Genomic DNA, 55882 nt, shown 5'->3' with positions numbered 1-55882 from the left:
CGCCGTGTCGACGATCCTGTTTTCGCGACTCTCATTGCTGAGCTTGGCGCAGGTGCCCTCGACCTCTGTGACGGTCCACAGATCGATCTCTTCGTCCCAGGCGCCTTCGCAATTCACCAGCGTCGTGACCTTATAGATTTTGCCAGCCTCAAGCATGTTGCTGTCCTGTGCTGAACGATTCCCTTGGGAAAATACGGCATGGGCTCAACGCGACGACTCTTTACTATCGTCGCCAAAAAACAGGCAAAATTAGGGAAAGCTGCGGGCGACACATAGAATAGGCGCGCATCGTTCCCCGCCAATTCTTAAGTTCACGCCGTGTTGACGCCGCAGCGCATGTAAAGCGGGACGCACAGCGGCAGATCCGGCGGATGCGCGCTCCAGGCCTCCTCCAGCTCCCGATCGACGAGCGCCAGCGGATCGCGGCCATAATGCAGTCTGTATTTCTCGACCGCGGACCAGGTCTTGAGAAAGCTCACGAGATCGCTTTTCGATCGCGCAACCGGCGTGTGAAACGGCGGGCAATCGATCTCCTTGAACGGAAACGGCAGGGTCTCGTAGCGCTCGAAATACAGGGCCGAATTCTCCGCCCAAAAGGGGCCGAGAATATCCTCTTTGAGCCTGCGCAGGATCGCGTCGAGCGGCTCGACATGCGTTCGCGGCCAGTCATAGGTCCATGCCGCGATGATCCCCTCGGGGCGCAAGGCGCGCCGCGCGTTTACGTAAAACTTCGGCAGGTCGAACCAGTGGATCGAACAGGCGCAGGCGATGAGATCGACCTCCGCGCGCAGGCCGAGATCGTCTTCCGCGCGCGCCAGGCGATAGTCGACATTGGGCTCTTTTGGCGCGAGCGCCAGCTGCCGGGGATCGGGATCCGTCGCGAGCACGCGTGTGAAATGGCGCGAAAGTCCGAGCGCCGCCTGCCCGCTCCCCGCGCCGCAATCCCAGGCGAGCAGATCCTGCTTCGCGACGCTTGCGAGCCACGCGAATAGCGCGTCGGGATAGTGCGGGCGAAAGGCGCGATAGTCGTCGGCATTGTCGCCGAACACCATCGTCTGGCGTGCATTCATTGCGGCGATCTCACTTCGTCTCGAACATGCCTTGCGGGCCCAAACCTTTTTGCTTGAGCCACTGCGCCGTGGCGCGATCATGCCAGGGCGTCAAGCTGCCCACGCCGTGGAAACCCATGTGTCCCCCGCCCTGCGTCAGCGCCGCCTCGATCTTCGGCAAATTCGACCAGTCGATCGCTGTGTAACTCTGCGCCGGAACCCAGGGGTCGTCGAGCGCGTGCAGGATCAGCGTCGGCAGCCTCGCGCCGGCGAGGAAATTCTTCGCGGCGTTGGATTCGTAATAGTCCGGCGCGCCCCGATAGCCGAAATGCGGCGCGACGAAGCGGTCGTCGAATTCGTAAAGATTGCGGGCGCCGGCGATGGCGGCGCGCTCGGCGGCGGTGAGCGCGGCGCTCGGCGCCAGCGCCTCGCGTTTCATCTCATTGAGCATGTAGCGATGATAGACGAAATTGCGCGGCGCCATCAGCCGGGCGCAGGACGCAGCAAGGTCAATCGGCGTCGACACGGCGACGGCGGCGTGAACTGGCAGCCCATGCCCGCCTTCGCCCACAAATTTCAGCACGAGATTGGCGCCGAGCGAATTGCCGATGAGCACAATGCCATGACGCACGAGTTCCGCCGGCAGGCCGCGCAGCGCCGCGACCAAATCCTCGGTCTTGCCGGCGTGGTAGCGCCCGCCCGAGGTGGCGCGCGAGGGCGCGGCGCCGCGCAGATTGAGGCGCAGCACCGGCCAGCCTTGGCTCACGAGATAGCGCGCCGTGGCGATTCCATGCCGGCTGGATTCGGAGCCGGCGAGCCCATGCGTCAGAACGATGAGCGGCGCGCCGCTATCCGTCGCCGGCCGATCGAGCCGCGCCGCCAGAAGGTCGCCGTCCGGCATGGCGAGCAGCAGCCGCTCGCCGCCGGGAAGTTCCGGCGGTCCGCCGATGATGATGTTGCGCAGAGTCTGCAGATCGCCGCCGAGCCACGGCGCCCGCTCGCGGAAGGGGGGAAGCGCGGGGTTTGAGGAGGTGGGCTCGCTGGGCATTGCTCCTAGCCTACAACCGACTGGGCAGGCTGGCGAAAGCTGGTCGCAAGATCAGCTTGCCGCGTTGGCTTTGGCCAGCGCTGCGCCGCCTCTCGCTCCGTTCGTGGGTGAGCCTCGTGGCCGAACGTGATTCGCCCCTCACCCCCCATTCACCCGTTTCATCACCGCATCCAGCTTCTTCAACAGTTCCGGATCGCGCGCGTCGGGGGCGGTGACAATGGCGCTGTCGAGCGCACGGTCGGAGCCGATCGGGCAAGGCTCGTGTTCGCGCGGGAAATCGGTCAGAACCCGCGCCAGCAATCTCGCGACGGTCGCCGAATTCTTCTGAACCACAGCGATCACCGAGGCGATGTCGACATTGTCGTGCTCGGGGTGCCAGCAATCGAAATCGGTCACCATGGCGACGGTCGCGTAGGAGATTTCGGCCTCGCGCGCGAGCTTGGCTTCGGGCATCGCCGTCATGCCGATCACGTCATAGCCCGCGGCCTTGTAGGTGAGCGACTCGGCGTAGGACGAAAACTGCGGGCCTTCCATGCAGACATAGGTTCCGCCGGCGACATGATCGATGCCCTCGGCCTTCGCCGCCGCGCCGATGCGGGAGGAGAGCAGCGGCGCGATCGGATGCGCCATCGACACATGCGCGACGCAGCCGTCGCCAAAAAAAGAGGATTGGCGCGCGAAGGTGCGATCGACGAATTGATCGATCAGCACGAAGAGACCGGGAAAAAGCTCGGATTTGAATGAGCCGCAGGCGGAGACCGAAATCAGATCGGTGACGCCGGCGCGCTTCATCGCGTCGATATTGGCGCGGTAGTTGATGGTCGAGGGCGAGAGCCGATGGCCGCGCCCGTGCCGCGGCAAAAAGACCGCCTGGGTCGCGCCCAGTTCTCCGAAGCAAAGTTCGTCGGAAGGCTCGCCCCAGGGCGTCGCGACGCGCTCGCGGCGGATGTTGGCGAGCCCCGGTAGATCATAAACGCCTGACCCGCCGATTATTCCGACGACCGCTTTGGTCATGAATGATGTCTCCTTCGTAGCTGTTGCTTGGCCGGGTTTTGGGCCGGCGCCAAAAATCGCGGCAATGTGACAGGGTTGCGCCCCCAAAACGCCTGTGTTAGGGGACGCTCGCCTTGGAGCTGGGGCGCAGCGGCCCTCGTTCCTTTTCCTACAGCATCCGTCGTTTGAGGCTAACCGCTTAATCGTCGCGACCGTGCAACTTGCACTGCGAGCGGCGTCTCCAAACGGCGTAGATTGACGAGCGAACCAAGTGGCTCAAGACGGGGATTCCTTATCAGGCGTTGCAGGTCGCTACGCCTCCGCACTCTATGATTTGGCGACGGAAAACCACGCCGCCGATGACGTCGCCGCGGCGCTCGATCGATTTAAGACTCTGCTGGACGGCAGCGCCGATCTCAAGCGCATGGTCAAAAGCCCGGTGTTCTCCGCCAAGGAGCAGCTCGACGCCCTCGAGCCCGTTCTCAACAAGGGCCAGATCTCCGGCATCGCCGCCAATTTCATCCGTCTCGTCGCCGCCAAGCGACGTCTCTTCGTCATCTCCGACATGATCGCCGCCTATCGCCGCCTGCACGACAAGGCGAAGGGCCTGGTGCGCGCCGATGTGACGATCGCGGCGCCGCTGAAGCCGGATCATGAAGCCGCGCTGCGCGAGACGCTCGCCGGCGTCACCGGCGGCAAGACCATCGATCTCAAGGTGACGACGGATCCGTCGATCATCGGCGGTCTGATCGTCAAAATCGGTTCACGCATGGTCGACGCCTCCGTGCGCACCAAGCTCAACTCAATCCGCACACGCATGAAAGAGGTCGGCTGATGGATATCCGCGCCGCAGAAATTTCCGCGATCCTCAAAAAGGAGATCGCCAACTTTGGCGCCGAGGCCGAGGTCACCGAGGTCGGCCAGGTTCTGTCCGTCGGCGACGGCATCGCGCGCGTCTACGGACTCGACAATGTGCAGGCCGGCGAGACGGTCGAATTCCAGGACGGCACCAAGGGCATGGCGCTCAATCTCGAAACCGACAATGTCGGCATCGTGATTTTCGGCGACGACCGCGCCATCAAGGAAGGCCAGACGGTCAAGCGCACCGGCGCCATCGTCGAGGTTCCCGTCGGCAAGGAGCTCCTGGGCCGCGTCGTCGACGCCCTCGGCAATCCGATCGACGGCAAGGGGCCGATCAAGACGGCGCAACGTTCCCGCGTCGACGTCAAGGCGCCGGGCATCATTCCGCGCAAATCCGTGCATGAGCCGATGGCGACGGGCCTGAAGGCCGTCGACGCGCTGATCCCGATCGGCCGTGGCCAGCGCGAACTCATCATCGGCGACCGCCAGACCGGCAAGACCGCCATCGCGCTCGACACGATCCTCAATCAGAAGTCCCTGAACGACGGCGACGACGAGAAGGCGAAGCTCTACTGCGTCTATGTCGCCATCGGCCAGAAGCGCTCGACCGTGGCGCAATTCGTCAAGGTGCTCGAAGAGCGCGGCGCGCTCGAATATTCGATCATCGTCGCCGCGACGGCCTCCGATCCGGCGCCGATGCAGTTCCTCGCGCCCTTCTCCGGCTGCGCGATGGGCGAATATTTCCGCGACAATGGCATGCATGCCGTGATCATCTATGACGATCTGTCCAAGCAGGCCGTCGCCTACCGCCAGATGTCGCTGCTGCTGCGCCGCCCGCCGGGCCGCGAAGCCTATCCGGGCGACGTCTTCTATCTGCATTCACGCCTGCTCGAGCGCGCCGCGAAGCTTTCCGACGATCGCGGGGCCGGATCGCTCACCGCGCTGCCGGTCATCGAGACGCAGGCGAACGACGTGTCGGCCTATATTCCGACCAACGTCATCTCGATCACCGACGGCCAGATCTTCCTGGAGACCGATCTCTTCTACCAGGGCATCCGTCCTGCGGTGAACGTTGGCCTTTCGGTGTCCCGCGTCGGCTCGTCGGCGCAGACCAAGGCGACCAAGAAGGTCGCCGGCAAGATCAAGGGCGAACTCGCGCAATATCGCGAAATGGCCGCCTTCGCCCAGTTCGGCTCGGACCTCGACGCCGTGACGCAGCGCCTCTTGAATCGCGGCGCGCGGCTCACCGAACTCTTGAAGCAGCCGCAGTTCTCGCCCTTGAAGATGGAAGAGCAGACCTGCGTGATCTACGCCGGCGTCAACGGCTATCTCGATCCGCTGCCGGTCAATCGCGTGCGGGCGTTCGAGGACGGCTTGCTCGCGCTGCTGCGCTCGCAGCACAGCGACATTCTCGAGAGCATCCGCACGACGAGGGATCTCACCGACGAGACCGCGGCGAAACTCAAGAGCGTCGTCGAGAGCTTCGCGAAGTCCTTCGCGTAACGAGCGTGTCGTCATGGCCGGGACAAGCCCGGCCATGACGGGCGTTAGAAAAACGAGACAGGCAAAACGATATGCCCTCGCTAAAGGATCTTCGAAACCGCATCTCCTCCGTCAAGGCGACGCAGAAGATCACCAAGGCCATGCAGATGGTCGCCGCCGCAAAATTGCGCCGCGCCCAGTCGGCGGCGGAGGCGGCGCGTCCCTATGCCGAACGGATGGAGTCGGTGCTGGCCAATCTCGCCTCCGGCGTGACGGCGGGCGGACCTGCGTTGCTTGCCGGCAATGGCAAGGACGAGACGCACCTGCTGGTCGTCGCCACCGCCGAGCGCGGCCTGTGCGGCGCCTTCAATTCCTCCATCGTGCGTCTCGCCCGCGAGCACATCGCGCGGCTTCAGGATCAGGGCAAGACCGTCAAGATCCTCTGCGTCGGCAAGAAGGGTTTCGAGCAGCTCCGCCGCCAGTATGAGCGCAACATCATCGAGGTCATCGAGCTGCGCGGCGTCAAGCAGATGGGCTTCGACAATGCCGATGAGATCGGCAAGAAGATCATCCGCATGTTCGAAGAGGGCGACTTCGACGTCGCGACGCTGTTCTTCTCGCGGTTCAAATCGGTGATCGCTCAAATTCCGACCGCGCAGCAGCTTATCCCGGCGCAAATTCCCTCAAACGAGAACGCGCCGCCGGTCGAAGGTCCGCAGGCTTCCTACGAGTATGAGCCGGGACAGGACGAAATTCTCTCGACGCTGCTGCCGCGCAACATCTCCGTGCAGGTGTTCCGGGCGCTGCTCGAGAACGCCGCCTCCGAACAAGGCGCCCGCATGAGCGCGATGGACAATGCGACGCGCAACGCCGGCGACATGATCAAGAAGCAGACGACGATCTACAACAGGTCGCGTCAGGCGATGATCACCAAGGAGCTCATCGAAATCATCTCGGGCGCCGAGGCGCTCTGAGTCATTTTAGGACGAGGACGAAACATGGCCGCCAATAAGCCCAGCGGGCGCATCACCCAAGTCATCGGCGCCGTCGTCGACGTGCAGTTCGACGGGCAATTGCCTGAGATTCTGAACGCCCTCGAGACGACGAACCAAGGCAATCGCCTCGTTCTCGAAGTCGCGCAGCATCTGGGCGAAAATTCCGTTCGCACCATCGCCATGGATTCGTCCGAAGGCTTGGTGCGCGGTCAGGAAGTCACCGACACCGGCGCGCCGATTTCGGTTCCCGTCGGCGACGAGACGCTTGGGCGCATCATCAACGTCATCGGCGAGCCGGTCGACGAGGCGGGCCCGATGCTCACCAAATCGCGCCGCGCGATCCACCAGCCGGCGCCTTCCTACGCCGAGCAGGCGACGGAAGCGCAGATTCTCGAGACCGGCATCAAGGTCGTCGATCTGCTCGCGCCTTACGCCAAGGGCGGCAAGATCGGCCTGTTCGGCGGCGCGGGCGTCGGCAAGACCGTGCTGATCATGGAGCTCATCAACAACATCGCCAAGGCGCATGGCGGCTATTCCGTCTTCGCCGGCGTCGGCGAGCGCACCCGCGAAGGCAACGACCTCTATCACGAGATGATCGAGGGCGGCGTCAACAAGAAGGGCGGCGGCGAAGGCTCCAAGTGCGCGCTGGTCTACGGCCAGATGAACGAGCCGCCGGGCGCGCGCATGCGCGTCGCGCTGTCGGGCCTCACCGTCGCCGAGGACTTCCGCGACCGCGGCATGGACGTGCTGTTCTTCGTCGACAACATCTTCCGCTTCACCCAGGCGGGTTCGGAAGTCTCGGCGCTTCTCGGCCGCATCCCTTCGGCGGTGGGCTATCAGCCGACGCTCGCCACCGACATGGGCGCGCTGCAGGAGCGCATCACCACGACGACCAAGGGCTCGATCACTTCGGTGCAGGCGATTTACGTGCCGGCCGACGATCTGACCGATCCGGCGCCCGCCACCTCCTTCGCCCATTTGGACGCCACGACCGTGCTGTCGCGTTCGATCGCGGAAAAGGGCATTTATCCGGCGGTCGATCCGCTCGACTCGACCTCGCGCATGCTGTCGCCGGCCATCGTCGGCGAGGAGCATTACGACGTCGCGCGTAAGGTGCAGTCGACGCTGCAGCGTTATAAGTCGCTGCAGGACATCATCGCCATTCTCGGCATGGACGAGCTGTCCGAAGAGGACAAGCTCGTCGTCGCCCGCGCCCGTAAGATCGAGCGCTTCCTGTCGCAGCCCTTCCATGTCGCCGAAGTGTTCACCGGTTCGCCCGGCAAGCTCGTCGCTCTCGCCGACACGATCAAGGGTTTCAAAGGACTCGTCGAAGGCGAATACGACCATCTGCCGGAGGCGGCTTTCTATATGGTTGGCTCGATCGAAGAAGCGGTCGAAAAGGCCGCGAAGCTCGCCAAGGAAGCGGCGTAACTTTTACAAAGCGTTTTGGCCGGACGTGCTCCGGCCATGACGCTGATCAGTTTTCGTGGATGGCCGGGTCACCCCGGCCATGACGGGCTGGACGCAAAGCGCCGTCGGAGAACATCATGGCTGCATTCCACTTCGAACTCGTCTCTCCCGAGAAGCATCTCTTCTCCGGCGAAGTCGAGTCGGTCGTCGCCCCTGGGGCCGACGGCCAGTTCACCGTGCTCAAGGACCATGCGCCGGTCATGACCACGCTGAAGGCCGGCGTGGTGACCGTTTCCGGCGGCGAAGGCAAGGTTGAGAAGCTTTTCGTGCGTGGGGGATTCGCCGACGTCAACGCGTCCGGCTTCACCATTCTCGCCGAACAGGCGATTCCTCTTTCCGAAATCGACGTCGCCAAGGTCGACGCCGACATTCGGAACGCGCGCGAAGACATCTCCGACGCCAAATCTGACGAAGCGCGTCTCGCCGCGTCCGACAAGCTCGCTCAATTGCAGGAGCTGCGCGCGGCGATCGGCGGCTGATCAGACCGCGATGGACATTCACGCGGCGGCCCGCCGCGCAGGTCTCGCAACTTCTCTCCACGTCATGCCCGCGCTTGTCGCGGGCATCCACGCGGCGCTCTCACGCGGAACCGCTCAAACGCAGCGTGATCTATGCCTCGTCCGCTTCTGCCGACGCCGCCGGTTCTTCGAGCTCGGCCTCGATGATGTCGCCGTGCCGCTCGACGGGCGCCAATCCCGATCGCGACTGGGCGACCTCGCGTATCGCGTCTCCGATTTCCGGATTGCGCTTGGTCAGCGTCTGCAGATCATAGGCGTCCAGGATGAGGAGTTTCGTTGCCGCGGTCGCCCGCACGTCGGCGGTGCGCAACGTTTTGCGCAGCACGGCGATCTCGCCGAAGAACTGCCCTTCGCCGAGCGTGACGTTTTCATGCGCCAGCTCGACTTCAACCTCGCCCTCGGCGATGAAATACATCGAATGGGCGGGATCGCCCTTGCGCACGATCAATGCGCCACGAGGAAGGGACTGCGCCCGAAGATAGCGCATGATTTCGGCGATTCCGGCCGCGTCGAGGCCGCGAAACAGCGGCACGCTGGCGACCATCGTCCAGGTGACGACGAATTCGCGGCGGTGGATCTCTTCAGCGAAGGCGGTGGCGAGAATGCCGACCGGCAGGCCCAGCAGCAGAAAGCCCGTCACCATGGCGAAGGAGGCGATGAGCTTGCCCGCCAGCGTGAGCGGAATGACTTCGCCATAGCCGACGGTCGTCACCGTTTCGATCGCCCACCACATGGCGTCGGGAATCGTGCCGAATTTTTCGGGCTGCGCCTCATGTTCGGCGATATGCATCGCTGTCGAAAAGAACAGCACCGCGCCAAAAAGAATGATCAACCAGGCGAGCAGCGCCTTGCGCTCGGCCTCGATCACCGCGAGCAAGGTGCGGATGCCGGGAGAATAGCGGGCGAATTTGAAGAATCGCAGCAGGCGCAGCATCAAAAAGACGCGCAGATCCGCCGAGAAGTAGAAGGACAGATAGAAGGGCAGGAAGGCGGCGAGATCGATCAGCGCCCAGCCTGATGCGATGAAGGCGAACCGCGCCGCCGTCGCCGAGCGGCGCGCATAGAGCGCATGTTCGGGCGCGCACCAGACGCGCAAGACATATTCGAGCGTGAAGGCGGCGACGGCGACATATTCAATGACGTTGAAGATGTCCTCATAGCGGTCGCTGTATTCCGGCACCGATTCGAAGATCACCGAAACGACCGACAGCAGGACGAGCCCAATCAGCCCGCGATGGACGACGCGCGCGATCCGGTCGTGGCTGCCGCCGTCAAGGACGACGTGGATGCGCCGCCGCAATAACGCCAGACCGCGCCGCCGGTCCGGCTCGCTCATGGCGCAGCTGCTTTTCCGCGCAACGCGTCCTCGACGGAGGCGAGCGCCTGATCGATGGCGGCGGCGTTCGGGCCGCCCGCCTGCGCAAGGTCGGGCCGGCCGCCGCCGCCCTTGCCGCCGAGCATGACGCTCGCGACGCGCACGAAATCCACGGCGCTGTATTTTTCCGTGAGATCGTCGGTGACGCCGACGACGATGCCTGCCTTGCCGTCGGGCGAGGCGCTGGCGATCGCGACGACGCCCGAGCCGATCGCCTTCTTGGCGTCGTCGACCATCGACTTCAAATCCTTGGCCTCGATGCCTTCGACCGCGCGCGCCAGGAGCTTGACGCCGCCGATGTCGCGCGGCTTCTCGGCGGCGCCGTCGCCAGCGCCGCCGCCCATCGCCAGCTTGCGCTTGGCGTCGGCGAGTTCGCGCTCCAGCCGCTTGCGCTCGTCGAGAAGCGCGGCAAGCCGCGCCGGCGCGTCCTCGAGCGGCGCGCGCATCAGCGCCGCCATGTCGCGCAGCGCGCGCGACTGCGACACAAGCTGGCTGCGCGCGCCCTCGGCGGTGCGCGCCTCGATGCGGCGCACGCCGGAGGCGACCGCGCCTTCCCCGACAATGGCGATGAGGCCGATGTCGCCGGTCCGCGAAACATGCGTGCCGCCGCACAGCTCGACGGAGAAGGGATGCGCGGCGCCGGGGTTTAACGGCCCCATCGACACGACGCGGACTTCGTCGCCGTATTTCTCGCCAAAGAGCGCGCGCGCGCCGGAGCGGATGGCGTCGTCCTGAGCCATCACCCGCGTCTCGACCGGCGCATTGTCCTGAACGATTTCATTGGCGAGCGTCTCGACGCGCGCCAGCTCCTCATCGGTGAGAGGCTTGGGATGGGTGAAGTCGAAGCGCAGCCGGTCCGGCGCAACGAGCGACCCCCTTTGCGCCACATGCTCGCCGAGCACCTGCCGCAGCGCCTCATGCAGAATATGCGTGGCCGAATGGTTGGCGCGCGACTGCGTGCGCCGCTCGTGGTCGACGTCGAGCTCGAGCGCGAGGCCGGGCGTGATCTCGCCCTCTTCGACGACGCCCTCGTGAACGATGAGGTCGCCGAGCTTTTTGACGGTGTTTTCGACGCGAAAGCGCACGCCGCGGGCGCGCATCACGCCGACGTCGCCGACCTGTCCGCCCGACTCACCATAGAAGGGAGTCTGATTGAAGATCAGCGCCCCGCGCGCGCCTTCCTTAAGCGAAAAGGCCTCGCCGCCGTCATGAATGATCGCGGTGACGACGCCCTCGCTTCTTTCAGTTTCGTAGCCGAGGAATTCGGTCGCGCCGAGACGTTCCTTCAGCGCGAACCAGAGCGCTTCGGTCGCGGTTTCGCCGGAGCCTGCCCAGGCCTTGCGCGCGTCCGCCCGCTGGCGCTCCATCGCGGCGTTGAAGATTTCCTTGTCGACGCCGATCCCGCGCGGACGCAAGGCGTCCTCGGTGAGATCGAGCGGAAAGCCGTAGGTGTCGTAGAGCTTGAACGCCGTTTCGCCGGAAAGCTTGTCGCCCTGGCCGAGCGCCGCCGTCTCCTCGTCAAGGATCGCGAGGCCGCGCGCGAGCGTGGCGCGAAAACGCGTCTCTTCGGAGAGCAGCGTGTCGGCGATGAGCGACTGCGCGCGCACGAGCTCCGGATAGGCCTGCCCCATCTCGGCGACAAGCGTCGGCGCCAGCCTCCACATCAGCGGCTCCTTCGCGCCGAGAAGCTGCGCGTGACGCATGGCGCGGCGCATGATTCGGCGCAGCACATAGCCGCGGCCTTCGTTCGAAGGCGTCACGCCGTCGGCGACGAGGAAGGAGGAGGCGCGCAGATGGTCGGCGATGACGCGGTGGCTCGCGCCCTGCGGTCCGTCGACCGGCGCGCCGGTGAAATCGGCGACCGCGCCGGTCAGCGCGCGGAAGAGATCGATGTCGTAATTGGAGGTCACGCCCTGCATCAGCGCGGCGATGCGCTCCAGCCCCATGCCGGTGTCGATCGAGGGACGCGGCAGCGGCGCGCGTTGCCCCGGCGCCACCTGCTCATATTGCATGAAGACGAGGTTCCAGAACTCCAGGAATCTGTCGCCATCCTCGTCAGGGCTGCCGGGCGGACCGCCTTTGAGCGCCTCGCCCTGATCGTAGAAGATCTCCGAGCAGGGGCCGCAGGGCCCGGTGTCGCCCATGCTCCAGAAATTGTCGGCGCTGCTTATGCGGATGATGCGGCTGTCGTTAAAGCCGGCGATCTTTTTCCACAGATCATAGGCCTCGTCGTCGTCGTGATAGACCGTGACGAGCAGCCGATCGACGTTGAGCCCGAATTCGCGCGTGATGAGGCTCCAGGCGAGCTCGATCGCGCCTTCCTTGAAATAGTCTCCGAAGGAGAAATTGCCCAGCATTTCAAAGAAGGTGTGATGGCGCGCGGTGTATCCGACATTGTCGAGGTCGTTATGCTTGCCGCCGGCGCGCACGCATTTTTGCGCCGAGGCGGCGCGCGCATAGGCGCGCTTTTCAACGCCGGTGAAGACGTTCTTGAATGGCACCATGCCGGCGTTGGTGAACATCAACGTCGGATCATTGTGCGGCACGAGCGACGAGGAGGCGACTTTCTCGTGCCCATTATGCGCGAAATAGTCGAGGAAGGCGGTTCGGATCTGGTTGACGCCACTCATGCGGTCACGGCTCGCGAATGCGTCTCTGTCGCCAAAGCGGCTTCTGCGCCGATGCGGGAGACGCGTTTAAAACAATAACCTGGAGCGGCCTTTCGCTTCAACGAAACAGGCGACGGCCCGAGGTTGCGGCGAAGGCTGCGGCAGGCGGCGCCGTCGCGCGCTTCGTCATGCGCGATATGACAGTTTCGGGGAGAAACGGCAATGGCGAGGGGACCGCCAGGCCCCCTTGCGCTATTCCAATCGCCAGCGGGCGAAGCGCCTCAAGCTTGTGCCGCTGAGTGCGGCGCGTGAGGCGGCCTAGGCCTCGTTTTCATCCGGCGCGTCAAGAATACGCTCGGCGATCAGCCCGGCGTTCTCGCGGATCGCCTGTTCGATGCGCTGCGCGGCCTCGGGGTTTTGCTTCAAAAAGCTCTTGGCGTTCTCGCGGCCCTGGCCGAGCCTCTGGCTGTCGTAGGAGAACCAGGCGCCCGACTTCTCGACGACGCCGGCCTTGACGCCAAGATCGATCAATTCGCCGAATTTGGAGACGCCCTCGCCATACATGATGTCGAATTCGACCTGTTTGAACGGCGGCGCCACCTTGTTCTTGACCACTTTGACGCGGGTCTGGTTGCCGGTCGTCTCGTCGCGGTCCTTGATCGCGCCGATGCGGCGGATGTCGAGCCGCACCGAGGCGTAGAATTTCAGCGCATTGCCGCCGGTCGTCGTCTCCGGCGAACCGTACATCACGCCGATCTTCATGCGGATCTGATTGATGAAGATGACGAGCGTGTTGGAGCGGGCGATCGAGGCGGTGAGCTTGCGCAGCGCCTGGCTCATCAGCCGCGCCTGCAGGCCCGGCTGCACGTCGCCCATCTCGCCCTCGATTTCGGCGCGGGGCGTCAGCGCCGCCACCGAATCGACGACGAGCACGTCGACGGCGCCAGAGCGCACCAGCGTGTCGGTGATTTCGAGCGCCTGCTCGCCGGTGTCGGGCTGCGAAATTAAGAGATCTTCGAGATTGACGCCGAGCTTGCGGGCGTAGATCGGATCCAGCGCATGTTCCGCGTCGACGAAGGCGCAGACGCCGCCCAATTTCTGCGCCTCGGCGATGACATGCAGGGTGAGGGTGGTCTTGCCCGAGGATTCCGGCCCGTAAATTTCAACGACGCGGCCGCGCGGCAGGCCGCCGACGCCCAGCGCGATGTCGAGCCCCAGCGAGCCCGTCGAAATCGTCTCGATCTCGACGGCCTTCTGGTTCTTGCCGAGCCGCATGATCGAACCTTTGCCGAAGGCGCGCTCGATCTGCGACAGAGCGGCGTCAAGCGCCTTGGTCTTGTCCACGGACGTCCCTTCCACGAGGCGGAGATTGGCTTGGCTCACGGCTGAAAATTCCTTCTGACACGGTTAGCTAGGCGCAGGCAATGCGGCTGCGAGGGCGTTCGCGAGGCAAGGGGCGCTGGGCGAAAGAGCGCGCTCGACCCTGAACTCCAGTGTGCACGATTTGTTCTCTTTGCCAAGTTTTTTTTGGAGACCTTGTCCGGAAATTGAGGGGCGACAACAGTAGTGATCGGGCGCGCCTGTGCGCGTAGCCCGTCCCCAGCCACGCCCCCGCATTTGCGCCCTCCCCCGCCATCCGTGTATCTCTTTGAGCGTGGCGGTTTCGCCATTCCATCCACGCGGCCAAATTCGCCGCTGATCGCAAGGCCGTTTCATGCCGCTTGCCGCCGCCATTCGCACCATTCCCGATTATCCCAAGAAGGGAATCCTCTTTCGAGACATCACCACCCTGCTCGGCGACGCCAAGGCGTTCCGCAAGGCGGTCGACGAACTCGTGCAGCCCTGGTGCGGCGGCAAGATCGACAAGGTCGTGGGCATGGAGGCGCGCGGCTTCATCCTGGGGGGCGCGGTGGCGCATCAGCTTTCCGCCGGCTTCATCCCGATTCGCAAGAAGGGCAAGCTGCCGCATCGCGTCGTCTCGATCGCCTATGAACTCGAATATGGCGTCGACGAAATGGAGATGCATGAGGATGCGGTCCTCCCCGGCGAGCGGGTGATTCTCGTCGATGATCTGATCGCCACCGGCGGCACCGCCGAGGGCGCGGTGAAGCTCCTGCGCCAGGCCGGCGCCGACGTCGTCGCCGCCTGTTTCGTTATCGACCTGCCCGACCTCGCCGGCGTGAAAAGGCTCCAGACGCTGGGCGTCCCGGTGCGCACGCTGGTCGCCTTCGCAGGCCACTAAAGCGCCTTTTTCGAGTGGTCTTGCTCAGCCCAGGCTCGAATTTCAGAATCTCGGTTCAAAATCTCGGCTCAGAATCTTCAGGAGAGGCTGCATAGGCGTATGACGCCGCGACGGACACATTTGGCGCTGGCGGCGATCGCCGTCGCCGCGCTCGTCGGCGGAGTCGTGGCCCTCCGCTATATGCCCTGGGGCGGGAGCGCGTCTCCCGTGCGCAGCGACGCCGCGCGCGGCGCCTGGAGCGGCGCGCTGCCGACCGGCCTGCGCCGCATGGCCCTGCGGGTGAAGCCCGGCGCGTTCCCCCCTGCTCCACCGCCCGTCGCCGTGCAAGAGCCAACCGCCGAGGTGGCGGCGCTGCCGGCGCAAGACGGCGTCGAAGGGTCGGTGTCGTTCCCGCCCGCGCCGCCGCCCGCGCGGCCGGAGATTGTGGAAAAGCCCACGCCGCTGCCCCCGTCGCGACCGGCCAATCTCGCCGAGCTTGCGGACAAATTCGCCGAGGCGGCGGCGGCAGCCCCCGCCGAGCAGCCGCAAACCGCCGAGGCGACCCCGCCGGCGCCCGCCAATGCGCCGCTGCCGCCGGCCCGGCCGCAGGAGCCGTCGGCGAGAGCCGCGGTTGAGGCGACGCCCACGGCGCAGGAGTCGGCGCCGCCGACCCAGGTGGCGCGCGCCGTCGAGCCGACCTTGCGGGCTGCGCCCGAGGACGCCTTTCAGCAGGAGGCCCCGATCCGCTACGGCATGGGGGACCAGGTCTTCGTGCGCATCTTCAAGCAGGAAGGCCAGCTCGAACTCTGGCTTCGAAAGAGCAACAGCCGCTTCTCGCTCTACAAGACCTATCCAATCTGCAAATGGTCAGGCAAGCTCGGGCCAAAGCTCAAGGAAGCCGATTACCAGTCGCCGGAAGGCTTCTATAGCGTCTCGGCGAAGCAGCTGCATCCGCATTCGAATTATCACCGCGCGTTCAACGTCGGCTATCCGAACGCCTTCGATCGCCAGAACGGGCGGACCGGCGGTCTCGTCATGGTGCATGGCGCGTGCAAGTCGGTCGGCTGCTTCGCCATGACCGACCGCGGCATCGAGGAAATCTACGCCTTCGTCGAGGCCGCGATGCGCGCCGGCCAGCGTGAAGTGCAGCTGCATATTTTTCCCTTCCGCTTGACGGAGCAGGCGATCGCTCGGGAAACCGGCGGCAGCTGGCTCGCCTTCGTCGGCGCGGGCGGCAATTATAAGCACTGGACCGAGTTCTGGCACAATCTGAAGCAGGGCTACGACATCTTCGAGCAGACCGGCGAACCGCCGGTGGCCTTCGCCTGCGGCGATCATTACGCCTTTGGCGCGGGGGATTCGTCATGCCGACGCATCGCCGGCTGGTGATCGCGGCCCGCTGAGACGCTGTTCAGCTTGGTTTCAGCCGGCGCGCGCGAAGATGCCTTGGCGAAAGCGCTGGGGGCGCAATCAGGGAAAACGCCGCATGCGGCTCGTGACCTACTCTATCGTCGGCGCGGCTTGCGCCCTCGGCATCCTCTTCACGCCGATCGCTCAGGCGGCCAATGCGCCGCTGTGCCTCGCGATCGCTCAAAACTACAACACCTGCATGCGCCAGCATCAGTACGGGCGCGGCGGGCATGGCGGTTATGGTCCAGGCTACGGCCAATATCGCCGCGGCTATCCCGGCGACGATTTCGACGGCGATCCCGGCGACTATGACGGTTACGGCGGTTACGGCGGCTATGGCGGCTATGGCGGCGGCTCCCCCCGCCGCCGTTACGAGCGCGCCAAGGCGGCCTGCGCGATCTGGATCGCGCAGATGCAGGCCAGCGGCTGCTTCAACTAGCCCAAGATTTGGCGCGGCTCGATTGCGCCGCGCCGGCGCCAGATCTCAGCCACCAGTCTCACCTGTAAGGTTTCGGGCACTCGCCGTCCGACTTTTTCGCGACCTTGGCGGCGCGACGCGTGCAGTCGTTGCCATAGGTTTTGTCATCACAGCCGCAAACGGGACGATAGTCCCTGGTGCAGATCTTTGGAACCTCCACACACTTGCCGGCGATGTCCGCCCCGCGGCATTGGCCCGGCTCGGGGTCGCACCACAAGCCTGTGTCGCATTGAATGCCGGCGATGCCTGCGCACATCTCGCCGACCTTGGCGGCCGAGGCGGGCGCGGGAGCAAAGAATATGAAGAGCGTCGAAGCGAGCAGCGCGCAGAGGCGCAAGCCAAGGCGTAAATTCATCGCAATTCTCCAAAAAATTCTTTCGTAACGGTGGGATAACGCCTGCGGCCGGCGAGCGTTCCCGCGACGGCGGCCGGCGACTGCGGGCGGCGGCCCCCGGTTGATCGTTTGCGCCGGCGCGACTAAGCTGCCTCCCACACGGGATGGGGCTCCCGGTAACCGCCTGATGAGGCTGATGGCTCCTGCCGCAAGGACGCGCGTCCTGCGGGAGGAGCGCGCCTAAAACGCCGCCTGCCGCAGCATGTTTGTCGTCCGCCTGTTGGAAAGGACGACGTCATGGGCTTCTTCATCGTATTTGCTGGCGGAGGACTGGCCGCGGCCGCGCGCCACGGGGTCAATCTTCTTCTTGCCCGACTGATCGGCGTCGGTTTTCCGTTCGGGACGCTGGCCGTGAACGTGCTTGGCTCGTTCCTGATGGGCGTGATCGTCGGTTATTTCGCCTTCCAGGGCGAGGCGTCCCAGAACTGGCGCCTGTTCCTCACCACCGGAATCCTCGGCGGCTTCACCACTTTTTCGGCCTTCTCGCTCGAGACGGTCTTGCTTTACGAGCGCGGCGAACTGGCGATGGCGACGTTCTATGTCGTGGCGTCAATCGGCCTAGCGGTCGCCGGCCTCCTCGCCGGCCTGTCGCTGCTGCGGCATTTTTCGTGAAGGGTTTAAACCCAGCTTTGCCCCCCATTAGTCGCCCGCCGAGCGGATGACGAATGGCTTGTTTGACCCTAAGAAGACTGGAAGGCCAGCCTTAGGCAAGGCCAATTGAGGTTTAAACTCACGTGCGTTGTGTGGCCCGGGGCGTCACGCGCGATTAGGGACGACCGACGGTTCGACGTCAGACTTCGCAAAATGCTCATCGGCCTTCTGACCGAGGCAGCATTGTTCGACGTCATGGGGGCCCACGTCCCTTGTCGATTTTACGATGAGGTTCCGCTTCAGGATCGCGATGTCGGAAAAGAGCTGCGGTTTCCCACCCTCTATCACCGCAGGCATGAGCAGATAGACGCCCGCCTTCTCGTAGTCGGTAAGGAAGCGGCGGAGATACGTGTCGGTGTCGGGTTGCATGCGGTTGAACCGCGAGAGAACAATGGCTCCTCCAGGCTTGCAGTCTTCCGATGGACTGAAACCTGAGGTGATCAACACGTTGTAGTGGTGGGGGTTCTCGTCTGACACGTCTCGAACGATAGACAGATAAATCTCGTCCTCGCGGTCAACCTTTCCGAAGCGCTCGCGCCAGCGTTCGAAGATCGAGCGTGCCGCGTCACGATCCGCGAACAGCAAGCCCACGGCGGGCGGTACGTCCGGCCCATAGCTGGCGTAGAACGTTCCCTTCCATCCGGCCTTGTTCCAGAGATTGTAGTCGATCACCGAGCGGGTCTGGATGTCGCGGTGATTGCCGCTCTTCCACCAGGTCTCCATCTTAGGGCCAGCCCGTTCGTCGTTCTCGTCCGGATCGTTGACCTTTTCGCGGACAATTGTCGGCCGGTCATCGCGGAGGACGTACGTCTTGCAGACGAACTCATTCCACGTATCGAGGGACGCCAGATCACGCGAAAACAGGCGATGGAAACTGTTCGCTGTGATCGAAATCATCGTCACGCGGTCAAAAACAGCCTCGTCGCGAGCAAGGCACTCGACCAATTCCTTGCCGCCATGCCAAACGCAGCTAGCGGCCATCGTGAGCAGGGAAACTTGGGTGAGGAAGCGGATCGTGTCAGCGGAACGTTCAAAAGAAGTGAGCGGCAAGTCCTTCGGCCAAACGAGCTTCGCGGTTGGCTTCAGAGGATCGATCTTAAATGACGGCACCGCTGCCCCAGCATCTTCTACAAGAACGATCTCATAGTGCTCCGTGTGAGGATGAATCCGGAGTTCAAAAGCGGTAGCAAAACAGGCCTCGATGGACGCAAGGATAGCTTCCGCAACGAGGGTCGCGGTCGTTGTTCCTTCGAACACCACTTCGACCGTCATTCCCATGACCGTCGATTGCATGCGGGGGCACCCTGGCCGGTTTGTGATCAGCGGACCTCGGATGTCGTCGGTCACCGGCTGGCTAGCAAGCCTCTTGACCATCTCCTGTACGGCCTCGACGGATTCCCCGGACGGTAGTGATCCGTCGGTGCGAAGCTGATCCTCGTAGCCAAGGGCATAGAGCAGCGCGAATCGCGCCGTGAAGAGACCGAGTGCTTCCAGCACGTCCGGAAGGCCTTCGACTTGACGCAGTTCCACGGGCTGGAAGTTGAGGAAGTAGCTTCCGACCGCCATGTCGAAGGTTACGAGCCGATCTTCGAGAAGTTTTTTCGACTCCTCGGCGAGCGGCAAGGCCTTCAGGCACCCATTGAGGAGTTGGATGGCTTCGAGGAAATCCGGCAGGTGGCGCAGCTCAAGCGCCGTCCAGGCCATGAGTTCGAGCGTTGGGATGATCGCAACATCGATCTGACTATCCGCCTCGCCTTCGATGGCGATGGACGCAGCTGCGAAAATGCAGGTGGCGCGTGAGGCCCAGAGGAGGCCGGCACTACGGTAGGCTAGGCTCAACAGCTGCAAAGCTTCAATGAGCTTCTCGGCATACTCCTTCTTGGTGAGCTGGCGCGCCGCTTTGCCGAGCAGCCGGATCATCTCGAAATGAGCGTCGAAGTCGAGCTTCTGGGCGCGTTTGAGAAGCACCAGCGCGCCTTCGGCCTCGCTAGTCCGTTCGCTGACAAAGTCCGCGACTTCCTCAATCAGCGCGTTGTAGGCTGGATCATTGCCCGCCGTGTTTCCAACCGCTTCGATCAGGTTGACGAGGCGGGTTGCTTCGAATTCGCCGAGGCCGCGAGCCTGCGCCAGAATTTTGGAGAACTCCTGCCAAATTGGAGGGATCGCATGGCGGTCGCCCGCCAGCATGGCTCCGTTCAGGCGACCTAGGAGCAATAGCGTGCGCGCCCAGAGCGCGTTGTTCGGGCGGTCCTTATTCGCAGCGACAGCTTCAAGCCGGGCTTTGAGCCGGTCAGCGCGCGCGTCGAGATCACATTGCTCGCGCGTGAAGTGACTATAGATCACGGCGTTGAAGAGCATCTGAAGGAGGTTAGAGAGGAACTCCAGATTGATCGAGTGATCGCTGTCGATCGCTAACGCCTCGAAGGCGTCGTAGCTGGAATTCAACTCGTTATAGTCGTCAAACCACCAAACGGCGGTCCAGAGGGCTTCGTAGCGGGCCTCAAGTTTCTGCCGGTAGGTCCCATTGACATCGCTAAGACGGATCGCCCGCTGGAAGCGCCCGTCGGTCTCCGGACGCGGGCGCTCAAGCGAACGGGAAAGCTTGGCGCCGAGAAGTGCCTCGGTAACGCCTTGGCGCTCCATCCCCGAAAAGCTGTCGGGGTCCGAAAACGACTTCTCGATCGCTTCCAATTGCCGGTTACGGGAATAGTCGGCGGGACCAAGTCGGCTCGCATCGGCGACCTCCAGTCCCACGTGGAGATAGTTGTAGGCCAAGTCTTTGCGGTCGAATTCGATGACCTGCTGCACGATCCACGAGCGATCGTGAACCGTGACTTGGATCCCGTACTTTTTGGTCAGTTCATCTTCAAGCGCGGCGCGGGCCTTCGCCTTCGCATACCGACTCGTTACAAAGATGATGCGCTTATAGCCGCGTTCGGTCTTGGCGATTCCGTCGACATCGCTGCGGACTTTGGCCAGCCAATTCGCTTTGGCGCTGAACGCGAAAGCCCACTTCTCCTTGCCGGCATTCGGCTCGCCGACATAGGTGAGGGCCATGATCTCATCCGAGACGGGAAGCGTCTCGGAGTCGGCTTTGCTGTCGCCGCCGCCATCAGGGCCGGTCTGTGGCCGCAAGTTTGGGCAGATGGCCCGTTCGCAGAGCTTGCGGCAGAATATCTCGAATTCGTGGGTCTGATTGCGCGAAGTGATCGTGTCGAGGTGGTGTTCGAAAACGGCGGCGTCGAGTAGGTAGGAGGTGCGCTCGAGCGTGTCCGAATAATTTTCAGGCCGAAGCTGGCGCATGAAGGCAGAAGGAGAAAGCTTTTCGTTCGCCATATCCCCTTTCCGGGTCCGAGGTAGGCCGAACATCAATAGAACAGAACTCACGCGAGCGCCAGAATTCTGGACGGATTACAACATCCGCTTGGCGCGAAGCGGCCATTGTCGCCTGCCAGCCAGTTTCTGTTTTTACCAAAATCTGAAATTCAAACTGAGACGCTACCCAACAGCCCACATATTGACAGTCGCCGGCTTTGAAGGGTAGATGAACGTCGCTTCGGCGCGGCGGTTTCGCCGCGCTTTTCGTTTGCGCCTGGCGCAAGTTCGAGGCGAAGCCACTAACTGCCAAGAAGCCGGCCGGCGGAGACGCCAGCGTCGGGACGAACACAGGAAAAAAAGATGTTCGCAGTCATCAAAACCGGCGGCAAGCAATATAGCGTCGCCGCGGGGGACGTGATCACCGTCATGGCGCTCGACGGCGCGCCGGGCGACGCCGTCACCTTCGACGAAGTGCTCATGCTGGGCGGCGACAGCCCCAAGGTCGGCGCCCCGACGATCGCGGGCGCGAAAGTCTCCGGCGAGATCGCCGAGCAGACGCGCAGCGCCAAGTCGATCGCCTTCAAAAAGCGCCGTCGGCAGAATTCAAAGCGCAAGCGCGGCCATCGCCAGGACCTGACGCTTGTGAGAATCACCGCGATCGAGAGCTGACCGCCCTCTCGCGACACTTAAAATAAGCGGCCCAGTCGCCGCATAGGGAAATCGGAGCAAGACCATGGCGCACAAAAAGGCAGGCGGCTCGTCGCGCAACGGCCGCGATTCGGACGGCCGGCGCCTCGGCGTCAAGAAATTCGGCGGGGAATCCGTCATCGGCGGCAATATTATCGTGCGCCAACGCGGCACGAAGTGGCGCCCGGGCCGCAATGTCGGCATGGGCAAGGACCACACGCTTTTTGCGCTCGTCGAAGGGGTCGTCGAATTCAAGTCCAGCGGCGGACGCGCCAGCGTATCGGTGGCGCCGGCGCCCGCCGCAGCAGCCGAGTAAGGCGGTAGGGGACGACCCGCCGCCGGCCTTCCGGCGGAACGTCGTCTCGACTACCTCTCTCGCGAATTCAGGCGGGAACGTTTCAGGCGAGATGTCCGGAAGCGCCGTGAAGGGCCAGTGGGGAGCGCTCTCCTTTCAGGCTCTTGGGCCAATATTTCCGATGTCGCTTGGAGCAATCAATGTTTCCCGAAATTACCCGCGACGACGTTTTTCGGCTGGAGACTGAAAGACTGTGGCTGCGTTGGCCGCGCGCCGCTGACGCCGAGGAGATTCGCCAGCACGTCGGCGATCCCGACGTCGCGCTGATGACGGCCAGCATCCCGCATCCTTACGCGCCGCACGACGCCGACGCGTTCATCGCATCGGTGCGTGAGGAGAACGGCGCCGGCGGCGGCCTCCATCTCGTCATCACCCCGAAGAACCGGCCCAACGAGCCGATCGGGCTTGTGAGCCTTCATGGCGCGGACCGTCGCGGCTCGGCGACGTTCGGATTCTGGCTCGGCAAGCCCTATTGGGGACAAGGCTATACGACCGAGGCGGCCAGGGCGCTCATCGACCTCGCCTTCGGAATCACGTCGCTGGATCGGATCGTCTCCGCCGCGCGGCCGGATAATCGCTCGTCGTTGCATGTGCATGAGAAGCTCGGCTTCCACCGCACGGGCAGCGGCATGCGGCCGGCGCCCGCGCGCGGCGGCGACATGGAAGTCGAGCTTTTCGAGTTAAAGCGCGGCGAAGCGCATACGCTGTTCGGCGCCCGCCGGCCGCGATTCTTTTCACCGTGAGCGGCAGATGAAATTCCTCGACCAGGCCCGCGTTTTTGTCCGCTCCGGCGACGGCGGCGCCGGATCCGTCTCCTTTCGGCGCGAGAAGTTCATCGAATTCGGCGGGCCGGACGGCGGCGATGGCGGACGCGGCGGCGACGTCGTCGCCGAATGCGTCGCCGGGCTGAACACGCTGATCGATTACCGCTACCAGCAGCACTTCAAGGCCAAGACCGGCGGCCACGGCATGGGCAAGAACCGCGCCGGCGGGCGCGGCGCCGACGCCGTGCTGAAAGTGCCGGTCGGGACGCAAATCTTCGAGGAGGATGGGGAAACCCTCATCGCCGACATGACCGAGGTCGGGCAGCGCGTCGTCATCTGCAAAGGCGGCAATGGCGGATTCGGCAACGCGCATTTCACCACCTCGACCAATCGGGCGCCGCGGCGCGCCAATCCGGGCCTCGAGGGCCAGGAGCGCACCATCATCCTGCGGCTGAAACTCATCGCCGACGCCGGGCTGATTGGCCTGCCCAACGCCGGCAAGTCGACATTCCTGGCGACGGTGACGGCGGCGAAGCCCAAGATCGCCGACTATCCCTTTACGACGCTGCACCCCGGACTTGGCGTCGTGCGCAGCGACGACAGGGAACTCGTTCTGGCGGACATCCCGGGTCTGATCGAAGGCGCGCATGAGGGCCACGGCCTCGGCGACCGTTTTCTGGGCCATGTCGAGCGGTGCCGGGCGCTCCTGCATCTGATCGACGCGACCGGGGAACATGCCGGCAAGGATTACAAGATCATCCGCGGCGAGCTCGCCGCCTATGGCGCCGGTCTCGCCGAGAAGCCCGAAATCGTTGCGCTTTCAAAGATCGACGCGGTCGACGCGGATCATCTCAAGAAGCAGCGGGAGCGGCTGAAGCGGGCGATCGCCGCCGCCGGGCCCGAGACGCGCGAACGCCATCCGGCGCCCTTGCTCCTTTCGTCGGCGAGCGGCGCCGGCGTCAGGGAAGCGCTCCGCGCGCTGTTCGACGCCATCGAGGCGCAAAAGGCGTTCGAGCGCGCGTCAGACGCCGCGGGGCCCTGGAGCCCCTGACTTCGGGCGCGACCTTTAATCGCCGCCGACGCGCGGCGTCGCCATTGACCTTGACAAGATCAGTGAATAGCTTCGACGGGCTATGAGCGCGCGCAGCGAAGTCAAAACATCGCAGTACGGTTCGACGGCGGTCACGCTGCTCGTCGCCTATCTGTTTGTTTTGCAAGGCCTCGCTGTCGGCGTTTCGTTCAGCGGACGCGGTTCGGGCCTCTTCGCCAACACGATCTGCTTTAGCAAGGCTTCCGGACCGCTTTCCGGAGATCCCGCGACGCCCGCACGTCCGGCGCGGCACGGCGACGTCTGTTGCGTCGCGCATTGCGCATCGCTCGGAGGCGCGACCGCCGCCTCGCCGTTCATCGGCGAGACGCCCCCGGCCGCGTCCTATTCGACGATCGGACTGGCCTTTGACGAGACATCTCGTCTTCCAGAGGCGTCGACCCCGCCGCTCGGCTCCCGCGCTCCTCCCGTCCTGATCTGACGCTTGCCGCAGCACTGCGGCGTCACGCCCCGACATGTCGGCATGCCGCCGGCCGGGAGAGTCAGACCAGCGTATCCGTCGTTTGTCAGCGTGCATCGCAGAAAGCACGCGCCGCTCAGTTCTCAGACTGGCGGTTGCGACGAGCCATCGGACCGCGCAGCGATTTGGGATCATGGAACAGAAAACTCATTTGGCGCCGCGCCTCGTTAAGCGGGCGCGCAGCGCCGCCTCGGGAGAACGGCGCTGCTCTCAGAGCGGAAAGCTGACCGCCGCGAGCGACGGCGACATCCGCGTCGCGCCTGAAGCCATTGCGGCCCCGGCGCCGACGCGCGGACGGGTGGAGGTCGTCGAGACCTATTTCGACCCCGACGGGCGGCCCATGAAGCGCAAAAGCCTGGGCGCAGCCAGGGTGGCGCGCTTCTATGACGCCAAGGGCAATCAGGTCGAGGAGGCCTATTTTAACGCCGAGGGCAAGCCCACGATCCGCAAGGATCTGGGCGCGGCGCGCATCTCCTGGCGCTATGACGACAGCGGCAACCAGGTGGAAGCCGCCCTGTTCGGGGCCGACGGCGCGCCTTTGCCCCGCAAGCGGCGGAGCAAACGGGCGTTCGACAGCGTTTGACGGGCGCTGAGGCGTCCTATTTGACGCGCGCGATCAAAAACCCGTCCCAACCCTTGGCGCCGACGGTTTGCACCGCCGTCGCTTCGACCCGCCCTTGCGCGGCGACGGCGTCAAACAGCGCGCGCGCTCCCAGCGCGCCACTGTCCGTGGCGGATGGGTCGGCGACGGCGCCCTCCCGAACGACATTGTCGACGATGATCAGCGCTCCGGGACGCGACAGCTTCAGCGCATAATCGAAATAGGCGGCGTTGTTGGGCTTATCGGCGTCGATGAAGGCAAGATCGAAAGCGTGCCCCCGCTCTGATTCAAGCAACGGCAACATTTCGAGCGCGGGGCCGACGCGCAGTTCGACGCGCGCGCTCATGCCTTCGCGGGCAATATTGGCGCGAGCGACCTCGGCGTGTCGCGCATCGACTTCGAAGGTGACGACCTTGCCGCCCTCGCCCACCGCCCGCGCCAGCCAGGTCGTCGAGTAGCCTCCAAGCGTCCCGACTTCGAGAACGCGTCTTGCGCCGATCGCGCAGGCGAGCAGATGCAGCAATTTGCCTTGCGGCGGCGAAACGTCGATCGCGGGAAGGCCAGCGCGCGCATTTGCCGCAAGCGTTTCCTCCTGCGCTTCTTCTTTGGAAATCAGCGCCGCGCCGATGTAGTCGTCCACGCGACGCCAGGCTTTTTCTTCGAACATTTGACGTCCCTTACATCGAGCGCTTAACGTTAGCTAAGGCGAAAATAAATTGACATCTCGCGTGATATCACGCGATGTTCCGCCGTCGTTCGCGCGCCAAAGCGCATGGACGCAAAAAGGCTTGATAGCCGCATTTCACGAGCCCCAGTTGGACTGCGGCCGATATGCTGCTCATCACAACACTTTATGGGAGCACAACAAATGATCAAGCTTGCTTTGACGACGGCCCTTGCCGCCGCCGCCTTTAGCGCATCGGCCTATGCCGCGCAGTGGAATGTGACCGAAGCGAATAAGGCGGGCATCAAGCGCGCGCAGGGCACCTGGACCGTCGCGACGGAAGGCGACAAGGTTTCGGGCAAGAGCGAAATGCAGCTCGATAACGGCTCCGTGCTGACCTACAAGCTTGAAGGCGAACTCACCGGCGGCGTTTACACGCTCAAACTCGTGGACCGCACCGATTCCAAGAAGAATTGCGTATGGACCGGCAAGCCCGTCGAGGGCGCCCATAACGTGTACATGGGCGAAGCCGTCTGCGACGGCGAAAAAATCGTGATCAGAGGCGGCCAGAACTAAGCGCCTGACAACAGCGTCTTCCAACAACAAACGCCGGCTCAACGCCGGCGTTTTTCGTTTGGCGCGCGCGTGTCGTCATCGCGCCAATTAGGCGTCCTCCATCGCCTCGAGTTCCGCGATCAGGCCTTCGATCATTTCAAGGCCGATGTTCCAGAACGCCGGATCCCGCGCGTCCAATCCGAAGGGCTTGAGAAGCTCGCCATAAGGCTTGGCGCCGCCCGCTTCGAGCAAAGCGAAATAGCGCTCGGCAAATCCTTCATGCGCTTTTTGATAAACGCCGTAGAGCGAATTCACCAGGCAATCGCCGAACGCATAGGCGTAGACGTAGAAGGGCGAATGGATGAAATGCGGGATATAGGCCCAGAAAGTTTCATAGCCGGGGCCCAGGCGGATCGAAGGGCCAAAGCTTTCGGCCTGCACGCTCATCCATAAGTCGCAGATCTGGTCTGCGGTCAGTTCGCCTTCCCGTCGCGCGTTATGCACCTTTCGCTCGAAGGCGTAGAACGCCATCTGCCGCACCACGGTGTTGAGCATGTCCTCCACCTTGGAGGCGAGCAGCGCCCGCTTTTGCGCCTTATCCGACGCTTGCGCGATGAGCGCGCGGAAGGTGAGCATTTCGCCGAAGACGGACGCCGTCTCCGCGAGCGTCAGCGGGGTCGGCGCCATCAAGGCGCCCTGCCGGGCCGCAAGCACCTGATGCACGCCATGGCCGAGTTCATGCGCGAGCGTCATCACGTCGCGCGTCTTTCCTTGGAAATTCAGCAGCACATAGGGATGCGCGGAAGGCACGGTCGGATGTGAAAAGGCCCCCGGCGCCTTACCCGGCCGCACCGGCGCGTCGATCCAGTTCTTCTCAAAGAAGCGCCCGGCGATCTCCGCCATGCGCGGCGCAAATCCGTCGTAAGCGTTGAGCACGATTTCGCGCGCTTCGGGCCAGGAATAGCGCTTGGCCGGCGTCGACGGCAGCGGCGCGCTGCGATCCCAATAGTCGAGCGCGTCCTTGCCGAACCATTTCGCCTTGAGCTTGTAATAGCGATGCGACAGGCGCGGATGCGCGGCCTCCACCGCTTGCGCGAGCGCCTCGACGACCTCGCGTTCGACGCGATTGGAGAGATGGCGCGAATCGGCGACGTCCTGGAAGCCGCGCCAGCGATCGGAGATTTCCTTATCCTTCGCCAACGTATTGGTGATGAGCGAAAAGGTGCGCAGATTGTTCTTGAGCGTCACGCCGATCGCCTGCGCCGCTTCCCGGCGCGTCTCTTCGCGCGGATCCTGCATCAGATTGAGCACGGGCTCGATCGCGAGCTCCTCGCCAGCGACCTTGAAGCGCAATCCGGCGATGGTCTCGTCGAAAAGACGATTCCAGGCGGCCGCGCCGGAGATATATTTCTCGTGGAACAGCTCTTCCAGCTTGTCCTCGAGTTCGTAGGGCTTCTCCTTGCGGATGTCTTCGAGCCACGGCTTCCAGCGCGAAAGCGGCTCCTTGCTGGCCGCGGCCATCAGCGTGGCGTCGTCCAACCGATTGAGCTCAAGCTGAAAAAACAGCAGCTGCGCCGAAGCGTTGGTGACCTTCTCCTGCACGTCGCCATAGAATTTCGCGCGCGCCGGATCGGTGGTGTCGCCGCTATAGAGCAGGCCGGCGAAAGACATTAGTCGCCCGAGCAAGTCCTGCAGCGCCTCGTAGCGCGCCAGCGCCTCGCCAAGCTTGACGCTGGCGTCCGGGGCTTTCGCCAGCGACTCGAGCTGGCCGCGATAATCCTTGCCGAATTGCGCAACCTCCTGCGCGGCCTTGGCGAGATCGGACGCGACCTGGGGAGAATCGACCCCCGGATAAAGATCGGCGAGATTCCATTCCGGCAGGCGTTCCGCGGTCTTCGCGGCGGGAGCTTCGGCGATCGAATGGGCAAAAGAACGGGCGCTGAACATGGCGGGGACCAAAATGGGCGGCTCCGACAAGCGAAGACGCGAGGAGCGGGGCAAGCCTAGATATGGCAAGAGGCCGGACGGGATCAACCTGCGGTCAGGGTCGGCGCCGGCGCCAGTTGCCTCTATAACAATATGGGGGCGAAAGAATCAGCTTAGGTGCGCGCAATGGCGGGAGAGCCCGATTTTCTCAGTTCAGTCACGTCGCGTTACGCCATGGCGCGAGATATTTTCGCGCGTGTCTCAACTTTCCTCAACAAAGCGACCTTCAAGATCAAGCGCGGGCCGCCGCTCGAAACGATTGGCGAGATCGCGAAGCGGTTCAAGACCGACGACTATGATCGGCTGACTCTGAAGGAACTCGCCGAGACCAAGGCGGGCGCCACTTTCATCGACGAGAAGATTCAAGACATCAACCGCGCGAGCTTTCATCGCTCCGCCTTCGTTCTGAACGCGTTCACCCATCTATTTTTCGTCGACCTCGCCGCGCAACTGTCGTTCTCGTTCCTCCAGCTCAAATTCGCGTTCGTGATCGCCAACATCGTTCTCGCGCTGCTGGCGCATTCCTCGGTGCGTCAAAGCTATCGCGCGCTGCTCGCGGGGCCGAATGCGCTTCCGCCCAAACGGCGCTTCTGGGGCATGTTTCCCAATCCCGCCTATAACCGCACGGTGAAGAAGAATTCACGCAGCTATGCGCAAAGCGCCTGGGAAGAAAAATCGCTGTTCCGGCCGGCCTATTTCATCAACGCGGCGCTCATCTTTCTCGGGGCGCAATTCATTCTTCCGCCGGACCGTCTCATTTTTCCCTTCAGCTTCATCGTCGGGAAAATTTCCGGACTGTTCACGACGCTGGTCATGGCCTTCGACGTCTGGCGCGGCTTTCGCGCCGGCGATGCGGCGCGGATCGCGCGCGAAAGGGAAGTCTCCGTCTACCGCGATCTCGACGTCTGAACCGCAGCGACTCTAGATCACGCTGCATTTTGGCGGAATCGCCAAAATGCAGCGTGATCGATTCCAATAGCTTAGAGCGCGCTCTACGCGAAAAACCGGATTCCACTTTTTCGCAGCGCGCTCTAGCGGCCGCGCAGCCGCGCCAGAACGTCTTTCGTCGCAAAGCCGTCGGCGGGCTGTATGCCCTGGCTCAATTGAAAGGCATGGATGGCGTTGCGGCTCGCGCGGCCGAGCTTGCCGTCGAACGTGCCACGATAGAATCCACGCTCCGTCAACAGCTGCTGCATCGCCTTGACGTCGGCGGTCGACAGCGGCGCGACCTTCGGCCAGGGCGCGATCGGGATATTGCGCCCGGCGATGCGCTCGGCGAGCAGCGCGACCGACATCGCATAGGCGTCGGACGTATTGTATTGGCGGATGACTTCGAAATTGTCGGTGATCAGAAAGGCCGGGCCGCTCGCGCCGGCCGGCAGATAAAGACTTGCAGCGCCGCCGCCGGGGAGCGCGCCGCCGTCGGCGCGGGTTACGCCGAGCTGCCGCCAGCGGGCGAAGTCGAGATCGAAGGCGCCATAGTCGAACCCCTCGGGCAGTCGCACTTCGACGACGGCGGGCAATCCGGCGACCCATCCGGATTTCGCCAGGAAATTGGCGATGGAGGCCACGGCGTCGCCGCGCGAGCGCCAGATGTCCGGCGCGCCGCCGCCCGCGTCGCTTTCGGCATATTTGAGATAGGCGGAAGGCATGAATTGCGGTTGGCCCATGGCGCCGGCCCAGGAGCCGCGCAATTGCGCCCGCGTCGCATAGCCCCTCTCCAGCATCACGAGCGCGGCGACAAATTCCTCGATGAAGGTTTCGGCGCGATGCCCCTTCCACGCCAGCGACGCCAGGACGCGCAGCGCGTCAGAGCCGCCGGCCGCCGTTCCGAAATTGCTCTCGACGCCCAGAATGGCGACGACGATCTCGCTTGGGACGCCATGACGGGACTGGGCCCGACCGAGCGGCCCCGCGAGTTCGGCGGCGACCGCACGGCCGCGCGCCACGCGACCATTCGTCACGGCGCCCGCGAGATAGGCGGGAATCGAGATGGTGAACTCGGACTGCGCGCGCGGCTTCGCCGAGACCGATGGGTCCGGCGCAAGTCCGGCGATCGCCGAGTCGAAGGTTTCGCGCGAGACGCCGGCGGCCTGCGCTGACGGCCACAGGCCCTGCAAAAACGCCTCGAACGTGTCGGCCTTGGCGCGGCCTCCGGCAAGCCAGAGAGCGGCGACCGCACGAACCGACGCGCTGAGCATCTGACGTCGATCAATCCCTGCACAGAGTATTGGCTCAAGGCGCCGCATCATTAGCCAGTCCTTTGCTGCTTCTTTGGAAATATTACACCTTCCGCCATTTCGTTTGACAGGGGGCAGGCGCTGCCCTCTACTGAAAAAAGCTTAATGTATGAATAGGGAGCGAGTGATGCTCGCCTGTCGCGAAGAATGACTCATCAACCTTCGACTACGAGTTTCGACCGTTCGATCAAGCTGCGCGATCAATCCCCCGAGAGCGCAACGAAGATCTCGGATATCAAAGCGCGGCTGCGCGGCGCAGGTCTGCGCCCCACCGTTCAGCGGCTCGCTCTGAGCCGGCTGCTGTTCGGCAATGGCGATCGACATGTGAGCGCCGAGGCTTTGCACGCTGAAGCGCGCGAAGCCGGTCTGACGATGTCTCTCTCCACGGTCTACAACACGCTCAACCAGTTCGCTGGAGCAGGGCTGTTGCGCGAGATCGCCGTACAGGGACCCCGCACCTACTTCCACACCCGCACCTCGCCGCACCACCATTTCATGGATGAAGCGACGGGCCGCATGTTCGACGCCGCCGATGGCTCTGTCGAATTCACGCGGTTGCCGGCGCCGCCGGAAGGGATGGAAATCGTCGGCTGCGACGTGATCATCCGCATTCGCCCGAAGAGGGGGTGAACGACGGGCCGCCGCAGGATGCGCGATGGCGCTTTTGCGCGTCGGTTGGCTGGCCTATGCAATACGGACGATCGCCCCCTTGCTCGCAGCTTACTTCCGCTGCGCGTCGCGCCACTGCCGCACGACGGCGAGCGCATTCTCAATATGCTTCGTTGCGCCGGCATCCTCTACCGCCGTGAGAATCTTCCCGTCCGGCGCGATGACATAGGAGATGCGGTTCGCGAACATCGCTCCCGCGACCGGAACCTTGAAGGCGGCGTCATAGGCGTTGATCACCTTGAAGCCCGGATCGGCGCCGACCGGAAATTTGTCCCGGCACTCTTTCGTCGAGAATTCGCGCTGCGTGGCGATCTTGTCGCTCGACACGCCGATGACGCTCGCGCCCATGGCGGCGAACTGCTCCATGGCTTCGGCGAATTCATGCGCCTCGAGCGTGCAGACGCTCGTGAACGACTTCGGATAGAAATACAGCACGACCGGGCCCTTCTCGAGCGCCTGCCGCAGCGAGAAGGAAAACTCCTTGCCGCCCTGCGCCGCCTCCAAACTGAAGTCGGGCGCGGCGTCGCCAGGCTTGAGAGCGGCGAGCGCGACGCTCGAGACGAGAGTCAAGAAGACGGCGGCGATGGCTCTCATTAGGGCTCTCCTAAGCGGTCGACATTCCTTCACAAGGACATGGTAGCGCTCGCCTCCCGGCCAAGTCCGGGAAACGCAATGTTGCGGCGCAGCATTCCCCGAAATAGAATCAGAATCCAGTCGAGCGCCTCGCGCTTAAAGGACGTTGATGACAAAGCACCCCAATGCCGCGCAGCCGAACCCTGCGCGCGCAGAGCAGACATCTTCTAGCCATCGCCACCCCTCCCCTGCCCATGACTTTCCGCGCCTCGCGTCGAAAGCCTTCGTCGAAGCGTGGCCAAGCGCCTTTCTGGCGGCGGAGCGCGCCGCCGACAGAGACCCTTACGGCTACGCGGCGCTGAGCAATGTCATCGACCGCTCGCTTCACGCAAGCGTCGCCCATCTGACCGGCGGCCTCTCGCCCGCCGCCATGGCCGGCGCCTATTGGGACTGGGCGGCGCATCTTGCGTCAGCGCCAGGAAAGCAGATGCAGCTTGCCGAAAAGGCGATGCGCAAAAGCTGGCGGTTCGCCAATTACGCTTGGCGCTGCGCGCTGCAGCCGAACGCCGCGCCCTGCATCGAGCCGCTGCCGCAGGATAAAAGATTTGCCGGCGAAGCGTGGCGGACTTGGCCCTATGCGCTGCTCTACCAGGGTTTTCTGCTCAATCAGCAGTGGTGGCACAACGCCACGACGGGAATCGGCGGCGTCACCAAGCAGCATGAAAACGTCGTCGAATTCGCCTCGCGGCAATTGCTCGACATGTTCTCGCCGTCGAATTTTCTGCTGACCAATCCCGAGGCGCTGCAACGCACGCTGGAGACCGGCGGCGTCAATCTCGTCTATGGCCTGCAGAATTTTCTCGAAGACATGGAGCGGCGCGCCGGCGGCAAGCGGCCTGTCGGCGCCGACGCCTTCGTTCCGGGTCAGAACGTCGCGATCACGCCGGGCAAGGTGATCTACCGCAACCGGCTGATCGAGCTCATCCAATATGCGCCGTCGACAGAAACGGTGCGGCCGGAGCCCGTGCTCATCACGCCCGCCTGGATCATGAAATATTACATTCTCGATCTATCGCCGCATAATTCGCTGGTGCGGTTTTTGACCGAGCAAGGCTTCACTGTCTTCATGATCTCCTGGCGTAACCCGAACGCCGAAGATCGTGATCTCGACATGGACGCCTATCGCAGGCTCGGCGTGATGGCCGCGCTCGACGTGATCTCGCGACTCATGCCGGACCGAAAGATCCATGCGGCCGGCTATTGCCTGGGCGGAACGCTGCTCGCGATCGCCGCCGCCGCAATGGCGCGCGACAATGACGAACGCCTCAAGAGCGTGACCTTGCTCGCGGCGCAAACCGATTTCACCGAAGCCGGAGAACTGACGCTCTTCGTCAATGAAAGCCAACTCAACTTTCTCGAAGATCTGATGTGGGAGCACGGCTTTCTCGATTCCAAAGAGATGGCCGGCGCGTTCCAACTCCTGCGCTCCAATGATCTTGTCTGGTCCTATGCGCTCAAATCCTATCTCATGGGCGAGCGCGAGCCGATGACCGACATGATGGCCTGGAACGCCGACGCGACGCGCATGCCCTACAAGATGCATTCGGAATATCTGCGGCGGCTTTTTCTCAACAATGATCTCGCCGAGGGCCGGCTGCGCGTCAACGGCGGCGCCGTCGCGCTCAACGATATTCGCGCCCCGATTTTCGCCGTCGGCACGGAGCGCGATCATGTCGCGCCCTGGCGCTCGGTTTATAAGATCCACCTGCTCGCCGACGCGCAAATCACCTTCCTGTTGACCAGCGGCGGACATAACGCCGGCATCGTCTCGGCGCCCGAGAAGAAGCGCGGCGAGTACCGCTTCACGAGCCGTGTGGACGGCGAGCATTACGCCGACCCCGCAGAATGGGTGAAGATCGCGGCTGTCAGGGAAGGATCCTGGTGGCCGGAATGGAGCGCCTGGCTCGCCGCCCGTTCCGGCCCGCCGGTCGCGCCGCCTCTGATGGCCGAAGCGCTCTGCGACGCGCCGGGAACCTATGTGCTGCAGAACTGACGGGCTGGGACGTCGTGGACAGGCATTTCCGTCCTAACGGGTCCTCCCCGACGCGCGCAAGCGCGATCGGGGATCCAGAGCAACATCTACGACATTTGTTATGAATCTGGATTCCCGATCGCGCGCCAAACGCGCGTCGGGAACGGCATGGCTGCGTGAGTTCGTCATTGCGAGCGAAGCGAAGCAATCCAGCAGTCGCCGCGCGATTCTGGATTGCTTCGTCGCTGCGCTCCTCGCAATGACGACCGACACACTTGGGTTCGCCTCAAACGTGAATCGCGCGGCCGAAGGCCGCGAGCACGCTCTCATGCATGGTTTCCGACAGCGTCGGATGCGGAAAGATCGTGCGGATCAGCTCTTCTTCGGTCGTCTCGAGATTCATGGCGATGACGAAGCCCTGGATCATTTCCGTGGCTTCGACTCCAAAAATATGCGCGCCGAGCAGCCGCCCGCTCTTGGCGTCGAAGATCGTCTTCACCACGCCTTCGAGTTCGCCGAGCGCGATCGCCTTGCCATTGGCGAGATAGGGAAAGCAGCCGATCTTGACGTCGATCCCCTGCTCCTTCGCCTTCGCCTCGGTCAGGCCGACGGACGCGACCTGCGGATGACAATAGGTGCAGCCCGGCACGCGAGATTTATCGAGCGCGTGCGCATCCCTTCCAGCGATCGCCTCGACGCAGGATACGCCTTCATGCTCCGCCTTATGCGCGAGCATCGGACCGCCGGCGACGTCGCCGATCGCGTAAACGCCTTCGACATTGGTGCGCCCTAAGCCATCGATCTTGATGACGCCCCGCTCGAGCGCTACGCCGAGCGCCTCTAACCCGAGATTTTCGACATTGGCGACGACGCCGATCGCCGACAGCGCGCGCTCGACTTCCAGCGTCTGCGTCTCGCCGTCCGCGGGTTTCAGCGTCACGACGAGACTGTCGGCTTTCTTTTCCACGCCCGTCACCGTCGTCGCGACGCGAATGTCGATCCCCTGCTTTTTGAACGATCGATGCGCCAGAGCGGCGATCTCTTCGTCTTCGCTCGGAAGAATATGCGGCAGCGCTTCGACGAGAATGACCTCGACGCCGAACGTCCGATAGAAGGAGGCGAATTCGACGCCGATGGCGCCGGCGCCAACTATCAATAGCGATTTTGGAAAGCGCTCCGGCTTCATCGCCTCGAAATAGGTCCAGACGAGTCGCCCATCGGGCTCGAGGCCCGGCAGAACGCGCGGGCGGGCGCCGGTCGCGATAATGATGTGTTTCGCCTGATAGACGCCGTGGTCGAGCCTCGTTTTCGGCGAGGGCAATTGCGGCAGCATGGGCGGTTTGGTCGGCGCGGCGACGCGCACCTCGCCCTTTGCGGCGAGCGTCGCCTCGCCCCATATGACGTCGATCTTGTTCTTCTTGAGCAGAAACGCCACGCCGCCATTGAGCCGCGTCGCCGCCTCGCGCGAATGCGCGACGATGCGCGCGACGTCGGCGCTTAGGGCGCCTGCCGAAACGCCGAACCGCTCGCCCTCCTTGGCGAGACGATAGACCTCGGCCGAGCGCAGCAGCGCTTTCGTCGGGATGCAGCCCCAGTTCAGGCAAATGCCGCCAAGATGTTCGCGCTCGACGACCGCGGTCTTCAGCCCCAATTGCGCCGCGCGGATTGCGGCGACATAGCCGCCGGGCCCGCCGCCGATGACGATGAGATCATATGTGTCGGTCATGCTTCGTCCTAGCTTCCCCACCGGATTATAGGCCAGGCCAAGCCAAAGGGGAGACCGCTTGCGCGGCCAAGAGCCCGCGTGAGCATGTCTTCAGCGCTGGAGATTGATCTGAAAATTACGGCCTTGCGAAAAGCATAATGTCGTCGAGCGTATCGCATGCCGGCGCGACAGCTCGGGACGACGCATGAAATCCGCAGCGTCAGCCGATGATCGAGTTTAAAAACAAAAAGCCCCCCGCAGGCTGCGGGAGGCTCGAATGTGTTCGCGATATAAGTCTTAGGCGGCCTGCGGCAACGCCGATTTAGCCTGCGCCACGATCGCCGCGAAGGCTTCGGGCTGGTGGATGGCGAGATCCGACAAAACCTTGCGGTCGACTTCGATCCCGCCTTTGGCGAGCCCGTCGATGAACCTCGAATAGGTCAGCCCGTGCGCGCGCACGGCGGCGTTGAGCCGTTGGATCCACAGCGCGCGGAACACACGCTTCTTCGCCTTGCGGTCGCGCGTCGCATATTGCATCGAGCGGTCGACTGCGGCCTTGGCGGCGCGAATCGTATTCTTGCGGCGGCCGTAGAAGCCTTTGGCCGCCTTGAGGGTCTTCTTATGTTTGGCGTGCGATGTGACGCCACGCTTGACGCGAGCCATGACGAACTCCTTTGCGAAAAAGTGCGGTTCTGCGGATCAGCTGTTCGGCAGGAAGTATTTCTTGACGTTGTCGCCGTCAGTCTTGAACAAGACGGCCGTGCCGCGCAGATTTCTGATCTGCTTGTTCGTCCGCTTGATCATCCCGTGGCGCTTGCCCCGCTGGGCGTAGACCACTTTCCCGGTGCCGGTGATCTTGAAGCGCTTTTTCGCGCCGGATTTCGTCTTCAGTTTGGGCATTTTGCTCTCCCGGGCTCTGAGCCCTGTTGTTTGCGCCGCAGGAAATTGGTCCAAACGACGCGTGTTCGCGCGAGCGAAAGAACCGCCACGGCAGCCCATCACTGGCCGGGCGGTTCTGTAGAGCGCGGTTTATTGCCCAACGCCGGGGGAAACGCAAGTCCGCGCAAGCCAGTCCGCGCAAGCCTTGGGAGCGCCAGGAGTAGACGGCCCCGCCTCTTGGCGACATAGTCCGACCGCCAAGAAGGCTTGAGTCGGCAACAAAGCGAGGAAGACCAGGCAGCGCGACGTTAAACCAAGAAATAACGCCGTTTTTTCGCAAGATTGAAGAACAATCGGAAAGCGCTAGATGTCACTCGCTGGAAACGATCCGGGGCGCATTATGAATATGCATGCATCTATGGGGGCCGCGATTGCCGCGGACTGTCCAGTCAATTCCCACAATGAGTGGGATCCACTGGAGGAGATCATCGTCGGCCGCCTCGAGGGCTCGACGATTCCTTCCGACCATCCGGTCGTCACCTGCAACATCCCCGGCATGGCCGCGCGCGCCCAGTCGCTCGCCGCCGGATTTCGCTTTCCGAAATTCATGATCGAGCCGGCGCAGCAGGAGCTCGACGGTTTCATCGCTTTGCTCGAGTCGCTCGGCGTCACGGTGACGCGGCCCGAAGCGGTCAATCATAAGGCGAAATTTTCGACGCCGCACTGGTCGTCGCGCGGCTTCTGCAATTCCTGCCCGCGCGATTCCATGCTCGTCTTCGGCGACGAGATTCTCGAAACGCCGATGGCCTGGCCCTGCCGCTATTTCGAAACGCACTCCTATCGGCCGATCCTGAAGGACTATTTTAAGCGCGGCGCGCGCTGGACCTCGGCGCCCAAGCCGCAACTCACCGACGAACTCTTCGACCCCGATTTTACCCTGCCCGAGAAGGGCGAGCCGCTCCGCTACATTCTCACCGAATTCGAGCCGGTGTTCGACGCCGCCGATTTCTTCCGCTGCGGCCGCGATATTTTCGTCACGCGCTCCAATGTGACGAACGCCATGGGCATCGACTGGCTGCGCCGCCATCTGGGCGAGGGCTATCGCATCCATGAGATCAAGAGCCGCTGCCCCAATCCGATGCATATCGACACGACGATCCTGCCGCTGGGGCCGGGTCGCGTGCTCATCAATCCCGAATACATCAATCCCGACGAACTGCCCGACATTTTGAAGAAATGGGACATTCTCGTCGCGCCGGAGCCCGATCCGATCAACGACCGCATTCTCGCGATCACCTCGATGTGCGGCAAATGGCTCAGCATGAACATTCTGATGATCGACGAGAAGCGCGTCATCGTCGATCCGCATCACACCAACATGATGCGGCAGATGGAGAAGTGGGGCTACGAGCCGATCCCCTGCTCGTTCCTGCACTATGCGGCGTTCGGCGGCGCGTTCCACTGCGCGACGCTCGACGTGCGGCGGCGCGGAACGCTCGAAAGCTATTTCTGATTCACGCGCGACGCTTTCCCGACGCTCGTCGCACGGGCGTCGGGGCGCGCTCTTACTTCATATCCACGCCACCGAGCCGCAGGCCGATGATGCCCAGAATAATAAGGCCGATCGAGCCTAAACGCAGAAAGGTCGTCGGTTCGTTAAAGAGGTAAACGCCCACAAGCGTCGCCGCGGCGATGCTTGTTCCGGTCCATGCGGCGTAAGCCGTGCCGGCGGGAATCGTTTTCACGGCTAGGCCCAGGCATCCGACGCTCGCCGCCATAAAAAAAACCATGATGAGCGAAGGCCAAAGCCGCGTGAATCCTTGGGCATATTTCATCCCGATGAGCCAGCCGACCTCGCAGAGGCTGCCGATAAAAAGGATGATCCAGTCCATCTAACCGTCCTTGCCATGCGACGTCGTCGCCGCGTCCGGCGACTTGTGGATTTTGCGGTCCGATCCGTCAAGAACCGCCGATTTGCATTTCGCCCGACGCCGCCCACATAGGCCGCAAGGAGCTTCCTCATGAGAAAAATTGTCGGCGTTCACCCCGCCCCGGACTCCATACACTGGGTCGGCGACGGCTTTCCGGTGCGTTCGCTGTTTTCGCATCACGAACATGGCGCGCGGGTGAGCCCCTTCTTGCTGTTCGACTATGCGGGACCGTTCGACTTTCCACCAACCGCCAAACGGCGCGGCGTCGGCGCCCATCCGCATCGCGGCTTCGAGACGGTGACGATCGTCCTGGACGGCGAACTCGCACATCGCGACTCGACCGGCGCCGGCGGACTTATCGGTCCCGGCGACGTGCAGTGGATGCGCGCGGCCTCGGGCGTCGTCCACGAGGAGTATCATTCCGAAAGCTTCGGCAAGTCGGGCGGACGGTTCGAGGTCGTGCAGCTTTGGGTCAATCTGCCGGCCCGCGAGAAGATGAGCCCGCCGCGCTACCAGACCCTCCTCGACAAGGACATTCCGCGCGTCGATCTGCCAGATGACGCCGGAATCGTCCGCGTCATCGCCGGGGAATTCGATGGCCATCGCGGACCTGCGCAAACGGCGACGCCGATTGATCTTTGGGACGTGCGGATTGACGCGGGAAAGCGCGCCCGCTTCACGCTTCCCGAAGGCCATACGGCGCTTGCGGCGGTTCTCGAAGGAACGGTCGAAGCCAATGGCGAGAAGATCGCGCGCGCAACCGACGTTGTCGTATTCGAGGAGGAAGGCGGCGACATCGTCTTCGAAGCCAACAATGACGTGAAGCTGATCCTCATGAGCGGCGAGCCGATTGACGAGCCCGTGGAGCAACAAGGTCCATTCGTGATGAATACGCAGGACGAATTGCGGCAGGCCTTCGCCGATTATCAATCAGGACGGTTCGGCGTCATCGCGCCGCAGGGCGGCTAGAGCGATTCCCGATCACATGCAATCATGTGATCGATAAGGAATCGCTCAAAAATGGAATGTTGAAGCAGGTTCTCAACGAAAAAGTCCGTCAACTTTTTCGGAACCTGCTCCAAGAGGAAGCGCTACGTCCGACGCGGCGCCAACCTCAGCTCTTCGATCGTCGCCGCGAGCGATGCGAACTCCACCGGCTTGGTGAGAAAAGCATCGACTCCGGCGGCGCGGGCGGCGCGCTCGTCTTCTTCGCGCGCGCTGGCCGTGAGCACCAATATGGGCGTGCGCGGCGCGCCTGCCCGCGCCTCCGCCTCACGAATGCGGAGGCTCGCCTCGCGTCCGTCGAAATCCGGCATGAAAAGATCCATGACGATCACGTCATAGGGCGCGCCCACGCCCTCGATCGCTTCGCGGGCGCGCGCGAGCGCAAGCGCGCCGCTTTCCGCCCGAGTCACCGTCGCGCCAAGCTTCGCGAGGTGACGCGTGAGGATGAGCGCGTTGATCTCATTGTCTTCGGCGATGAGCGCGTTCACCCCGGCGAGCGCCTGCGGCGGCGCGTCGTCCTCAGGCGCCGGCGCCTTGGCGCGCTCTGGCGACAGACGGGCGATCAGCGAGGCGATCCGCACCGGCTTCACCAGCCAGCCGTCGAAGTCGCACAGAGCGTCTTCGCCGAAGGCGCGCCGTTCGATTGGCGAGAAGAGCAGAAACAGTCGTCCCGCCTGCGCGTCGCGCGCGACTTTCGCCAACTGCGCGGTCATGTGCGGGCCCAGCGCGCAGTCGACGATGACGGCGTCGAAGGGTTTCTCGCGCCGCCTCTGCAGCGCGGACGGCGCATCCTCGGCCACGACGATCTCCGCTTCGGCTCCAGCGAACCGCAAGCTCTCGGCGAGATAGGGCGCTTCGAAGATGCTTTGTGCAACGATCAGCGTCTTAAGCCCAGAAAGAGGCGCCGGCGCCCTGTCTTCGTTGAACGGCGGCGCGGGAAGCGTAAAGGCGAAAACGGCGCCCATGTCGGATGAATTGACGAGCGCCAGCGCGCCGCCCATCCTGGCGACGAGACGGCGAGAGATGGCGAGGCCGAGCCCTGTGCCCGCCTGCGGGTGGTTCTCGGAAGGATCGGCCTGCTCGAATTCCTCGAAGATCGCCTCGCGCGCCGCCTCTGGAACGCCCGGCCCGGAGTCGCGCACCTCGAAGCGCAGCCGCGCGCCGTCTCGCGCGACGCGCACGCCCACGCCGCCGCGCTCGGTGAATTTCACCGCGTTGCCGATGAGGTTGACGAGCACCTGCCGAAGACGCGCCGGATCGCTCACGATTTCACGCGGCGTGTCGGGCAGGATGACGCTGGCAAGCTCCAGCCCTTTGGCCATCGCACGCGGCGCCAGCAATTCGACCACGCTTTCGACGAACGGCGCGAGCGCAAAGGCTTCGTGACGCAGCTCGAACTTGCCGGCTTCGATCTTGGAGAAATCCAGAATGTCGTCGATCAGCTGAGAGAGCGAACGGCTGGAATCGCCGATCGCTTCGACATAGCTCGCCTGTTCGGCTGTGAGCCTGGTCATCGCGAGAAGCTGCGCCAGCCCCATGACGCCGTTGAGCGGCGTGCGGAATTCGTGGCTGACCGCCGCGAGAAAGCGCGACTTGGCAAGACTGGCGGCTTCCGCTCTGTCGCGAGCCGCGGCGGCGGCGCGCAGCTCCCAGATTTCGTCGCGCAGCGATTCGAACTCGGCCTCGACCTGTCGGCGGCCGCGCCTGCGCAGAGCAATGAAAATGGACGCTGCCAGCAGCAGAATGGCGAGCTGCGCCGCGAGCAAAATCACAATATGGTTTAAGGACATGCGCCCATATCAGGCCGCAAGGCGCCCCGACGCAAGTCCCGCGCGATAGGAAAGCGCTTCAGCAAGATGCGGTCTGCCGACGGATTCAGCGCCGTCGAGATCGGCGATGGTGCGCGCGAGCTTCAAGACCCTGTGAAACCCTCTGGCGGTGAGGCCGAAGCGCTCGGAGGCGTCCCGAATCAGCGCCGTGCCGGCGGCGTCAAGACGCGCCACGCGCTCGATGACCGCCGCCGGCGCGGCGGCGTTGGCGGCGACCCTTGGCAGCGAGAGAGCATCGTAGCGTGCGCGCTGAATCTCTCTCGCCCGCGCGACGCGCGCCGCGACCTGCCGCGAACCCTCGCTCGGCGGGGGCAACACGAGATCGGCGGCGGTCACCGCCGGCACCTCGATCTGCACATCAAAACGGTCGAGCAGCGGCCCCGAAAGCCGCGCTTGATATTGCGCGACGCAGCGTTCATTGGGTTGGCGCTTGCAGGCGTAGCCCGGATCCATCGCGTGACCGCAACGGCAGGGATTCATCGCCGCGACAAGCTGAAAGCGCGCCGGGTAGACGGCGCGATGATTGGCGCGCGACACCGCCACCTCGCCCGTCTCGAGCGGCTGACGCAGGCTGTCCAGCGCTTGCGGTTGAAACTCCGGCAATTCGTCGAGAAAGAGAACCCCGTTGTGGGCGAGCGAAATCTCGCCAGGCTTTGCATGGGAGCCGCCGCCGACCAGCGCCGGCATCGAGGCGGAATGGTGGGGCGCGCGAAAGGGCCGCCGGTCGGTCAGTTCGCCGCCGGCAATCTGCCCCGCCACCGAATGAACCATTGAAACTTCGAGCAATTCCCGCGGGGTCAGCGGCGGCAGGATCGACGGCAGCCGCGCGGCGAGCATCGATTTTCCCGCCCCCGGAGGGCCGCTCATCAGAAGGTTGTGGCCGCCGGCGGCGGCGATCTCGAGCGCGCGCTTGGCGCTCTCCTGTCCCTTGATGTCGGAAAGGTCGGGCAGATCGGCGGCGGGCCTGCGCACCGCCGGCTGAGGCCGGGCCAGAACCTGCACGCCCTTGACGTGATTGACGAGCTGGATGAGCGAGCGCGGCGCGATCACCTCCATATCGCTCGACGCCCAGGCCGCTTCCGGCCCGCATTGGCTCGGACAGATCAATCCCAATCCCCGAGCGTTGGCGGCCACCGCCGCCGGCAGGACCCCCGCCGTCGGCGTCAGCGTTCCGTCGAGCGCAAGTTCGCCAAGCACGACGAAGCCTTCGAGCGCGTCGGAGGGAATGGCTCCAATGGCCGCCATGACGCCAAGCGCGATCGGCACGTCATAGTGGCTTCCCTCCTTGGGCATGTCGGCAGGGGCGAGATTGACGGTGATTCTTTTCGCCGGCAGCGCCAGACCAGAAGCGATCAGCGCCGCGCGCACCCGCTCGCGCGACTCGGCGACGGCCTTATCGGCCAGACCGACGACATTGAAGACGACCGCGCCGCTCGAAATCTGCACCTGAACGTCGACGGGACGGGCCTCGACGCCTTCGAACGCGACCGTCGTCACCCTCACCGCCATCGCGCGCTCCCGAGAAATTCTTTCGGCAATTATCTTTGGCAGCTTAGCTGGCGCGCGAACTTGGCGCAAGAACATTATATGAACATAGCTGGGCGTCGGCTAACCTCGATCGCAAATTGCAATTGCCAAGATTCGGTTTGCGCGCAGATATTCTGCGGGCGCGGCGAGAAGGGCCGCGCACAGGCCGATTGAAGGAGATTGGAGATGAAGTTGAGAACGGGTCTCGCGCTGGTTTTCGCGGCGGCTCTGGCCGCGCCGGCCCACGCCGCCATGCCGGTCGCGCCGAGTGAGACTTTGGGCGCGCCGATCGTGCACGTCTATGGCGGTTGCGGGCCTTACGGCCATCGCGGTCCCTATGGCGGGTGTCGGTGGGGCGGACAATGGGGAGGATACGGCGTCGGTCGCGCCTGCCCGCGCGGCTTCCATCTCGGCCCCTACGGCCGCCGCTGCTGGCCAAACTAAGCTCAGCGAAAAGCCGGGACGGCGAACCGTCCCGGCGCTTTGCCGGCGCCCCTCCCGCCGCCGTCAGGTCTTTGGCTTTGAGGTGCGAAGTCCCGTCCCGCCTTTTGGCTGTTCCGCGGCGCTCGGCGCTGGCGCGTCGCTCGGCGCCACCGGCGCCGAAGATCCCAGCGAAACCGAGAGGCCGAACAGCTTCCACTGGCCTTGGACCGGCGCATAGAGCAGTTCGAAGCGGATCTGCGTCGGCACGGAGGGGAAAAATCCCGCCATGTGCATCATGCCCGTCGACTCTATTTGCGGCAGCATGCTGAGCTGCGGCTCCAAGACGGCGACGCCGGAGAGATCAAGATTCTGGTTGCGCTGATAGGCGAAAATTTCCGCTAGCCGCGCGGCCGTGTTCGTCTGGAAGCCCGGGGCTCCGAGGTCGCGCAGCACCGTATAATTGCCGGTTTTGTTGGCCTGGTCGAGCGCAAGCAGAGTCGAGCGGACGAGAATCAGAACCCCGTTCTTGTCGATCTCAGCAGGCTTGGGCGCCTGCGCGGGTTTAGACTGCTTAGGCGCCGGCTTAGGCGACTCCGCCGAAGCCATCGTCGGAAAAAAACTCGCGGCCACAAGGGCCGCGAGCAGTATTGTCTTGACCTTTACGATCATGGATCACCAAGCCAGGGTCACGCCCGCACGGCCGGCGACGCCGCCGTATTTGAGGCCCGCGCCGATGCCGGCATTGACCACCGCCCATTCGTTCAAGCGCAATTGCGCCTGAGCGGCAAGGCCGTACTGACCACGGAAGGTGCCGAAGTTGCCGGTGACCGAGAAGAACTTGTTGTCCGGCAGGTAGCTGGCGCCGCCGAGCGCGACGGCGACCGCCGTGCCCTCGTAACCGCGTTGCACCCCTCTGCCCAGGCTATACACGCTTTGCGACAGGCCCAGAACGCCGGCCTGAAGACCTTGGATGTCCTGCGGACCGAAGGCCGAAGTCGCGAGATGACCCTGGGCATCCGTGGTGGTGAACTTGGTCACGCCAACCTGCGAAGCCAAGCTCGCGGCAGACGTGATGCCAGGCGCCTGGTAGGTGTTGGCCGCCGTCCCGAGCATGATCTGTCCCGGAGCGTTGGTGACCGCGCCGGCGCCGAGAGCGGTCGAGCCCGCAAATGCGGCCGAGGAGCCTGCGCCGAGCGCCGTCGAACCGAAGCCCGAGGCGTTGGCGCCGACGCCCATGGCCGTCGAAGCCACGCCGCTGGCGTTGGAGAACGCGCCGTTCGCCGTGGAGCCAAACGCGCTGGCGTTCGAGCCCACGCCCGTCGCCGTCGAGCCGATGCCGCTCGCGTTCGAGAACGCGCCGGAGGCCGTGGCGCCAGCCTTGCTCGCGTTCGAGAACGCGCCGGTCGCCGAGGAGCCGAGGCCGGTCGACTTGGAGCCGAAGCCATAGGCGTTCGAGAGAGGTCCCGTCGCGGTCGAGAAATCACCCACGGCCGTGCCGCCGTTCGACGCGGTGGAGTTCAAACCAATCGCGACCGAGTCGGTGGCTTTCGCGTTCGTGCCGATCGCGATCGCGTTGGCGCCCTTCGCGCCAGCCTCGGCGTTGTTGCCGATGGCGATAGCATTCTTTCCAATCGCCTTCGAACCCACACCCGCAGCGAACGAGTTGTCGCCAGACGCGATATTATTCGTGCCGACGGCGGTGCCGCTGTCGCCGGTGACCAGGTTGCCAGAGCCAAAGGCTTGGGCCGTGTCGGCGGCCACGAGGTTGGTGTTGCCGACCGCCGTGGATTTGTCGCCAATGACGCCATTGATCGTGCCGAACGCGTTCGAGCCGTCGCCAGCGACGCCGTTGATCGTTCCGAAGGCGTTGGAGCCATCGCCAGCGACGCCGTTGATCGTGCCGACAGCGTTGGAGCCATCGCCAGCGACGCCATTGATCGTGCCGATCGCATTCGAGCCGTCGCCAGCGACGCCGTTGATCGTGCCGATGGCGTTCGAGCCATCGCCAGCGACGCCATTGATCGTGCCGATGGCGTGCGACCCGTCGCCGACGACGCCGTTAAGCGTGCCGATGGCGTGCGAACCGTCGCCAGCGACGCCGTTGAAGGCGCCGATCGCCGCGGAATTGTCGCCAACCACGCCGTTGACCGTGCCGAATGCGCTAGAATTGTCGCCGAAGACCGCGTTGGTGTTGCCGACGCTGGTGGACTTGTCGCCGACGATAAGGTTCTTGGAGCCGAACGCGCTGGAGCCGTCTCCGAAGACCGCGTTGGTGTTGCCGACGATGGTGGACTTGTCTCCAACCACAAGGTTCTTCGAACCGACAGAAGTGGAGTTCTTGCCCAGGATGCCGTTGAGCGTGCCGACGGCGGTCGAGTTTTCGCCGGCGATCGCGTTGAACGAGCCGACCGAGGTCGCCTTGGTCGACGCGGGGGTAATCACATTGACATTGCCGATGGCGGTGGAGCCATCCGCGAGCGCGAAATTCGCCACGCCCACCGCAGTGGAGCCCAGACCGGCCGCAGTATTGAAAACGCCGACGGCGGTCGAGGCGTCGCCCGAAGCCTTGTTCAGCACGCCCTGCGCCACCGAACCGATTCCCGACGCGGTGTTGCCGACGCCTTGCGCGACAGAACCCAATCCAATCGATTTGTTGCCGACGCCAATCGCCGCCGAGCCCAGTCCGTCCGAGGTGTTGCCGACGCCGACCGCCGCCGAGCCGTCTCCGTTCGAGGTGTTGCCGACGCCGACCGCCGCCGAGCCAATTCCGTTAGAGGTATTGCCGATGCCGAATGCCGCAGAACCCGCTCCGTTAGACGTGTTCAGTACGCCAAACGCCGCAGAGCCCAGCCCTGTCGATGTGTTCAGATTTCCGAACGCGGCCGAGCCTATTCCAGAGGAAGTATTGCCGATGCCGAAAGCCGAGGACGCGGCTCCCGACGCAGTGTCGAAAAATCCACAGGCAAAGGACGTAAGCACTGAGACGGAGCCGAACGACCCGGTGCAGACCGCGGCGCTCGCCGACGTCGGCGCAAAAGCCGCGCCCATCGCGATGGCCGCGGAGCCGCCCATGAGAGCGCGACGAAGTGCGATGGAACCATTTTTGGGCATGATGAGTTTCTGAGACAGTTTGGTCATGATCAGTTCCCATTCCTTAGGACTGCGAAGAGCACCGAACCGCGAATTTGCCGAGCCGCGGTGAGAAGTGGTCGTGATGAATAAAATTTAGACGGACATGCACAGTCAACGATGAACGGCGCCTTTGACGCTCGCTTTGGCCACATTTCCGGCGGCTGTGATAAAAAGGAGACAGTGTGGCGGCCGGCCAAAAAGCCCAACAAGCGCGCCCTTTAATCGCAAATGATTGAAGTGAACCAGGGAACGGTCGCGCCTTGAAACGGCCTCCGTAATCTTACGTGCGGCGTCTCATCAGGGCGGAGTCGCGTCCTCGAATATCGTTAACAGGCGACTCTTGCGTTCGAACATCGTTGGCGAGCGATTCTCGAGGACGAGCGCTCGGCGAATCTCGCCACGTTGCAAATTCGCCGGCCAGAAGGGAGAATGAAACTCCTTTACGCTCCGGAAACTTGCTTATGACGACTCACTTCGGGACGGCCGTGCAAGCGGCGATCGCACGCAACGCCGCCTCCTATGACGATCTTCCTTATGTCTCGCATCCCTTTCCGCAGACGCATCCGGCGCGGCTTGGCGCGGTCGCCCGCGTCTTCAAGCTGACGGCCCCCGATCTCTCCCGCGCCCGCGTTTTGGAGCTTGGATGCGCGGCCGGGGGCAATCTCATTCCGCTCGCGGCCCGTCACCCCGACGCCTATTTTCTCGGCGTCGACCTGTCGCAGCGGCAGATCGAGGAGGGCCAGCAGCGAGTCGCCGCCCTTGGACTCTCCAACATCAATCTGCGCCGCCAGAGCCTGACCGACCTTCGCTCCAAGGACGGCGGCTTCGACTATATTATCTGTCACGGCGTCTACAGCTGGGTGCCGGAGCAGGTGCGCGATGCAATTCTCCGAATCGCGCGCGAGAATCTCGCGCCGAACGGAGTCGCCTTCATCAGCTACAATGTTCAGCCCGGATGGCGGCTGCGGCAGACGCTGCGCGACGCCCTGTCGCTGCACGTCGGCCCGCATGGCTCGCTACGCGAGCGCGTGGCCCGCGCCAGAGAAATGCTGTCCTTTCTTGAACAGAATACGCTGGAGGATACGACGTGGGGCCGGATTTTCCGAGCCGAAGCCGCCCATCTGAGGACGACCGACGACTCGTACATTGGTCATGAGTTCCTCGAAGACTGCAACGAGCCGTGCAGTTTCTCCGAATTCATGGCGAACGCGGGGGGCCGCGGACTGGCCTATCTCGGCGAGGCGGGGCTTTCGACGATGATGCCCGAAAATATGAATCCGGCGGCGGCGCCCTTGCTGCGCGCGCTGGCGGGCGACAATCAGGTCTCGCTTGAGCAGCATATGGACATTTTCACCGGCCGGACCTTCCGCCAGACCCTGCTCATCCATAAGGAGCGGGAAGGCAAATGCGTCCGCAAAGTGACGCCCGACGCGCTCGCGGGCCTGCACTTTCTGGCGCGGACGGACTTCGGCTTTTCGCGCGAAGCGGACGGCAACGCCTTTTTCGCTGACGGCGGCGGCGCCTGGTTTTCCACACAGGATCCTGGCGTGCGGAAGGCCATCGAAGCGCTTGTCGCGCGCCTGCCGGATTCGAGTTCAATCGACGAGCTCGTCGCGGCGATGGAGCTGCGCGGCGCCTCCGTCGACGAGGCGATGCGATCCAGAATCGCCGACGCGCTGATGCGCATGACGCTTGTCGGTCTCTTGACCGGCTCAACGGAACCCATGCGGATCGCTCGCGCGCTTTCGGCAAAGCCTATCGCCTGCCCCATGCTGCGGGCCGACGCGGCCGCCGGCGTCTTGCACTCGGCTAATCTGCGCCACGAGCCGATTCGGCTCGATATCATCGCCCAAGTGGTGACGCCGCTGCTCGACGGCAGTAACGACCGCGACGGCCTGATCGCCGCGACGATCGCCGCGGCGGATGCCGGCCGCGTGACCTTTCAGCGCGCCGGTCAGACAGTGGTCGAGCCGGCGGACATCGCGCTCTGCGCCGCCGAGCACGTCGACCGCGTGCTTGGCCACCTGCAGAGCAACGCCTGCCTCGTCGCGTAACGGCAAGAGATCGTTAGCCGCCTCGCTTCCGAGTTGACGGAAACGCGTCGATTGCGCGCGGCCGACGAACTGTCGCCCGCGGCGTGGCGCATATGGCCATCCGTCAAGGAGCGGAACGGCGAGCGACGCCCCCTACTTCTTCAGGCGAACCGGCGCTTTCCGGCTGATCGTCGGAGAGCAGCATGGCGATCCAACGGACGCTGGGAAAATGCTTACAGAGGATGATCAGCGCCGAGGTCAGCGGAACGGCGATCAATGCGCCGGCGATGCCCCAGATCCATGTCCAGACCGAGAGCGATACAATGACCGCCATCGGCGTCAGCGATAGGCGCTGGCCCTGAAGCGTCGGCGCAATGAAGTTGCTGATCACAATCTGAATGATTGAGAAACCGATGAACGCGACCGCCGCGGTCATCCAACTGTCAAATTGCACGATTGCGTATAGGGTCGGGGGCAGGATTCCGATGATGTTGCCGATCACCGGAATGTAATTCAGCAGGAAATTGAGCAGCGCCCAGACCAGCGCCAGATCGAGGCCGAGGGCGAGCGACCAGATGAGCGTCGCCGCCGCGGTGATTGCGCTTGTGAGGGTCGTCACCCAGAGATACTGACGAATCCTCACGGCGGTCGAATCAACGGCGTCGACGAGTTCGCGTCTTTCGTTTCCGCCCAGTTGCTGTCCGATTTTCTTACGCAGCAGCGTAACTTCAGGCAGGCCGAAAGCGACGAGCACGCCGATGACGCCGATATAGGCGATGATGTTGTAGACGCTTGTGAGCGCCTTCTGCGCCAAATCGATCATTCGACTGTAGCCGCCAAGTCCGCCGAGGGAGCCGCCCCAACTCTGCACCCAAGCGGAGACCCTTTCGTAGAGCTGCTGCAGCTTTTCCGAGTTTTCGCCGAACGCTTGCCCGATCTGAGCGACGGAAAAGGAAATGGCGCCCGCGAAAGCCGCGAGCACGGCCAGCAACACCAGAACCGTGCCAATGTTGCTGAGCGTCTCCGGCACGTAGCGCTGAAGCCATGGTTTGATCGGCCAGACAGCGGCGATCACGACAAAGGCCGCCGCGAGCGGCATCGTCACCGGATAGGTTTGTCTCAACGCAAAGGCGACGAGCAAGAAGGCGATGATCGCTAGCAGTCTCGTCTGCGTGGCCTGTTGCGTTTGCTGCGACTGATCCATTCCGCTCTCCAGAGAGGCTCATGCAAAGCAAAGCGGCTGACAAAGGACGCGCCTAGCCACTGTGAAACGCCACCTGCTCGCGTCTTTGCTTGCGCGGCGCCGGCGCCTCTTTGGGAGCCGGCCAGCCTTCGCGCTGTCGTCCGCGCTCGCCGTCGGTTTCCTCAGTCTGATCATGGAAGAGGATCTGATAAGTCGGGAATGGCATGTCGATGCCGGCCGCCGTCAAAGCGGGCGCAATGGCGCGATAGACTTCGTCGGTCGATTCGACGACCTCGCGCATGATCGTCGGCTGGATCCAGTAGCGGACCTCCAGATTGACGCCGAAATCGCCAAGGCCTTGAAAGAGCACGGCCGGCTTCGGCTCCGGCAGCACCCGTTCGATTTTGGCGATTTCGGCAAGAATCACCGCGCTGGCCTTGGCGACGTCGTCGCTGACCCCGATCGAGATCATGAGATGAATGCGGCGCGCCTCATAAGCGGTATTGACCACGACGCGGTTCGTATAGAGCTCGCTATTCGGAATTACGACGCGGCGACTGTCATATGTGCGCAGCAGGGTTGCGCGGATCTGAATGTCCTCAACCGTGCCCTCATGCGGGCCGCTGACGATCTGGTCGCCGATATGGAATGGCCGCGTCACCAGCAAGAGAATGCCGGCGAGCAGATTCTGGAATATGTCCTTCGCCGCGAAACCGATGGCCACGCTGCCAATGCCGAGGGCGCCGAACACGGAAGCGGCGTCGAGCGAAGGAAGAATGACGGACAGGGCGATGATCGCGCCGATCAGGTTAACGGCGCCGCGACCCAGCCTGGAGAAAATCTTGACGATGTGTCGAGGCTGTCCCGAACGGGTCGCGACCCTTGCGACGCCGCGTCCGACGCCCAGGGCGAACAGGTAAACGACGAAATAGACCAAGAGTCCGAAGGCGAGGTTCGGCAGAAATGCGACGAACCCCTGCCAAATGTTCTGAAGCCGCTCCCAGGCTGCGTCCAACTGAAACTCCATGACCCCATCCGGTTTCGTCAGGCGATAGAACCCCGAGACGCGGGCGATGTTCCTTGTTGGCTGCAGGCCGGTTTGTGCGCGGCTCTCGTGTCTGCGCTTTCTGCGTTGGAAAAAACTGCGGCGCAGCTGAGAAGGCTATGAACTCTGATCGTGCTTACCGCTGGAATTTTCGTCGACCAGCCCGCTGTTCTCGATCGGCGTGATCGCCCTGAGCGTCAAAAAAGTGAACAGCGCGACCGCAACCGCAACGTCATAGCTGCCGAGACCGACTGCAGCTCCTGTCGCGCCTGTGGCCCACAGACTCGCCGCGGTCGCCGTCCCCTTAACCGCCGCGCCTTGCTTGAGAATGGCGCCGCCGCCGATGAATCCTATTCCTGTGATGACGCCTTGGATGATTCTCGCCATGCTGTCAGGCGAATTCGCCATGTACTGCTCAGCCGCCTGGACAAAGCCGCAGGAGGCAAGAGCGACGAGCGGAAACGTACGGAGCCCTGCGCTGCGCTCCTGTCGCTCTCGATCCCAGCCGATCGGCAACGCGAGCGCATAGGCGCCCGCCAGCGCCGCGAGATGGGGAATTATCTGAAATTTGTCCACGTCGAAGCCTTTGCTCTACTCGCTCTTACACTAGTCGACGCAGAGCGCGTTTCAATGCCGCCAAACGCTCTGGACTGGCGCGAGCTTTGGCCAATATGGATCGGTATGCGCAGGAAATTCGATCGCGACGCCGCATGAGCAGAACTAAAATCGCAATTCTTGCGATGGCGAACGGCGCTCCCGGCGCCCAGGCCGTCTCAGATTCGCGAGCGAAGATCGCCGTCGCGATCGTCGTCGCTTGCGCGGTCGGGCTTGTCGCTTACGCGGGCCCAGGCCTCGGACCTCGCGCGTCGCACATGGCGACGCACATTATACTTATGAGCGCGCTCGCGCCTTTTTTGGCTGTGCTGTCAATAAGGTTTGCGTCGACTCCGGTCCTTGCGAGCGGTCGCGCCTTGGCGATTATCACCGCGGCGCAGCTTGCCCTGCTCTATGCGTGGCATGCGCCGGGCGCTGCCGCTTACACGGAGTCGCATCCGGCTGCGCATTTTTCGATGCACGCCTCATTGCTCGCGGCGGCGTTGCTTTTTTGGCTGGCGATTCTCGGCGATACAGGCGTCGCGCGCTGGCGCGGCGTCGCCGCTCTGGCGATCACCGGCAAGCTTGCCTGCCTTCTCGGCGTGCTTCTTGTGTTCGCGCCGCGGGTTCTCGACACAAGCGCTGCGAGTTGGGGAGCGACCACAGAGATGATGCTGGCGGATCAGCGCCTTGCCGGTCTGCTGATGCTGGCGGCCTGCCCGGCAAGCTATGTCCTCTCCGGCGTTTGGATCGCATCCCGGTGGCTACTTGCTTTGGAGGATGATCGCTTGGGCGCGCGGTCCGATCTTCCGGACGGCGCCTAGGGCGCCGCCTCGATGCCTGAACGCCAAAGCGACCCGAAGCGCCTTCCAAACGAAACGCCGCGGCCGCCAGGCGAACTTGAAGAACTTGAGCGTGTCTGGGCTTATCCGCCAGGGTGGCGAAAAATCAGCGAGATCAACAACAGTCTCGTCGGCGTCATCTATATCGGCGCGGCCTTTCTGTTCTTTCTGCTCGCGGGCGTGCTGGCGCTGATCATGCGCGTCCAGCTTTCGCACGGCGACAATCGTTTCATCGGCCAGGATCTCTACAATCAGATTTTCACCGTGCACGGCACGACGATGATGTTCCTCTTCGCCGTGCCTGTGATGGAGGCGCTCGGCGTCATTTTGCTGCCGCAGATGCTGGCCGCGCGCGACCTGCCCTTCCCAAGGCTCAGCGCCTTCGCCGTCTGGGCCTATGTGATTGGCGGCCTCGTGTTCTTCTCGACGATTTTCTACGGCCTTTCGCCGAGCGGCGGCTGGTTCATGTATCCGCCGCTGACGCTGACCAAATTTTCGCCTGGAGATAACGCCGATTTCTGGCTGCTCGGCATCGGCTTCATCGAAATATCCGCGATCGCCGGCGCGATTGAAATCATCGTCGGGATGCTGCGCACGCGGCCGCCGGGGATGACGCTCGACAAGATGCCGCTCTTTGGCTGGTCGATGCTGGTCTTTGCGGCGATGATCGTCTTCGCCTTCCCCGCCGTGATCCTCGCGACGATGATGCTCGAGATCGAGCGGTCCTTCGGCTGGCCCTTCTTCAATGCGGCCCAGAGCGGCGATCCGTTGCTGTGGCAGCACCTCTTCTGGTTTTTCGGGCATCCCGAGGTCTACATCATCTTTCTGCCGGCGGCCGGTCTCGTCTCGATGATCGTGCCGACGATGGCGCAACGGCCGCTGATCGGCTACCGGCTGATCGTCGTCGCGCTGATCGCGACAGGCTTCTTCAGCTTCGGCCTGTGGGTGCATCACATGTTCAGCACCGGCATTCCGGCGCTGAGCCTCGGTTTCTTTTCGGCCGCGAGCATGGCGGTCGCGGTTCCCTCCGGCATTCAAGTCTTCTCATGGATCGCGACCATCGCCTCGGCGCGCGATCGATTCAGTCTCTCCACGCCGTCGCTGTTCATCCTCGGATTTCTTTTCATCTTCGCCATCGGCGGCCTAACGGGCGTGATGGTTGCGGTCGTCCCGTTCGATCTCCAGGCGCATGACAGCTATTTCGTCGTCGCGCATTTTCATTACGTGCTCGTCGGCGGCATGGTGTTTCCGCTCTTTGCGACCTTCTATTACTGGGATCCGATGATCAGCCTGAACCGGCTTTCGGAGCGCCTCGGACGCTACGTATTCTGGCTGATGTTCGTGGGCTTCAACGTCGCCTTTTTCCCCATGCACGTCTCCGGCCTGCTCGGCATGCCGCGACGGGTTTGGACCTACCCCCGCGCCATGGGCTGGGACACGCTCAATATGATATCGACCATCGGCGCCTTCATTCTCGCGCTGGGCGTGCTCGTGTTCGTCGTCGATCTTTTCGTGCGCTTCCGACGCGACTGGGAGACGCAGAGAACGCAGACCAATCCCTGGGACGCCGGAACGCTGGAGTGGCTGCCGAGCGATCTCTATTCGATGCGCAGCGTTCCGATCGTGACGAGTCGCTACCCTCTATGGGATCAGCCTAATCTCGCCGAGGACGTCGCGGCGGGGGCATATTATCTGCCGAACGCCGCAACCGGGCGGCGCGAGACGATCGTCACCTCGCCCATCGAGGCCCGACCGGAATATCTCCTTGAAATGCCGGGACCCGGCTGGGCGCATATGTTCTCCGCGGTCTTCACGGCCGCGTTCTTTCTGCTGCTGACGGTGAAGGCCGTTGCGATCGCGCTCGTCTGCGGCGCTTTGGCCGTTTTCGCCACGCTCGTCTGGTGCTGGCAGCTCGACCCGCCGCCGCGCGGACGGGTGGAGATCGGCGGCGGGATCAGTCTGCCCACCTATATGTCCGGACCCTCGTCGCACGCCTGGTGGGCGATGATCGTGCTTATTCTCGTCGCCGGATCGCTCTACATCACCTTCGTCTTCTCCTACCTCTATCTTTGGACTGTCAGCCCGCAAGTCTGGCCCGTCGTTGGCGCGTCGCCGCTTCCGGACCTGCGCTGGGCGGCGAGCGGCGCGTCGCTGATGCTTCTCAGCATTCTTGCGTTCAGGATGGCCGACCGTGCGCTTCCCAAACCCGGTTCGATCAGCCTTTCGGCGGCGCTTCTGATGATCACAGGCGCCTTGTGCCTCATCGCCGGCGTCGGGATAGAGGGCTATGCGCAATGGCGATCCGGCCTGCGGCCGGGGGAAAACGCCTATGGCGCCATGGTGTATTTGGAGATTGTCTTGACAGGTCAGCTCGTGGCGACTGTCGCGGTGATGACGGGATTCGCCTTGGCGCGTCTCTTCACGGGGAAGCTCGATGCGCAGCGACGCGTATCATTCGAAAGCGCGGCGCTGCTGGCGTACTACACGGCCGCGCAAGGGTTCCTCGGATTTCTGCTCATTTATGGCTTTCCGAGAATGCTGGAGTAGACGATGTCGCGTGCAAGCAAGGCTGAGCATCCTCGCTGGTCTCTGACGACGATTATCGCCTTTCTGCTCGCCGGCCCCATCGTCTGGGGCCTGCATTTCCTTTTTGTCTATGGCGGGCACACGCTGATGTGCGTGCTCGGCTGGTCCAGCGAGCCGCAAATCATACGGGCGACTGTGATCGTGGCGGGCGGCGTCGCGCTCGCGCTTCTTGTTTTCCTCGCGCGCGCGGCGCGCCGCTGGCGTCGCTATGTGGTCGAGAGCGACGGCGACGCCGCCCTGTCAGCGGAATTTCAAATGTATGCGACGTTGCTGCTGATCTTGCTGTCGAGCGCCGGCGTGGCGTGGTCGAGCCTTGCTGCTTTCTTTATCGCCCCCTGCCAGACGCTGCGATGAAGTCCGCCTGCTGAGCAAGATCAGTTCAGTCGGCTTTGCTCTTGATAGGGACGCAGATCGAATCGCTTATAGAGCGCTTCGAGTTCGGAACGCTGAACCCGCGTCGGCAGGCCGGTCTTGCTCGCGGGCTGGAACGCGTCCGGCGACGTAGCGCCTTGCACCGTCAGGCCCTTGTCTGAAGACCATGCCAACGCCTGAAGCGGGATGGGAATCCAAGTGTTTCCCTCGGACACGAGCACAAATGCGACCCTGCCGTTCTCAAGATCGAGCATCACATATTCGACTTCGCCGACAATTTCGCCGTCCTGCTTGCGGACCTTCGCTCCACGCAGTTCATCGGCGAGCGTTCGATCGGCTTGCTGCTTCTTGGAAAGGGAACCAGGAACGCGGTCAGGCCTAACGAGGAGATAGCGATCCGGAAGGCGTTCGCGGTTCGGGTCCGGAGGCACAACATAGCCATAAGGTGTCGGAACGCCGTATCGGCGGTAGCTCTCAGCGACACGATCGCGATTCATCCAATCTTTCAGTCGGTCGACAGTTACACGCGGACTGTCGTGAACGATCCTATCGTAGGCGTGTTCAATCTGAATGGGTCCTTGTGACCAGAATCGGAGCGCAAGCGCGCCAAACGGAATCAGCATGCGCTCCGCGCTCTCGCGTCCATCGCCCTCCGGCGACGCGATCGCGAAGACAGCGTCTCCGCTCGCGAAGTTAAGCATCACTGCTTCGACGCGGCCGACGCGCCGGCCGTCTCTACTGAGGAGCTCCTGATTTAAAAGACTCTGCGCCGAAGAGACCTTGATCCACGCGCGCTGGTTCTGGCTGGCTTCCCGCGCCTGTTGCTTCGTTGCGGGTATATTTTCGCCGAGCGCAACAGCGCCAAAGCTAAACGCCGCGAAAGCCACCAGGAAGATGCTTGGACTGCGCTTCATGAGACGATTCCCTCAGCCGATCTGGGGCCGGCGCCCTGAATGGGGCTAGCGTCAGCTGCACTTCAGCTCGAGCCGAGCGCCGAAGGGGAAATCCGGCGGAAGTCCACTTTGTTCCCAACTCGGCTCAAAGCAGCGCTGGCGGGGACCTGTGATGGAGCCGCGGATCGCAGGAATGGAGAGAGGGAAGCGTCGCGCCAAAGGCGCGCATTCCGGAGACATGAGGCAAGTCAAATGTTTAAAGGAATGGCGCCACGCGTGACGCGGGGCCATGGTCGAATGAAAAGCCGCAGTCCCGCCTGCGGCTTCATCAAAAACC

General features: G+C 63.5%; 51 protein-coding genes and 1 riboswitch (1 of these 52 running past the window's edge). Of the genes, 26 read left to right on the top strand and 25 right to left on the bottom strand.

Features of this window, described 5'->3' with window-relative positions; genetic code table 11:
• From ACR65W_RS15110 to ACR65W_RS15095, 4 genes are all read right to left on the bottom strand, one after another.
• A protein-coding gene (locus tag ACR65W_RS15110; RefSeq protein WP_434500351.1) for a hypothetical protein crosses the window boundary here: on the bottom strand, window positions 1-156 show its 5' portion. 36 nt of this gene lie to the left of the window's left edge; the window shows 156 of its 192 coding nt (coding positions 1-156); its start codon is at window positions 154-156; the stop codon falls past the left edge of the window.
• Between the two features lie 155 nt (window positions 157-311).
• The gene (locus ACR65W_RS15105) at window positions 312-1070 is read right to left on the bottom strand and encodes a class I SAM-dependent methyltransferase (protein ID WP_434500350.1); all 759 of its coding nucleotides are present in this window, start codon (window positions 1068-1070) and stop codon (window positions 312-314) included.
• A 10-nt stretch (window positions 1071-1080) separates the two neighbouring features.
• Window positions 1081-2097 carry a YheT family hydrolase gene (locus tag ACR65W_RS15100; protein ID WP_434500349.1) on the bottom strand — a complete coding sequence of 339 codons (1017 nt, stop codon included), beginning with the start codon at window positions 2095-2097 and terminating at the stop codon, window positions 1081-1083.
• Window positions 2098-2235: 138 nt separating this feature from the next.
• Window positions 2236-3111, bottom strand: coding sequence for an S-methyl-5'-thioadenosine phosphorylase (locus ACR65W_RS15095; protein ID WP_434500348.1), 876 nt, complete (start codon window positions 3109-3111; stop codon window positions 2236-2238).
• A 250-nt stretch (window positions 3112-3361) separates the two neighbouring features.
• On the opposite strand from ACR65W_RS15095, the gene ACR65W_RS15090 reads away from it, so the two are divergent.
• From ACR65W_RS15090 to ACR65W_RS15070, 5 genes are all read left to right on the top strand, one after another.
• A complete protein-coding gene (locus ACR65W_RS15090) occupies window positions 3362-3925 on the top strand; it encodes a F0F1 ATP synthase subunit delta (RefSeq protein WP_434500347.1) in 564 nt (187 codons plus the stop codon).
• Entirely contained in the window at window positions 3925-5454 is a 1530-nt protein-coding gene (gene atpA, locus ACR65W_RS15085) for a F0F1 ATP synthase subunit alpha (RefSeq protein ID WP_434500346.1), read from the top strand. The genes ACR65W_RS15090 and atpA overlap by 1 nt, the downstream gene beginning before the upstream one ends.
• A 71-nt stretch (window positions 5455-5525) precedes the next feature.
• The gene (locus tag ACR65W_RS15080) at window positions 5526-6407 is read left to right on the top strand and encodes a F0F1 ATP synthase subunit gamma (RefSeq protein WP_434500345.1); all 882 of its coding nucleotides are present in this window, start codon (window positions 5526-5528) and stop codon (window positions 6405-6407) included.
• A 24-nt stretch (window positions 6408-6431) separates the two neighbouring features.
• Complete coding sequence (gene atpD, locus ACR65W_RS15075) at window positions 6432-7859, top strand: F0F1 ATP synthase subunit beta (RefSeq protein ID WP_175092505.1); 1428 nt, start codon at window positions 6432-6434, stop codon at window positions 7857-7859.
• 116 nt (window positions 7860-7975) lie between these two features.
• Window positions 7976-8377: a F0F1 ATP synthase subunit epsilon gene (locus ACR65W_RS15070; protein WP_175092504.1), complete on the top strand. Its 402-nt coding sequence runs from the start codon at window positions 7976-7978 to the stop codon at window positions 8375-8377.
• Window positions 8378-8507: 130 nt separating this feature from the next.
• On the opposite strand, the gene ACR65W_RS15065 is transcribed toward ACR65W_RS15070, so the two are convergent.
• From ACR65W_RS15065 to recA, 3 genes are all read right to left on the bottom strand, one after another.
• Entirely contained in the window at window positions 8508-9752 is a 1245-nt protein-coding gene (locus ACR65W_RS15065) for a cyclic nucleotide-gated ion channel (RefSeq protein ID WP_434500344.1), read from the bottom strand.
• Window positions 9749-12421 (bottom strand): alanine--tRNA ligase, encoded by a 2673-nt coding sequence (gene alaS, locus ACR65W_RS15060; RefSeq protein ID WP_434500343.1) that lies wholly within the window; start codon window positions 12419-12421, stop codon window positions 9749-9751. Before alaS ends, ACR65W_RS15065 begins: the two co-directional genes overlap by 4 nt.
• A 297-nt stretch (window positions 12422-12718) precedes the next feature.
• Entirely contained in the window at window positions 12719-13783 is a 1065-nt protein-coding gene (gene recA, locus ACR65W_RS15055) for a recombinase RecA (protein ID WP_175093058.1), read from the bottom strand.
• 331 nt (window positions 13784-14114) lie between these two features.
• On the opposite strand from recA, the gene ACR65W_RS15050 reads away from it, so the two are divergent.
• The 3 genes from ACR65W_RS15050 (at window position 14115) to ACR65W_RS15040 (ending at window position 16470) form a co-directional block, all read left to right on the top strand.
• Complete coding sequence (locus ACR65W_RS15050; RefSeq protein WP_434500342.1) at window positions 14115-14642, top strand: adenine phosphoribosyltransferase; 528 nt, start codon at window positions 14115-14117, stop codon at window positions 14640-14642.
• Window positions 14643-14741: 99 nt separating this feature from the next.
• Entirely contained in the window at window positions 14742-16010 is a 1269-nt protein-coding gene (locus tag ACR65W_RS15045) for a L,D-transpeptidase family protein (RefSeq protein WP_434500341.1), read from the top strand.
• 97 nt (window positions 16011-16107) lie between these two features.
• Window positions 16108-16470, top strand: a complete 363-nt coding sequence (locus ACR65W_RS15040) for a hypothetical protein (protein WP_434500340.1) — start codon at window positions 16108-16110, stop codon at window positions 16468-16470.
• 58 nt (window positions 16471-16528) lie between these two features.
• Here the strand turns inward: ACR65W_RS15040 and ACR65W_RS15035 are convergent, their stop codons facing one another.
• Entirely contained in the window at window positions 16529-16864 is a 336-nt protein-coding gene (locus ACR65W_RS15035) for a Kazal-type serine protease inhibitor family protein (RefSeq protein ID WP_434500339.1), read from the bottom strand.
• A gap of 130 nt (window positions 16865-16994) precedes the next feature.
• A riboswitch (Fluoride riboswitch) is annotated at window positions 16995-17056 on the top strand.
• An 84-nt stretch (window positions 17057-17140) separates the two neighbouring features.
• On the opposite strand from ACR65W_RS15035, the gene crcB reads away from it, so the two are divergent.
• Window positions 17141-17515 carry a fluoride efflux transporter CrcB gene (crcB, locus tag ACR65W_RS15030; protein WP_434500338.1) on the top strand — a complete coding sequence of 125 codons (375 nt, stop codon included), beginning with the start codon at window positions 17141-17143 and terminating at the stop codon, window positions 17513-17515.
• A gap of 144 nt (window positions 17516-17659) precedes the next feature.
• Here the strand turns inward: crcB and ACR65W_RS15025 are convergent, their stop codons facing one another.
• Complete coding sequence (locus ACR65W_RS15025) at window positions 17660-20890, bottom strand: hypothetical protein (RefSeq protein WP_434500337.1); 3231 nt, start codon at window positions 20888-20890, stop codon at window positions 17660-17662.
• A gap of 342 nt (window positions 20891-21232) precedes the next feature.
• Between ACR65W_RS15025 and rplU the strand changes: the two genes are divergently transcribed.
• The 6 genes from rplU to ACR65W_RS14995 all read left to right on the top strand — a co-directional run bounded on the left by rplU (window position 21233) and on the right by ACR65W_RS14995 (window position 24829).
• Window positions 21233-21541, top strand: a complete 309-nt coding sequence (gene rplU, locus ACR65W_RS15020) for a 50S ribosomal protein L21 (RefSeq protein WP_018409146.1) — start codon at window positions 21233-21235, stop codon at window positions 21539-21541.
• A 64-nt stretch (window positions 21542-21605) separates the two neighbouring features.
• Complete coding sequence (gene rpmA, locus ACR65W_RS15015) at window positions 21606-21875, top strand: 50S ribosomal protein L27 (RefSeq protein ID WP_434500336.1); 270 nt, start codon at window positions 21606-21608, stop codon at window positions 21873-21875.
• A 179-nt stretch (window positions 21876-22054) separates the two neighbouring features.
• Window positions 22055-22657 carry a GNAT family N-acetyltransferase gene (locus ACR65W_RS15010; RefSeq protein ID WP_434500335.1) on the top strand — a complete coding sequence of 201 codons (603 nt, stop codon included), beginning with the start codon at window positions 22055-22057 and terminating at the stop codon, window positions 22655-22657.
• 7 nt (window positions 22658-22664) lie between these two features.
• The gene (obgE, locus tag ACR65W_RS15005) at window positions 22665-23729 is read left to right on the top strand and encodes a GTPase ObgE (RefSeq protein ID WP_434500334.1); all 1065 of its coding nucleotides are present in this window, start codon (window positions 22665-22667) and stop codon (window positions 23727-23729) included.
• 82 nt (window positions 23730-23811) lie between these two features.
• Window positions 23812-24207, top strand: coding sequence for a DUF2946 family protein (locus ACR65W_RS15000; RefSeq protein ID WP_434500333.1), 396 nt, complete (start codon window positions 23812-23814; stop codon window positions 24205-24207).
• Between the two features lie 172 nt (window positions 24208-24379).
• The gene (locus tag ACR65W_RS14995) at window positions 24380-24829 is read left to right on the top strand and encodes a hypothetical protein (protein WP_434500332.1); all 450 of its coding nucleotides are present in this window, start codon (window positions 24380-24382) and stop codon (window positions 24827-24829) included.
• 16 nt (window positions 24830-24845) lie between these two features.
• Here the strand turns inward: ACR65W_RS14995 and ACR65W_RS14990 are convergent, their stop codons facing one another.
• Window positions 24846-25514 (bottom strand): O-methyltransferase, encoded by a 669-nt coding sequence (locus ACR65W_RS14990; RefSeq protein WP_434500331.1) that lies wholly within the window; start codon window positions 25512-25514, stop codon window positions 24846-24848.
• A 201-nt stretch (window positions 25515-25715) separates the two neighbouring features.
• On the opposite strand from ACR65W_RS14990, the gene ACR65W_RS14985 reads away from it, so the two are divergent.
• On the top strand, window positions 25716-26087 hold the full coding sequence (locus tag ACR65W_RS14985) for a hypothetical protein (RefSeq protein ID WP_123176631.1): 372 nt from the start codon (window positions 25716-25718) through the stop codon (window positions 26085-26087).
• 87 nt (window positions 26088-26174) lie between these two features.
• On the opposite strand, the gene ACR65W_RS14980 is transcribed toward ACR65W_RS14985, so the two are convergent.
• A complete protein-coding gene (locus ACR65W_RS14980; protein ID WP_434500408.1) occupies window positions 26175-28013 on the bottom strand; it encodes a M3 family oligoendopeptidase in 1839 nt (612 codons plus the stop codon).
• Window positions 28014-28178: 165 nt separating this feature from the next.
• On the opposite strand from ACR65W_RS14980, the gene ACR65W_RS14975 reads away from it, so the two are divergent.
• Entirely contained in the window at window positions 28179-28961 is a 783-nt protein-coding gene (locus ACR65W_RS14975; protein WP_434500330.1) for a hypothetical protein, read from the top strand.
• Between the two features lie 122 nt (window positions 28962-29083).
• Here the strand turns inward: ACR65W_RS14975 and ACR65W_RS14970 are convergent, their stop codons facing one another.
• Window positions 29084-30253, bottom strand: a complete 1170-nt coding sequence (locus tag ACR65W_RS14970; protein WP_434500329.1) for a lytic murein transglycosylase — start codon at window positions 30251-30253, stop codon at window positions 29084-29086.
• Window positions 30254-30439: 186 nt separating this feature from the next.
• Between ACR65W_RS14970 and irrA the strand changes: the two genes are divergently transcribed.
• Window positions 30440-30922: an iron response transcriptional regulator IrrA gene (gene irrA / locus ACR65W_RS14965; RefSeq protein ID WP_434495543.1), complete on the top strand. Its 483-nt coding sequence runs from the start codon at window positions 30440-30442 to the stop codon at window positions 30920-30922.
• Between the two features lie 90 nt (window positions 30923-31012).
• Here the strand turns inward: irrA and ACR65W_RS14960 are convergent, their stop codons facing one another.
• A complete protein-coding gene (locus ACR65W_RS14960; RefSeq protein WP_434500328.1) occupies window positions 31013-31555 on the bottom strand; it encodes a peroxiredoxin in 543 nt (180 codons plus the stop codon).
• Window positions 31556-31703: 148 nt separating this feature from the next.
• Here ACR65W_RS14960 and ACR65W_RS14955 point away from each other — a divergent pair, with 148 nt between their 5' ends.
• The gene (locus tag ACR65W_RS14955) at window positions 31704-33587 is read left to right on the top strand and encodes a PHA/PHB synthase family protein (RefSeq protein ID WP_434502779.1); all 1884 of its coding nucleotides are present in this window, start codon (window positions 31704-31706) and stop codon (window positions 33585-33587) included.
• A gap of 265 nt (window positions 33588-33852) precedes the next feature.
• Here the strand turns inward: ACR65W_RS14955 and lpdA are convergent, their stop codons facing one another.
• From lpdA to rpmI, 3 genes are all read right to left on the bottom strand, one after another.
• On the bottom strand, window positions 33853-35292 hold the full coding sequence (gene lpdA / locus ACR65W_RS14950) for a dihydrolipoyl dehydrogenase (RefSeq protein WP_434497837.1): 1440 nt from the start codon (window positions 35290-35292) through the stop codon (window positions 33853-33855).
• Between the two features lie 276 nt (window positions 35293-35568).
• Complete coding sequence (gene rplT, locus ACR65W_RS14945; protein ID WP_123176639.1) at window positions 35569-35934, bottom strand: 50S ribosomal protein L20; 366 nt, start codon at window positions 35932-35934, stop codon at window positions 35569-35571.
• Window positions 35935-35970: 36 nt separating this feature from the next.
• Complete coding sequence (gene rpmI / locus ACR65W_RS14940; protein WP_434497836.1) at window positions 35971-36171, bottom strand: 50S ribosomal protein L35; 201 nt, start codon at window positions 36169-36171, stop codon at window positions 35971-35973.
• A gap of 379 nt (window positions 36172-36550) precedes the next feature.
• Between rpmI and ACR65W_RS14935 the strand changes: the two genes are divergently transcribed.
• Window positions 36551-37663 (top strand): amidinotransferase, encoded by a 1113-nt coding sequence (locus tag ACR65W_RS14935; RefSeq protein WP_434497838.1) that lies wholly within the window; start codon window positions 36551-36553, stop codon window positions 37661-37663.
• Window positions 37664-37715: 52 nt separating this feature from the next.
• Here the strand turns inward: ACR65W_RS14935 and ACR65W_RS14930 are convergent, their stop codons facing one another.
• Window positions 37716-38042 carry a DMT family transporter gene (locus tag ACR65W_RS14930; protein WP_434497835.1) on the bottom strand — a complete coding sequence of 109 codons (327 nt, stop codon included), beginning with the start codon at window positions 38040-38042 and terminating at the stop codon, window positions 37716-37718.
• Window positions 38043-38171: 129 nt separating this feature from the next.
• Here ACR65W_RS14930 and ACR65W_RS14925 point away from each other — a divergent pair, with 129 nt between their 5' ends.
• On the top strand, window positions 38172-39050 hold the full coding sequence (locus ACR65W_RS14925; protein ID WP_434497834.1) for a pirin family protein: 879 nt from the start codon (window positions 38172-38174) through the stop codon (window positions 39048-39050).
• A 122-nt stretch (window positions 39051-39172) separates the two neighbouring features.
• Here ACR65W_RS14925 and ACR65W_RS14920 read toward each other — a convergent pair whose 3' ends face one another.
• Both ACR65W_RS14920 and ACR65W_RS14915 read right to left on the bottom strand, forming a co-directional pair.
• A complete protein-coding gene (locus ACR65W_RS14920; RefSeq protein WP_434500498.1) occupies window positions 39173-40876 on the bottom strand; it encodes an ATP-binding protein in 1704 nt (567 codons plus the stop codon).
• A 9-nt stretch (window positions 40877-40885) separates the two neighbouring features.
• A complete protein-coding gene (locus tag ACR65W_RS14915; RefSeq protein WP_434500496.1) occupies window positions 40886-42424 on the bottom strand; it encodes a YifB family Mg chelatase-like AAA ATPase in 1539 nt (512 codons plus the stop codon).
• 204 nt (window positions 42425-42628) lie between these two features.
• Here ACR65W_RS14915 and ACR65W_RS14910 point away from each other — a divergent pair, with 204 nt between their 5' ends.
• Window positions 42629-42886: a GCG_CRPN prefix-to-repeats domain-containing protein gene (locus ACR65W_RS14910; protein ID WP_434500495.1), complete on the top strand. Its 258-nt coding sequence runs from the start codon at window positions 42629-42631 to the stop codon at window positions 42884-42886.
• Window positions 42887-42949: 63 nt separating this feature from the next.
• On the opposite strand, the gene ACR65W_RS14905 is transcribed toward ACR65W_RS14910, so the two are convergent.
• Complete coding sequence (locus ACR65W_RS14905; RefSeq protein WP_434500494.1) at window positions 42950-43534, bottom strand: hypothetical protein; 585 nt, start codon at window positions 43532-43534, stop codon at window positions 42950-42952.
• A 3-nt stretch (window positions 43535-43537) separates the two neighbouring features.
• A complete protein-coding gene (locus tag ACR65W_RS14900; protein ID WP_434500493.1) occupies window positions 43538-46003 on the bottom strand; it encodes a YadA family autotransporter adhesin in 2466 nt (821 codons plus the stop codon).
• Window positions 46004-46458: 455 nt separating this feature from the next.
• Between ACR65W_RS14900 and ACR65W_RS14895 the strand changes: the two genes are divergently transcribed.
• Window positions 46459-48051 (top strand): methyltransferase regulatory domain-containing protein, encoded by a 1593-nt coding sequence (locus tag ACR65W_RS14895; RefSeq protein WP_434500492.1) that lies wholly within the window; start codon window positions 46459-46461, stop codon window positions 48049-48051.
• A 103-nt stretch (window positions 48052-48154) separates the two neighbouring features.
• Here the strand turns inward: ACR65W_RS14895 and ACR65W_RS14890 are convergent, their stop codons facing one another.
• The 3 genes from ACR65W_RS14890 to ACR65W_RS14880 all read right to left on the bottom strand — a co-directional run bounded on the left by ACR65W_RS14890 (window position 48155) and on the right by ACR65W_RS14880 (window position 50834).
• On the bottom strand, window positions 48155-49234 hold the full coding sequence (locus ACR65W_RS14890) for an AI-2E family transporter (RefSeq protein ID WP_434500491.1): 1080 nt from the start codon (window positions 49232-49234) through the stop codon (window positions 48155-48157).
• 52 nt (window positions 49235-49286) lie between these two features.
• Window positions 49287-50240 (bottom strand): mechanosensitive ion channel family protein, encoded by a 954-nt coding sequence (locus tag ACR65W_RS14885; protein WP_434500490.1) that lies wholly within the window; start codon window positions 50238-50240, stop codon window positions 49287-49289.
• Between the two features lie 135 nt (window positions 50241-50375).
• Window positions 50376-50834 (bottom strand): MgtC/SapB family protein, encoded by a 459-nt coding sequence (locus ACR65W_RS14880; RefSeq protein WP_434500489.1) that lies wholly within the window; start codon window positions 50832-50834, stop codon window positions 50376-50378.
• Between the two features lie 134 nt (window positions 50835-50968).
• Here ACR65W_RS14880 and ACR65W_RS14875 point away from each other — a divergent pair, with 134 nt between their 5' ends.
• The 3 genes from ACR65W_RS14875 to ACR65W_RS14865 are packed head-to-tail and all read left to right on the top strand — an operon-like array spanning window position 50969 to window position 54634.
• Window positions 50969-51676 (top strand): cytochrome c oxidase assembly protein, encoded by a 708-nt coding sequence (locus ACR65W_RS14875; protein ID WP_434500488.1) that lies wholly within the window; start codon window positions 50969-50971, stop codon window positions 51674-51676.
• Window positions 51677-51688: 12 nt separating this feature from the next.
• Complete coding sequence (locus ACR65W_RS14870; protein ID WP_434500487.1) at window positions 51689-54241, top strand: cbb3-type cytochrome c oxidase subunit I; 2553 nt, start codon at window positions 51689-51691, stop codon at window positions 54239-54241.
• 3 nt (window positions 54242-54244) lie between these two features.
• Entirely contained in the window at window positions 54245-54634 is a 390-nt protein-coding gene (locus ACR65W_RS14865; RefSeq protein ID WP_434500486.1) for a hypothetical protein, read from the top strand.
• Window positions 54635-54654: 20 nt separating this feature from the next.
• On the opposite strand, the gene ACR65W_RS14860 is transcribed toward ACR65W_RS14865, so the two are convergent.
• Window positions 54655-55566: a PRC-barrel domain-containing protein gene (locus tag ACR65W_RS14860; RefSeq protein WP_434500485.1), complete on the bottom strand. Its 912-nt coding sequence runs from the start codon at window positions 55564-55566 to the stop codon at window positions 54655-54657.
• Window positions 55567-55882 lie beyond the last annotated feature (316 nt).

It is taken from the genome of Methylocystis sp. (assembly GCF_051062815.1).
Taxonomy (GTDB): Bacteria; Pseudomonadota; Alphaproteobacteria; order Rhizobiales; family Beijerinckiaceae; genus Methylocystis.
Note: the sequence above shows the minus strand (reverse complement) of the source record. Positions and strands in the feature narration are given on the sequence as shown.

Bases quoted from the DNA above. Each gene is read 5' to 3' on its own strand.
- rpmA (WP_434500336.1), top strand. From the start codon at position 21,606: ATGGCGCACAAAAAGGCAGGCGGCTCGTCGCGCAACGGCCGCGATTCG.
- rpmI (WP_434497836.1), bottom strand. From the start codon at position 36,171: ATGCCCAAACTGAAGACGAAATCCGGCGCGAAAAAGCGCTTCAAGATC.
- rplT (WP_123176639.1), bottom strand. From the start codon at position 35,934: ATGGCTCGCGTCAAGCGTGGCGTCACATCGCACGCCAAACATAAGAAG.
- ACR65W_RS15010 (WP_434500335.1), top strand. From the start codon at position 22,055: ATGTTTCCCGAAATTACCCGCGACGACGTTTTTCGGCTGGAGACTGAA.
- ACR65W_RS14885 (WP_434500490.1), bottom strand. From the start codon at position 50,240: ATGGAGTTTCAGTTGGACGCAGCCTGGGAGCGGCTTCAGAACATTTGG.
- ACR65W_RS14930 (WP_434497835.1), bottom strand. From the start codon at position 38,042: ATGGACTGGATCATCCTTTTTATCGGCAGCCTCTGCGAGGTCGGCTGG.
- ACR65W_RS14905 (WP_434500494.1), bottom strand. From the start codon at position 43,534: ATGATCGTAAAGGTCAAGACAATACTGCTCGCGGCCCTTGTGGCCGCG.
- ACR65W_RS15105 (WP_434500350.1), bottom strand. From the start codon at position 1,070: ATGAATGCACGCCAGACGATGGTGTTCGGCGACAATGCCGACGACTAT.
- ACR65W_RS15095 (WP_434500348.1), bottom strand. From the start codon at position 3,111: ATGACCAAAGCGGTCGTCGGAATAATCGGCGGGTCAGGCGTTTATGAT.
- ACR65W_RS15070 (WP_175092504.1), top strand. From the start codon at position 7,976: ATGGCTGCATTCCACTTCGAACTCGTCTCTCCCGAGAAGCATCTCTTC.
- ACR65W_RS14955 (WP_434502779.1), top strand. From the start codon at position 31,704: ATGACAAAGCACCCCAATGCCGCGCAGCCGAACCCTGCGCGCGCAGAG.
- ACR65W_RS14985 (WP_123176631.1), top strand. From the start codon at position 25,716: ATGATCAAGCTTGCTTTGACGACGGCCCTTGCCGCCGCCGCCTTTAGC.
- ACR65W_RS14935 (WP_434497838.1), top strand. From the start codon at position 36,551: ATGAATATGCATGCATCTATGGGGGCCGCGATTGCCGCGGACTGTCCA.
- ACR65W_RS14915 (WP_434500496.1), bottom strand. From the start codon at position 42,424: ATGGCGGTGAGGGTGACGACGGTCGCGTTCGAAGGCGTCGAGGCCCGT.
- atpA (WP_434500346.1), top strand. From the start codon at position 3,925: ATGGATATCCGCGCCGCAGAAATTTCCGCGATCCTCAAAAAGGAGATC.
- ACR65W_RS14890 (WP_434500491.1), bottom strand. From the start codon at position 49,234: ATGGATCAGTCGCAGCAAACGCAACAGGCCACGCAGACGAGACTGCTA.
- ACR65W_RS14875 (WP_434500488.1), top strand. From the start codon at position 50,969: ATGAGCAGAACTAAAATCGCAATTCTTGCGATGGCGAACGGCGCTCCC.
- ACR65W_RS14975 (WP_434500330.1), top strand. From the start codon at position 28,179: ATGGCGGGAGAGCCCGATTTTCTCAGTTCAGTCACGTCGCGTTACGCC.
- ACR65W_RS14895 (WP_434500492.1), top strand. From the start codon at position 46,459: ATGACGACTCACTTCGGGACGGCCGTGCAAGCGGCGATCGCACGCAAC.
- ACR65W_RS14860 (WP_434500485.1), bottom strand. From the start codon at position 55,566: ATGAAGCGCAGTCCAAGCATCTTCCTGGTGGCTTTCGCGGCGTTTAGC.
- ACR65W_RS15045 (WP_434500341.1), top strand. From the start codon at position 14,742: ATGACGCCGCGACGGACACATTTGGCGCTGGCGGCGATCGCCGTCGCC.
- ACR65W_RS15100 (WP_434500349.1), bottom strand. From the start codon at position 2,097: ATGCCCAGCGAGCCCACCTCCTCAAACCCCGCGCTTCCCCCCTTCCGC.
- ACR65W_RS15080 (WP_434500345.1), top strand. From the start codon at position 5,526: ATGCCCTCGCTAAAGGATCTTCGAAACCGCATCTCCTCCGTCAAGGCG.
- ACR65W_RS15040 (WP_434500340.1), top strand. From the start codon at position 16,108: ATGCGGCTCGTGACCTACTCTATCGTCGGCGCGGCTTGCGCCCTCGGC.
- ACR65W_RS15050 (WP_434500342.1), top strand. From the start codon at position 14,115: ATGCCGCTTGCCGCCGCCATTCGCACCATTCCCGATTATCCCAAGAAG.
- ACR65W_RS14920 (WP_434500498.1), bottom strand. From the start codon at position 40,876: ATGTCCTTAAACCATATTGTGATTTTGCTCGCGGCGCAGCTCGCCATT.
- atpD (WP_175092505.1), top strand. From the start codon at position 6,432: ATGGCCGCCAATAAGCCCAGCGGGCGCATCACCCAAGTCATCGGCGCC.
- ACR65W_RS14970 (WP_434500329.1), bottom strand. From the start codon at position 30,253: ATGCTCAGCGCGTCGGTTCGTGCGGTCGCCGCTCTCTGGCTTGCCGGA.
- ACR65W_RS15000 (WP_434500333.1), top strand. From the start codon at position 23,812: ATGAGCGCGCGCAGCGAAGTCAAAACATCGCAGTACGGTTCGACGGCG.
- irrA (WP_434495543.1), top strand. From the start codon at position 30,440: ATGACTCATCAACCTTCGACTACGAGTTTCGACCGTTCGATCAAGCTG.
- obgE (WP_434500334.1), top strand. From the start codon at position 22,665: ATGAAATTCCTCGACCAGGCCCGCGTTTTTGTCCGCTCCGGCGACGGC.
- alaS (WP_434500343.1), bottom strand. From the start codon at position 12,421: ATGAGTGGCGTCAACCAGATCCGAACCGCCTTCCTCGACTATTTCGCG.
- rplU (WP_018409146.1), top strand. From the start codon at position 21,233: ATGTTCGCAGTCATCAAAACCGGCGGCAAGCAATATAGCGTCGCCGCG.
- ACR65W_RS14870 (WP_434500487.1), top strand. From the start codon at position 51,689: ATGCCTGAACGCCAAAGCGACCCGAAGCGCCTTCCAAACGAAACGCCG.
- ACR65W_RS15065 (WP_434500344.1), bottom strand. From the start codon at position 9,752: ATGAGCGAGCCGGACCGGCGGCGCGGTCTGGCGTTATTGCGGCGGCGC.
- ACR65W_RS14910 (WP_434500495.1), top strand. From the start codon at position 42,629: ATGAAGTTGAGAACGGGTCTCGCGCTGGTTTTCGCGGCGGCTCTGGCC.
- ACR65W_RS14990 (WP_434500331.1), bottom strand. From the start codon at position 25,514: ATGTTCGAAGAAAAAGCCTGGCGTCGCGTGGACGACTACATCGGCGCG.
- crcB (WP_434500338.1), top strand. From the start codon at position 17,141: ATGGGCTTCTTCATCGTATTTGCTGGCGGAGGACTGGCCGCGGCCGCG.
- ACR65W_RS15035 (WP_434500339.1), bottom strand. From the start codon at position 16,864: ATGAATTTACGCCTTGGCTTGCGCCTCTGCGCGCTGCTCGCTTCGACG.
- ACR65W_RS14980 (WP_434500408.1), bottom strand. From the start codon at position 28,013: ATGTTCAGCGCCCGTTCTTTTGCCCATTCGATCGCCGAAGCTCCCGCC.
- ACR65W_RS14900 (WP_434500493.1), bottom strand. From the start codon at position 46,003: ATGACCAAACTGTCTCAGAAACTCATCATGCCCAAAAATGGTTCCATC.
- ACR65W_RS14960 (WP_434500328.1), bottom strand. From the start codon at position 31,555: ATGAGAGCCATCGCCGCCGTCTTCTTGACTCTCGTCTCGAGCGTCGCG.
- ACR65W_RS14865 (WP_434500486.1), top strand. From the start codon at position 54,245: ATGTCGCGTGCAAGCAAGGCTGAGCATCCTCGCTGGTCTCTGACGACG.
- ACR65W_RS14925 (WP_434497834.1), top strand. From the start codon at position 38,172: ATGAGAAAAATTGTCGGCGTTCACCCCGCCCCGGACTCCATACACTGG.
- lpdA (WP_434497837.1), bottom strand. From the start codon at position 35,292: ATGACCGACACATATGATCTCATCGTCATCGGCGGCGGGCCCGGCGGC.
- ACR65W_RS14995 (WP_434500332.1), top strand. From the start codon at position 24,380: ATGGAACAGAAAACTCATTTGGCGCCGCGCCTCGTTAAGCGGGCGCGC.
- ACR65W_RS15025 (WP_434500337.1), bottom strand. From the start codon at position 20,890: ATGGCGAACGAAAAGCTTTCTCCTTCTGCCTTCATGCGCCAGCTTCGG.